The 57,671-nt window shown below is 55.9% G+C and carries 51 protein-coding genes (2 of these 51 running past the window's edge); 30 read left to right on the top strand and 21 right to left on the bottom strand.

Features of this window, described 5'->3' with window-relative positions; all coding sequences use genetic code 11:
* From FH061_RS11485 to FH061_RS11500, 4 genes are all read right to left on the bottom strand, one after another.
* A protein-coding gene (locus FH061_RS11485) for an AAA family ATPase (protein WP_151635963.1) crosses the window boundary here: on the bottom strand, nt 1–5,311 show its 5' portion. Its footprint begins 305 nt before the window's first position; 5,311 of the gene's 5,616 nt are visible here — the first part of the coding sequence; it begins with the start codon at nt 5,309–5,311; its stop codon lies beyond the left edge, outside the window.
* On the bottom strand, nt 5,308–5,700 hold the full coding sequence (locus tag FH061_RS11490; protein WP_151635964.1) for a response regulator: 393 nt from the start codon (nt 5,698–5,700) through the stop codon (nt 5,308–5,310). Before FH061_RS11490 ends, FH061_RS11485 begins: the two co-directional genes overlap by 4 nt.
* 236 nt (nt 5,701–5,936) lie before the next feature.
* Complete coding sequence (locus FH061_RS11495; protein ID WP_151635965.1) at nt 5,937–6,224, bottom strand: XapX domain-containing protein; 288 nt, start codon at nt 6,222–6,224, stop codon at nt 5,937–5,939.
* Nucleotides 6,225–6,309: 85 nt separating this feature from the next.
* Entirely contained in the window at nt 6,310–6,993 is a 684-nt protein-coding gene (locus tag FH061_RS11500) for a hydrolase (protein WP_151635966.1), read from the bottom strand.
* 340 nt (nt 6,994–7,333) lie between these two features.
* Here FH061_RS11500 and FH061_RS11505 point away from each other — a divergent pair, with 340 nt between their 5' ends.
* The 5 genes from FH061_RS11505 (at nt 7,334) to FH061_RS11525 (ending at nt 13,116) form a co-directional block, all read left to right on the top strand.
* On the top strand, nt 7,334–9,181 hold the full coding sequence (locus tag FH061_RS11505; protein ID WP_151636067.1) for an amidohydrolase: 1,848 nt from the start codon (nt 7,334–7,336) through the stop codon (nt 9,179–9,181).
* Between the two features lie 9 nt (nt 9,182–9,190).
* Nucleotides 9,191–9,637: a DoxX family protein gene (locus FH061_RS11510; RefSeq protein ID WP_151635967.1), complete on the top strand. Its 447-nt coding sequence runs from the start codon at nt 9,191–9,193 to the stop codon at nt 9,635–9,637.
* A gap of 39 nt (nt 9,638–9,676) precedes the next feature.
* Complete coding sequence (locus FH061_RS11515) at nt 9,677–11,311, top strand: MFS transporter (protein WP_151635968.1); 1,635 nt, start codon at nt 9,677–9,679, stop codon at nt 11,309–11,311.
* Nucleotides 11,312–11,434: 123 nt separating this feature from the next.
* On the top strand, nt 11,435–12,169 hold the full coding sequence (locus FH061_RS11520; protein ID WP_151636068.1) for a response regulator transcription factor: 735 nt from the start codon (nt 11,435–11,437) through the stop codon (nt 12,167–12,169).
* A 137-nt stretch (nt 12,170–12,306) separates the two neighbouring features.
* On the top strand, nt 12,307–13,116 hold the full coding sequence (locus FH061_RS11525; protein ID WP_151635969.1) for a response regulator transcription factor: 810 nt from the start codon (nt 12,307–12,309) through the stop codon (nt 13,114–13,116).
* 181 nt (nt 13,117–13,297) lie between these two features.
* Here FH061_RS11525 and FH061_RS11530 read toward each other — a convergent pair whose 3' ends face one another.
* Both FH061_RS11530 and FH061_RS11535 read right to left on the bottom strand, forming a co-directional pair.
* A complete protein-coding gene (locus tag FH061_RS11530) occupies nt 13,298–14,815 on the bottom strand; it encodes a catalase (protein WP_151635970.1) in 1,518 nt (505 codons plus the stop codon).
* A gap of 18 nt (nt 14,816–14,833) precedes the next feature.
* Nucleotides 14,834–15,829 (bottom strand): alpha/beta fold hydrolase, encoded by a 996-nt coding sequence (locus FH061_RS11535; protein WP_225984612.1) that lies wholly within the window; start codon nt 15,827–15,829, stop codon nt 14,834–14,836.
* 439 nt (nt 15,830–16,268) lie between these two features.
* Between FH061_RS11535 and FH061_RS11540 the strand changes: the two genes are divergently transcribed.
* Genes FH061_RS11540 through FH061_RS11550 form a run of 3 tightly spaced genes read left to right on the top strand, consistent with a single transcriptional unit; the run spans nt 16,269 to nt 19,892 of the window.
* Nucleotides 16,269–17,018: a response regulator transcription factor gene (locus tag FH061_RS11540; RefSeq protein WP_151635972.1), complete on the top strand. Its 750-nt coding sequence runs from the start codon at nt 16,269–16,271 to the stop codon at nt 17,016–17,018.
* Between the two features lie 59 nt (nt 17,019–17,077).
* Nucleotides 17,078–19,462: a PAS domain-containing protein gene (locus tag FH061_RS11545; RefSeq protein ID WP_225984624.1), complete on the top strand. Its 2,385-nt coding sequence runs from the start codon at nt 17,078–17,080 to the stop codon at nt 19,460–19,462.
* 37 nt (nt 19,463–19,499) lie between these two features.
* Complete coding sequence (locus tag FH061_RS11550) at nt 19,500–19,892, top strand: OsmC family protein (protein ID WP_151635974.1); 393 nt, start codon at nt 19,500–19,502, stop codon at nt 19,890–19,892.
* A 35-nt stretch (nt 19,893–19,927) separates the two neighbouring features.
* Here FH061_RS11550 and FH061_RS11555 read toward each other — a convergent pair whose 3' ends face one another.
* The 5 genes from FH061_RS11555 to FH061_RS11575 all read right to left on the bottom strand — a co-directional run bounded on the left by FH061_RS11555 (nt 19,928) and on the right by FH061_RS11575 (nt 24,675).
* Complete coding sequence (locus FH061_RS11555) at nt 19,928–20,833, bottom strand: LysR substrate-binding domain-containing protein (protein WP_151635975.1); 906 nt, start codon at nt 20,831–20,833, stop codon at nt 19,928–19,930.
* Nucleotides 20,834–20,903: 70 nt separating this feature from the next.
* Nucleotides 20,904–22,067 carry an acyl-CoA dehydrogenase family protein gene (locus tag FH061_RS11560; RefSeq protein ID WP_151635976.1) on the bottom strand — a complete coding sequence of 388 codons (1,164 nt, stop codon included), beginning with the start codon at nt 22,065–22,067 and terminating at the stop codon, nt 20,904–20,906.
* Nucleotides 22,068–22,070: 3 nt separating this feature from the next.
* Nucleotides 22,071–22,460, bottom strand: a complete 390-nt coding sequence (locus FH061_RS11565; RefSeq protein WP_151635977.1) for a cupin domain-containing protein — start codon at nt 22,458–22,460, stop codon at nt 22,071–22,073.
* Entirely contained in the window at nt 22,457–23,692 is a 1,236-nt protein-coding gene (locus FH061_RS11570) for a CaiB/BaiF CoA transferase family protein (protein ID WP_151635978.1), read from the bottom strand. Before FH061_RS11570 ends, FH061_RS11565 begins: the two co-directional genes overlap by 4 nt.
* 20 nt (nt 23,693–23,712) lie before the next feature.
* Nucleotides 23,713–24,675, bottom strand: a complete 963-nt coding sequence (locus tag FH061_RS11575; RefSeq protein ID WP_151635979.1) for a Bug family tripartite tricarboxylate transporter substrate binding protein — start codon at nt 24,673–24,675, stop codon at nt 23,713–23,715.
* A 454-nt stretch (nt 24,676–25,129) separates the two neighbouring features.
* Between FH061_RS11575 and FH061_RS11580 the strand changes: the two genes are divergently transcribed.
* A complete protein-coding gene (locus FH061_RS11580) occupies nt 25,130–25,690 on the top strand; it encodes a dihydrofolate reductase family protein (protein ID WP_151635980.1) in 561 nt (186 codons plus the stop codon).
* A gap of 185 nt (nt 25,691–25,875) precedes the next feature.
* Here the strand turns inward: FH061_RS11580 and FH061_RS11585 are convergent, their stop codons facing one another.
* The gene (locus FH061_RS11585; protein WP_151635981.1) at nt 25,876–26,829 is read right to left on the bottom strand and encodes an alpha/beta fold hydrolase; all 954 of its coding nucleotides are present in this window, start codon (nt 26,827–26,829) and stop codon (nt 25,876–25,878) included.
* Nucleotides 26,830–26,955: 126 nt separating this feature from the next.
* Here FH061_RS11585 and FH061_RS11590 point away from each other — a divergent pair, with 126 nt between their 5' ends.
* The 3 genes from FH061_RS11590 to FH061_RS11600 all read left to right on the top strand — a co-directional run bounded on the left by FH061_RS11590 (nt 26,956) and on the right by FH061_RS11600 (nt 32,835).
* Entirely contained in the window at nt 26,956–27,546 is a 591-nt protein-coding gene (locus tag FH061_RS11590) for a CGNR zinc finger domain-containing protein (protein WP_151635982.1), read from the top strand.
* Nucleotides 27,547–28,597: 1,051 nt separating this feature from the next.
* Nucleotides 28,598–31,111, top strand: a complete 2,514-nt coding sequence (locus FH061_RS11595) for an ATP-binding protein (RefSeq protein WP_225984613.1) — start codon at nt 28,598–28,600, stop codon at nt 31,109–31,111.
* A 602-nt stretch (nt 31,112–31,713) separates the two neighbouring features.
* Nucleotides 31,714–32,835 carry a type IV pilus twitching motility protein PilT gene (locus tag FH061_RS11600; RefSeq protein ID WP_151636070.1) on the top strand — a complete coding sequence of 374 codons (1,122 nt, stop codon included), beginning with the start codon at nt 31,714–31,716 and terminating at the stop codon, nt 32,833–32,835.
* Here the strand turns inward: FH061_RS11600 and FH061_RS31755 are convergent.
* Both FH061_RS31755 and FH061_RS31760 read right to left on the bottom strand, forming a co-directional pair.
* Complete coding sequence (locus tag FH061_RS31755) at nt 32,755–33,261, bottom strand: tyrosine-type recombinase/integrase (protein ID WP_404822447.1); 507 nt, start codon at nt 33,259–33,261, stop codon at nt 32,755–32,757. The genes FH061_RS11600 and FH061_RS31755 overlap by 81 nt on opposite strands.
* Nucleotides 33,188–33,508 carry a phage integrase N-terminal SAM-like domain-containing protein gene (locus tag FH061_RS31760; RefSeq protein ID WP_192805020.1) on the bottom strand — a complete coding sequence of 107 codons (321 nt, stop codon included), beginning with the start codon at nt 33,506–33,508 and terminating at the stop codon, nt 33,188–33,190. Before FH061_RS31760 ends, FH061_RS31755 begins: the two co-directional genes overlap by 74 nt.
* A gap of 190 nt (nt 33,509–33,698) precedes the next feature.
* Between FH061_RS31760 and FH061_RS11615 the strand changes: the two genes are divergently transcribed.
* The 4 genes from FH061_RS11615 (at nt 33,699) to FH061_RS11630 (ending at nt 35,795) form a co-directional block, all read left to right on the top strand.
* Nucleotides 33,699–34,199, top strand: coding sequence for a YegJ family protein (locus FH061_RS11615; protein WP_151635984.1), 501 nt, complete (start codon nt 33,699–33,701; stop codon nt 34,197–34,199).
* Nucleotides 34,200–34,301: 102 nt separating this feature from the next.
* Nucleotides 34,302–34,541 (top strand): hypothetical protein, encoded by a 240-nt coding sequence (locus FH061_RS11620; protein ID WP_151635985.1) that lies wholly within the window; start codon nt 34,302–34,304, stop codon nt 34,539–34,541.
* Nucleotides 34,542–34,633: 92 nt separating this feature from the next.
* Nucleotides 34,634–35,119, top strand: a complete 486-nt coding sequence (locus FH061_RS11625; protein WP_151635986.1) for a hypothetical protein — start codon at nt 34,634–34,636, stop codon at nt 35,117–35,119.
* A gap of 1 nt (nt 35,120) precedes the next feature.
* Nucleotides 35,121–35,795 carry a hypothetical protein gene (locus FH061_RS11630; protein WP_151635987.1) on the top strand — a complete coding sequence of 225 codons (675 nt, stop codon included), beginning with the start codon at nt 35,121–35,123 and terminating at the stop codon, nt 35,793–35,795.
* Nucleotides 35,796–36,358: 563 nt separating this feature from the next.
* Here the strand turns inward: FH061_RS11630 and FH061_RS30410 are convergent.
* Together FH061_RS30410 and FH061_RS11635 are read right to left on the bottom strand one after the other, a co-directional pair.
* Nucleotides 36,359–36,517, bottom strand: a complete 159-nt coding sequence (locus tag FH061_RS30410) for a hypothetical protein (RefSeq protein WP_192805021.1) — start codon at nt 36,515–36,517, stop codon at nt 36,359–36,361.
* A gap of 228 nt (nt 36,518–36,745) precedes the next feature.
* The gene (locus FH061_RS11635; RefSeq protein WP_225984614.1) at nt 36,746–37,186 is read right to left on the bottom strand and encodes a CBS domain-containing protein; all 441 of its coding nucleotides are present in this window, start codon (nt 37,184–37,186) and stop codon (nt 36,746–36,748) included.
* A gap of 1,092 nt (nt 37,187–38,278) precedes the next feature.
* Here FH061_RS11635 and FH061_RS11640 point away from each other — a divergent pair.
* From FH061_RS11640 to FH061_RS11660, 4 genes are all read left to right on the top strand, one after another.
* Nucleotides 38,279–38,803, top strand: coding sequence for a MerR family transcriptional regulator (locus tag FH061_RS11640; RefSeq protein WP_151635988.1), 525 nt, complete (start codon nt 38,279–38,281; stop codon nt 38,801–38,803).
* Between the two features lie 587 nt (nt 38,804–39,390).
* The gene (locus FH061_RS11650) at nt 39,391–39,750 is read left to right on the top strand and encodes a hypothetical protein (RefSeq protein ID WP_151635989.1); all 360 of its coding nucleotides are present in this window, start codon (nt 39,391–39,393) and stop codon (nt 39,748–39,750) included.
* A 245-nt stretch (nt 39,751–39,995) separates the two neighbouring features.
* On the top strand, nt 39,996–40,229 hold the full coding sequence (locus tag FH061_RS11655) for a hypothetical protein (protein ID WP_151635990.1): 234 nt from the start codon (nt 39,996–39,998) through the stop codon (nt 40,227–40,229).
* 380 nt (nt 40,230–40,609) lie between these two features.
* Entirely contained in the window at nt 40,610–41,587 is a 978-nt protein-coding gene (locus FH061_RS11660) for a hypothetical protein (RefSeq protein WP_151635991.1), read from the top strand.
* A 401-nt stretch (nt 41,588–41,988) separates the two neighbouring features.
* Here FH061_RS11660 and FH061_RS11665 read toward each other — a convergent pair whose 3' ends face one another.
* Entirely contained in the window at nt 41,989–42,888 is a 900-nt protein-coding gene (locus FH061_RS11665; protein ID WP_151635992.1) for a LysR family transcriptional regulator, read from the bottom strand.
* Nucleotides 42,889–42,994: 106 nt separating this feature from the next.
* Between FH061_RS11665 and FH061_RS11670 the strand changes: the two genes are divergently transcribed.
* The 10 genes from FH061_RS11670 to FH061_RS11715 all read left to right on the top strand — a co-directional run bounded on the left by FH061_RS11670 (nt 42,995) and on the right by FH061_RS11715 (nt 51,939).
* Nucleotides 42,995–43,879, top strand: coding sequence for an alpha/beta fold hydrolase (locus FH061_RS11670; protein WP_151635993.1), 885 nt, complete (start codon nt 42,995–42,997; stop codon nt 43,877–43,879).
* A gap of 647 nt (nt 43,880–44,526) precedes the next feature.
* A complete protein-coding gene (locus FH061_RS11675) occupies nt 44,527–45,897 on the top strand; it encodes a tyrosine-type recombinase/integrase (RefSeq protein ID WP_151635994.1) in 1,371 nt (456 codons plus the stop codon).
* Nucleotides 45,898–45,993: 96 nt separating this feature from the next.
* A complete protein-coding gene (locus FH061_RS11680) occupies nt 45,994–47,070 on the top strand; it encodes a hypothetical protein (protein ID WP_151635995.1) in 1,077 nt (358 codons plus the stop codon).
* A 138-nt stretch (nt 47,071–47,208) separates the two neighbouring features.
* Nucleotides 47,209–47,439, top strand: a complete 231-nt coding sequence (locus FH061_RS11685; protein ID WP_151635996.1) for a hypothetical protein — start codon at nt 47,209–47,211, stop codon at nt 47,437–47,439.
* Nucleotides 47,432–47,869 (top strand): hypothetical protein, encoded by a 438-nt coding sequence (locus FH061_RS11690; RefSeq protein WP_151635997.1) that lies wholly within the window; start codon nt 47,432–47,434, stop codon nt 47,867–47,869. Before FH061_RS11685 ends, FH061_RS11690 begins: the two co-directional genes overlap by 8 nt.
* Nucleotides 47,866–48,312, top strand: a complete 447-nt coding sequence (locus FH061_RS11695; RefSeq protein WP_151635998.1) for a YdaU family protein — start codon at nt 47,866–47,868, stop codon at nt 48,310–48,312. The genes FH061_RS11690 and FH061_RS11695 overlap by 4 nt, the downstream gene beginning before the upstream one ends.
* 178 nt (nt 48,313–48,490) lie before the next feature.
* Nucleotides 48,491–49,984, top strand: coding sequence for a DEAD/DEAH box helicase (locus tag FH061_RS11700; RefSeq protein WP_151635999.1), 1,494 nt, complete (start codon nt 48,491–48,493; stop codon nt 49,982–49,984).
* Entirely contained in the window at nt 49,971–50,885 is a 915-nt protein-coding gene (locus FH061_RS11705) for a DUF7146 domain-containing protein (protein WP_192805022.1), read from the top strand. Before FH061_RS11700 ends, FH061_RS11705 begins: the two co-directional genes overlap by 14 nt.
* A complete protein-coding gene (locus tag FH061_RS11710) occupies nt 50,872–51,168 on the top strand; it encodes a hypothetical protein (protein WP_151636001.1) in 297 nt (98 codons plus the stop codon). The genes FH061_RS11705 and FH061_RS11710 overlap by 14 nt, the downstream gene beginning before the upstream one ends.
* 159 nt (nt 51,169–51,327) lie before the next feature.
* The gene (locus FH061_RS11715) at nt 51,328–51,939 is read left to right on the top strand and encodes a hypothetical protein (RefSeq protein ID WP_151636002.1); all 612 of its coding nucleotides are present in this window, start codon (nt 51,328–51,330) and stop codon (nt 51,937–51,939) included.
* 218 nt (nt 51,940–52,157) lie between these two features.
* Here FH061_RS11715 and FH061_RS11720 read toward each other — a convergent pair whose 3' ends face one another.
* The 4 genes from FH061_RS11720 to FH061_RS11735 form a co-directional block, all read right to left on the bottom strand.
* Nucleotides 52,158–52,826 (bottom strand): HNH endonuclease, encoded by a 669-nt coding sequence (locus FH061_RS11720; RefSeq protein ID WP_151636003.1) that lies wholly within the window; start codon nt 52,824–52,826, stop codon nt 52,158–52,160.
* Between the two features lie 375 nt (nt 52,827–53,201).
* Nucleotides 53,202–54,119: a DNA/RNA non-specific endonuclease gene (locus tag FH061_RS11725; RefSeq protein WP_225984615.1), complete on the bottom strand. Its 918-nt coding sequence runs from the start codon at nt 54,117–54,119 to the stop codon at nt 53,202–53,204.
* A gap of 15 nt (nt 54,120–54,134) precedes the next feature.
* Nucleotides 54,135–57,020, bottom strand: a complete 2,886-nt coding sequence (locus FH061_RS11730) for an ATP-binding protein (RefSeq protein WP_151636005.1) — start codon at nt 57,018–57,020, stop codon at nt 54,135–54,137.
* Nucleotides 57,017–57,671, bottom strand: partial view of a trypsin-like serine peptidase gene (locus tag FH061_RS11735; RefSeq protein ID WP_192805023.1) — the final stretch only. 1,139 nt of this gene lie beyond the right edge of the window; only the last 655 of its 1,794 coding nucleotides appear in the window; the start codon falls outside the window, past its right edge; the stop codon is at nt 57,017–57,019. Before FH061_RS11735 ends, FH061_RS11730 begins: the two co-directional genes overlap by 4 nt.

Genomic DNA, 57,671 nt, shown 5'->3' on the forward strand with positions numbered 1-57,671 from the left:
CGCTCATCGCCTCTACGGCGTTCACCACCAGATTCAATAACACCTGTTGCAGCTGGACGCTGTCGCCATTGACAGTGTGCGCCCCGGCGGCCAGCGACAGCTGGACAGAGACAGTTCGCCTTTCGATGTCACTACGGGCCAGGGTTACGATGTGACGAACAATGTCATGCAAGTCCAGCTGCTCCATCACCGGCGCGCTATTGCGGGTCAAGGCTTGCAGGCTATGGATGATATGGCCCGCCCTGCCTGCCTCGCTCACAATTTCTTCCAGCCCGGCAAGTACCTCGCCGAGTTCAGGCGGGTTCCGCTTTAGCCATCTCAAACTGGCGCCGCCATTTGAAACGATAGACATCAGAGGCTGGTTGATCTCATGCGCGATCGAAGCCGTAAGCTGCCCTACCGTCGTTATACGGGCAACTCTGGCAAGCTCCGCTTGCGATATGCGCAAGGCGTCCTCATAGCCGCGTCGTTCGGTAATATCAGTGACGGTGCCGACGAAATGCCAGACGTCGTCTTCCCCGGTGGCGACCTTGCCGACGCCGGATATATAGCGAATGCCGCCATCCGGGCGGACAATCCGGTATTCAATGTGAAAGGGCTTCTGCTCTTCCGTGCATAAGCGGAGCGTATCGACCACGACCGACCGGTCATCCTCATGGATATAGGAGAGGAAATCAGACAAGGACAACAGGCGCTGGTCTGGATCACGGCCGAAAATCCGGCACGCCTCGGCGGACGCGCTGACAATGTCTTGCGATGTATCCCACTGCCAGCTACCCGTATGCGAAATCTGCTCTCCAAGTTCCAGCGTGGCTTCACTCGCGCGCAGGGCATTTTCAGCCCTTTGACGCTGATGGTTTTCCTCGACCAGATCAGCATAAAGCCTGGCAATTTCGAGCGAGATGGCGGCTTGCGCGGCAATGACTTCCAGTACCTCTACGTGTTCCTCGGTGAAGGCATCCGGCCGGTGGCAATTTTCAAGATACAACACACCAACCAGTTCTCCCCTTTTTACCAGGGGAATACACATCGCAGCACATTGCGGCTTGTGCTGCAAGTAGGGATCCAGCTGAAACGCGCCCGGGTGCAAGCTTCCCGCATAGTGTGACCCCTTGAGACTGCGTATCGTGGTGTGCAGCATCGAAAGCGGCAGGTCGCTATCCGTCGGCGGCTTCTGCGCTATTTCAACCTCTACGCCTGTCAGCGAGGTCGCTGCACGGGCCGCGATCACCGGCGCTCCTCGTTGACAGCGGATGAGAAGGCCGCGTTGTGCGCCTGCATGTTCGATAGCGATCGTCATCAGGACCTTGACCAGACTCTCCAGGCGTATTTCCTCCGACAATGCACGGATGTACCGCAACACGCTGAACATTTGCCAGCCCTCTTCGCTACCGACGATGGCTGCTTTCGCATGGAGCGCGCCAACGTTTCTATATAGCTTGGGATATTCCTGCTCCAGTCGCTTGACCTTTGCGATCGCTCCCCAGTTACGATAAGCATTGCGCGCACCGTTCAAGTGCGCCTCCGCCGAAGTTTGCAAGCCGGATTCCAGGCAAAAGCGTGCTGCAAGTTCATGCGCATAAGCAGCATACTGCAGAAATCCTTGTGATTCGGCATGCCCTATCGCCTCGCCATACAGCTTCTGCGCAGTCCAGGGATTTCCACTTATCCTTTCCATTTCAGCCGCAACCAGCGCCCGCTTGTCGGAGAAGTTTTGCGGGTTGATGCTGGCCCAATGCGCGATCTTGTCGTAATGAGGCTGCATTCTTCGGCGGATATTGGCTGAATCATGCGAAGCGGCTCCATCCGCGGCAAGGATCAATGCGGAAAACAGATGGAAATCAAGCAGGTGGATATGACCCGGTGCCGACCATGCCCGGGTTTCCGCTTCGGCAATGCAAGTCGATGCCTGATTGAACTCGCCCGCAAGGTAATGGCTGATGGCTTTGTAGAGCCAAAACCAAAACACCAAGGTGGAGTTGCGGTCCTTGCCAGGCCCGATGAGATCATCCAGATCCGATAGCTTCAGCCCGTTCCCGGTGTATTGCGTGCCTCCCGCCTTTCTCAGGTTATCGATAAAGCGGATCTGCATTATCAGGATGGATTCAATATCCTTGTATCCGGCCTGGCGTACGAATGCCAGGCCACGTTCGGCTTCGGATAGGACTGCATCGAGCTGATCTCCCCGGGCAAGGATATAGGCGACCTGCTGACAACAATGAAAGCACGCCATGGTGATATCCCCATGGGCCACGCCTGCGTCAAAGCCGGCTTTCGTGCACTCGACCGAGAAAGAAAATGGCTGTGTCCAGACACCGAGCTGGGCCAGCTGTATGCGGGATTTTGCTTCGAAAGCCACATACTGGTGCTGCGCGACGAGAGCCTGCGCTAGCTGGCCGTAATGAAAGCCCTCGTGGTACGCATTAAAGCGTTGGGCCACCATGATGCCGAAGCCACCCAGGGCCATCGTTGCGGCGCCTGTCATGCCCGACTTCAGCGTCAATGCGAGCGATTGGCAAATTTGCATGAAATGCAGCCGTTCATCCGTAAAGGCTGCGCCCATCGACAGTACCGCCAGCAAAGACATTGCCGCTTCGGTCTCGGCATTCTGCATCTGTGGCAAGCTCAGTAGCGCGTCTCCGGGATGCTCGGCAAGCTTGCTCAGGATTGCGCGGTAAGCGGCTTCACAATCGTCCTGTGAAGGTTGCCGTTCAATCTGTATTCCAAAGTTTCGCAAACCTTCGAGGGCAACGTCTACCGAATGCGTGATCTCGGAACGCCGCAGGTGGATCTCTGCCTTCATTCGGTACGCCGCCAATCTGTTCCCGGAGGGTGACGCGATGGAAAGCAGGTGGTCAACCACTCTACCGGCTTCGTCGAGATTTCCAGTGATGAGCAGGCAGTCCGCCTTCTCCAGCTTCAACGAGCATGCGAGCTCGGGAGAAAGCTCGGCATATTCATGAACCAGACCGAGCGCTGTATCGATGAAAGTCAGCGCAGATTCATACGCGATAGTGCGTTTTGCCTTTTGCGCCGCCAGTAATCCACACCTTGCGACATGTTCGCGCTCGCTTCTTTGCACGATGAGCGGCGACGCGATTGCCAGGTGATCAAACGCCTTGAACAGCTCCTCGTCGTGGCCGCTTTTCATGGCATCGTCCAGAAGCAGGCTTCCAATGAGAAGGTGAAGGTTCAAGCGCCGCTGCTCGTGAATGAGCAGATATGCTGCCTCTTGCACTCGATCATGACAGAAGCTGATCGTATCCCTGGAGAGAAAGACCACCTCCGCGTCTATTGCCGGCTCCAGCAGTTCGCCCACCTCGGCAGCGGTCACGGAAGACAGTCTCGCCAGGACCTCGATTGTGCTTTTCCGACCAAGGCAGGCAAGCATGCCCAGGATGGTCTGGGTCGGCGCCGGCATGCGTGACAAGCGTTCGAGCACCAGAGCGGCGACATTATCGGTGTAGCCGCGGCTACATATTGCAGCCAGGTCAAAGCTCCATACGGCAGAAGCTGAATCAAACACAATCAGTCCATCATCCACGATGGCTTTCAAGAACTGTTTGACGAAGAAAGGGTTCCCGGCGGTCTTCTCATACACGAGTGAAGCAAGCTCACGCACCTCCCTCGTGTTCTGCCTCAATACGTCGGCAACCATGCGCTCTACCGCTTTACCGTCCAGTCCGACCAAGCTGACTTTATGCACCGCCGTCGCTTTTGGCTGCAGCTCACTGATCAGCGAGTCAAACGGCGCACCAGCCATGACTGCATCCTCCCGGTATGAAAGGATCAACAATAAAGGAATGTCCTCGCCGCAATTCATCAGATACCCGAGCAGCTGGACCGACGGCTGGTCCATCCACTGGACATCGTCGATCACCAGCACCAAAGGCCGACTCGGCGAGGCAAGCGCGCTGAAAAGACTCTGCATGACTGTGCGAAACCTGTTTTGTGCTTCCAGCGCGGGCAGGTCCGGAACAGGAGGCAGGTCGCCTAGCAGGTATCGGAGCGCCGGGATCAGGTTTAACGCAAGGGCCCCGTCCGCGCCGAGTCGCTGCAGCAGTCGGTTACGCCAGAACAGCAGCTCGTTATCCGGCTGGCCGATGATGCGCATGATCAGGCTTTCCACCGCCTGCACAAGAGGAGCATAGGGCAAGTCTTTGCTATATTGGTCGATCTTCCCCGCAGCTACGCATGTGTTGCGAAGGCTTAGTTGGGAGAACAGGGATGCGAGCAACGCGGATTTGCCAACACCGGACTGGCCGTGAACGATCGCCAGGGTACGCGTGCGCGATATCTCGACCTGGTCAAATGCCGAGAGCAAGACTCCCAGACTGTCCTCCCTGGAATACAATTTATTCGGGAAGATGAGTTCCGCAGCCATTTCCTGCATGCCAAGCTGAAATTCATCAATCCGCCGCGCCTGGTTCCAGCTGCGACGGCAGCGCCTCAAGTCACGTTCAAGCCCGGCCGCAGTTTGATAGCGATTCTCGGGATTTTTATCCAGGAGCTTCAGGACCAGCAAGGAAAGCTGCTTGGGAATTTCAGGGAAGAGAGCGTGCGGAGCCATCGGCTCGCTTGCCAGATGCTGGTGAATCCATTCGGCGTTTTCAGCATCACTGCTCAAATTGAAAGGCAGGAGTCCGGTCAGAAGCTCATAAAACACCACGCCAAGCGAATACAGATCGCTACGCACATCGACTTTATGCTTTGTACGGCCGGTATGTTCCGGCGAAATATAGGCGAAGGTCGTACCGATTAACTTCGATTGCTCTTGTTGTCTGGTATTCGGGATGCGCCACGCCGTACCGAAGTTACGTATGCGACAGGTCCCGTCCCGATGAAGCAGAATCGTAGAGGGCTTCAGATTATTGTGTTGCAGTCCGGATGCATGCATGTGCCTTATCGCATTTGCTATCGGCATCGCATGCTCGAAAAAGACATCGATATCGAGCAACCGGAAACTGGTCTGATCAAGAGAGATGACATCGAGATCGCCATAAACGAGAGACAGGCGGCCGTCCTGCAAGACGGTTTGCTGTGGCACGAGCGCCCATGCAGGATCCAGGGCTTCCCGCAATCCATACTCGTTATTCAGATGAAGGCCTGCGTCGATTCCCTCCGAAGCAGTCGCAGCCTGCGCTACCAGGACCGTGGTCGACGAAGATCGGTGGCGCCCGCGGCAAAACGCAAGCACCCCGTCATGCAGCAGCAACTCCAGCTTGAAATCGTCAAGCGAACCATAGATTTTGCTTTCTCGGACTTCAGACTCCGTGCCGTGCCCGGAAGCCGGTGCAACCCCATTCATCATCGATTCCTTCGTGCCTCCAGGACTGCCTCAATATCACCCAAAAGCGCATCCACGTCGATCGGCTTTGAACGAAACGCGGCGGCACCAGCGCCCATGGCTCGCTTTCGAACGCTTTCATCACCATAAGACGATACGAAGATCACCGGCACGAAAAGTCCGGAAGCGGCAAGACGACTCTGTATTTCAAACCCATCAAGCCCTCCCAACTTGATATCCAATATCAGAATATCAATATCCGCACGCTGTCCGCACTCCAGAAGCGCTTCCCCTGAGGCAAAGCACTCGGTCTTATAGCCGGCTGATTTTAATAGATTACTCAAGCCTCTTCTGACCGCGCGCTCATCATCGACGATACCGATAAGGCACTGCGAAAGGGATGGGTCACACATGCTATGCCTCTTATATCGGTATTGGCTATACAAGACTTCCAATATGTCCGCAAAAACGATCGATAATGATGACGGTTGGTTCAACGACAGCCGGCAAGATCAAGCACCACGAGTTGAAAATTGTAACGAGTGGCGCTGAAGCTTGAAATTTATTTCTCTCGAACATAAAGACGATGAGCCAAGCGGTGTGACAGATCACGCCGATTCGCCGCGGATAACTTCTTGACGGCAGCAGGTCAGCTTAGCTTTTTTTCAACGTCAGACGCTTCAGTCTGCCCAAAAGCCTTGACCGTGGCAGGCGGAGCCCCGGTAATTTTCGGAACACATTCGGTACGAAACCATGTCATGGTGATCGGCTCGCCGGCAACCATGCGCTTGACAGCGGGAACCACTTGCTCGCCCACAAGCATGCCAAGCAGCCCCAGCAGGGCGATGACCGGTGGCGCAGGTGAACGAACATTGAGCAGGGAATAAATGATCCCGACCAACGCACCGGTAGCTAACGATATCAGATAGAGCTTCATCGACGACTTCCTTTAGACGTGTTGACGCCTCGCCGAGGACCGCATTGCCGCTCCTTGGCGAGGCTATCCCGATACCCGAAGTAAATTAACGTGCGGGAACCGGTGCCAGTGTTTCGTGGTTGGAAGCGCGCTGCGGTGCCTTATGCACCATGGTGTATGCATAGTCGACACCCATGCCGTACGCGCCCGAATGCTCCCTGACGATATCCATCACTGCGTTATAGGTCTCCCTGTGAGCCCAGTCACGCTGCCACTCGAGCAGCACTTGCTGCCAGGTTACCGGTACCACGCCAGCCTGGATCATGCGCTGCATCGACATGTCATGGGCTTCCTTGGATGTACCGCCGGATGCATCCGCCACCATATAGATCTCGTAACCGCCTTCAAGCATTGCGCACAGAGCGAAGGTGTTGTTGCAGACCTCTGTCCACAGCCCGGAGACAACCACTTTCTTGCGGCCGTTCCTTGCGAGCGCATCGCGCACCTTCTGGTCATCCCAGGAATTCATCGAGGTACGCTCGAGCAGGGGAGCATCCGGAAACACGTTCAGCAGTTCAGGATAGGTATGGCCGGAGAAGCTTTCGGTTTCGACGGTTGTGATCGTCGCCGGGATGCCGAACACCTTTGCAGCCTTCGCCAGGCCAACAGTATTGTTCTTGAGAACCTGGCGGTCAATCGACTGAACACCGAAAGCCATCTGGGGCTGGTGATCAATGAAAATGATCTGGCTATTCTGGGGGGTCAGTACTTCCAATTTCGGATTTGTCATGGTCGGCTCTTATGTGTTTGATGTTTGCAATGTCACGCTCAGCCTGCTCCTATCAACGTCGTTACTTGCTGGCTTCTCCGCAGGTTGGCGGAGTCATCGAAAGAAACGGTAGATCGCAGTGGCTTTAGCCAGAGGCTGGCAAGCGCATCGAGGACCGGTCAGCCAGTTGCGTCGTGTGGACGACGCCAGAACTTAAGGTCGGAGCGAATTCTAAGTCGCCGGACAATCGCTGCATATTATCCAATCGGATAATAGACGACCTGAACTGGCGCTACGACAATGCTGCTACTTTGTGATTGCCAGGCCCGTCGATAGGAGTAATACAGTGAAATCTACCTTAATGCCCGATCTTATTTTGGTCAATGGCAAGTTTCGCACCCTGGATAGGCAGCGCCCCGTCGCCAGTGCCGTTGCCATTACCAATGGCAAGTTCTCCGAAGTCGGCGATACCGAAACCATCCTGCGAAACAGAAAAGGAAACACACCGGTCATCGATCTTGGCGGCCGAACCGTCATCCCGGGGCTGAATGATTCACATATCCACCTGATCCGCGGCGGCTTGAACTATAACCTCGAGCTGCGCTGGGAAGGCGTTCCCTCCCTTGCAGACGCACTACGCATGCTCAAGCGCCAGGCAGAAAGGACGCCGCACCCCCAATGGGTAAGGGTCGTCGGCGGGTGGTCGGAATTCCAGTTCGCCGAGCGACGCCTGCCGACGCTCGACGAAATCAATGCGGCCGCGCCCGATACGCCGGTCTTCATCCTGCATCTCTATGACCGCGCGTTGCTCAACGCGGCTGCTCTCAGAGCGGTTGGCTATACCCGGGACACACCGAATCCTCCTGGCGGCGAAATCCAGCGCGACGCCGCCGGCAATCCGACCGGCATGCTGATTGCGCGCCCCAATGCGATGATTCTCTACGCAACGCTGGCAAAAGGTCCGGCACTGCCGCGCGAGTATCAGGTCAACTCGACGCGCCAGTTCATGCGAGAACTGAACCGCCTCGGCGTGACCAGCGTCATTGATGCCGGCGGCGGCTTCCAGAACTATCCGGATGACTATGCCGTCATTGACGAGCTGGCGCGTGCCGGACAATTGACCCTGCGCGTCGCCTACAACCTGTTCACCCAGCGTAAAGGCGCGGAACTCGAAGATTTCCAGAAATGGACATCGATGATTCAACCCGGGCAGGGCGACGACTACCTCCGACACAATGGCGCCGGCGAAATGCTGGTCTTCTCGGCTGCCGACTTCGAGGATTTCCTTGAGCCGCGCCCGGACCTCTCCCCCGACATGGAACCCGAACTCGAACGCGTCGTTCGCCACCTCGTGGAACATCGCTGGCCGTTCAGGCTGCACGCCACCTACGACGAATCGATCAGCCGCATGCTGGATGTGTTCGAGAAGGTCAACCGCGATATTCCGTTCGACGGACTGCACTGGATGTTCGACCATGCGGAGACCATTTCGGAACGCAACATTGAACGCGTGCGCGCCCTCGGCGGCGGGATCGCGATCCAGCACCGGATGGCATTCCAGGGCGAGTATTTCATTGACCGCTATGGATTCAATGCGGCAAGACACACGCCGCCGGTTGCAAAGATGCTGGAGATGGGAGTGCCCGTCGGTGGCGGCACCGACGCCACCCGCGTAGCAAGTTATAACCCGTGGACAGCACTGTATTGGCTGGTGTCGGGCTGCACGGTGGGCGGAACCCGCCTGTACGACGCGGCAGGCAAGCTGTCGCGGGACACGGCCCTGGAATTATGGACCGCCGGCAGCGCCTGGTTCTCCTCCGAGCAGGATAAAAAGGGAAGAATCAAGGAAGGCCAGCTGGCCGATCTGGCGGTGTTGTCGGCCGATTTCTTCTCGATACCCCAGGAAGACATCAAGTCGCTGGAGTCCCTCCTCACCGTGGTTGGCGGAAAGATCGTGCACGCCGACGGCGAGTTCTCGGCCCATGGTCCGGAACCCGTACCGGTCATGCCGGAATGGTCGCCCGTTCGGGAAGTACCCGGACACTATCGCGCCGCGCCGCAAAGAAGCGCATCGCCGATGCCGCATTCCTGCGTTGGCGCGTGCGGCGTACACGGCCATGCGCACGACACGGCCAGGCGCTCCACGGTGCCCGTCACCAACTTCAGCGGCTTCTGGGGCACCCTTGGTTGCAGTTGCTTCTCCTTTTAATACACGCATATGAATCTCAAGACCACACACCCATCGCTGGCAGAAGCAGGTACGGATGCCGGCCTATTCTTTCTCCGCGTCGCCAGCAGTTTCATGCTGGCCTATGTCCATGGCTGGCCCAAGGTCATGAACTATGCACACGAGCTGACGGTGATCGAAGACCCGTTTGGATTGGGTCCCCATTTCAGCTTGTGGAGCGCATTGATCGCCGAAGTCCTCTGTCCGATCCTCATCGCGGCCGGATTTGCGACCCGCCTGGCATGCCTGCCGATCATTGCCGTACTTCTGGTATCCATGTTCGTCGTGCATCCCGCATGGACAATCGCTCAGGGTCAGTTCGGCTGGCTCCTGCTCATTATCTTCGTGGCGATCGCGCTCTGCGGTCCGGGACGGTTGAGTGTATCACTGCTCTCCTCCTTGCCATCAGCGCAAGCACGGCAGCGTTTCGGCGCGTGAAATCCTTCAGCCCGGTAGCAAGCATTCAACAGGTGGAACATGAAACAAGCTGCAGAGACATCGGTTAGCCCGGCAGGGGCGACCGCCAAGGAAACATCGCCGGCAAAGGCGAACGCATCGGCGTGGAGTCCCTTGAGCCATCCCGTCTTTCGCATGGTGTGGATCGCGACGGTCGCATCCAATGTCGGCACATGGATGCACGACGTCGGCGCCAGCTGGATGATGACCTCGCTCAACCCCGATCCGTTGATGATCGCGATGGTACAAGCCGCGGGCAGCCTGCCGATGTTCCTGTTCGCGTTGCCTTCAGGGGTACTCGCGGACATCGTCGATCGCCGCAAGTACATGCTGTTCGCGCAAGTATGGATGCTGGTGACCGCGGCCGCGCTCGGGGCGCTGGCTCTTGGCGGCCTGGTGACGCCCGGCGTGCTGTTGGGCACCACCTTCTTGCTCAGCATGGGCGCGGCGATGAGTGCCCCGGCGTTTCAGGCCATCGTGCCCGACCTGGTACCTAAATCGGACCTGCCCCAGGCGGTCGCGCTGAACTCCTTAGGCATCAACATCAGCCGGGCGATCGGCCCTGCCATCGGGGGTCTGGTACTGTCGTTCGCAGGACCGCCGGCAGTGTTCATGATCAATGCCGTGTCCGTTCTCGGCGTAATGTACACGCTCTATCGCTGGAAACCGACTGAGGTCAAGAAGCGGCTGCCTCCGGAACATTTTGTCCCTGCGATACGCACCGGAGTTCGTTACGTACGCTCCGCGCCGGTGCTGCGCATCGTACTTGCACGATCTGTCGCCTTCTTCCTCTTCGGAAGTGCCGGATGGGCATTGCTTCCGCTGGTGGCAAGGCAAGAGCTTGGCGTAGGCCCGGGCGGCTATGGCTTGCTGCTGACCAGCATCGGCCTGGGCGCGGTCGCCGGTGCCTTGTTCCTGCCAAAAATACGCGCGGCACTGGGCGCCGACAAGCTGGTCGTTGTATCGAGCCTGCTTTTCGCGTTGACCATGCTGGCCCAGGCCTACGTGCGTCATTTCTGGCTGCTTGCCGCATGCCTCTTGTTCGCAGGTTTTTCCTGGATAGCGGTCTTGTCCACCCTCAATGTCGGCGCGCAGCGAAGCACGGCAAGCTGGGTCAAGGCACGCGCGCTGGCGGCATACCTTACCGTGTTCTATGGATCCATGACGGCAGGTAGCGCGCTTTGGGGACAAACCGCCTCGATGCTGGGAGTCACAGCGACTTTCGTCATCGCCGCCATCGGCATGGCGGTCGCATCGGCGGCGGTGCTACGCTGGCGCCTGGATACCTCCCCGACGCTGGACTTGAGCCCTGCGGAGCTGGTGTCGCTGTCGTCGACGGAAACCGACCATGACCGCGGTCCTGTCATGATCAGCGTCGAATACGAGATCGACCCTTCGGAGGCGGATGCTTTCAGGAAAGCAGCGCGGGAACTGGAGCGGGTACGCAAACGCAGTGGCGCGCTTTCGTGGGGGCTCTATGAAGATAAGGAAAATCCCCGTTGCTACGTCGAGGTTTTCATCGTCGAATCCTGGCTTGAGCACCTTCGCCAGCATGAGCGTCATACAGTCAACGATCAGACCATCAAGGGCAGAGTCCATGCCTTCCATCGCGGTGCCGGAGCACCCGTGATCAGGCATCTGATTGCCCCCAAATAGACGCTCGGCGATGTTTCGATGGAGTTAAGGGTCCTTGTCCCATGCGAACTGCCATGAACGACCCTGGCTGGGAATCCAGGCGTTCTTCCTGCTTACTGATTCCGGAGACACGGCTTGGATCCGATGCTATCAAACGATTCGCTGCCTAGTGGCATGCATATTTTGCTGGTCGACGATGATCCAGGCATACAAGAGCTGATTGCAGATTATCTCGGTGACAATGGTATCCGTGTCACCGGATTAGCTGGCGGCCGGGGAATCGATGATGTGCTTTCCAGAGGATGCATCGATCTCATCATCCTGGACCGCAAATTGCCGGGTGAAGACGGCCTGCACATAGCGAGCAAATTACGAGAGGTTTCGTCCATCCCTATTCTGATCCTGACAGGATTGAGGGAAGAGGCGGATCGAGTCATGGGTCTTGAACTCGGCGCCGACGATTATCTTACGAAACCCTTTTCTCCCCGGGAGCTGCTTGCACGAATTCGCGCTCTCGTGCGCCGCACGCGAGCACACGCATCGATCGCGAGCGAATTGTCCAAGATCCGTTATTACCGTTTCTCCGGCTGGGAAATATGTGTTCGCTTGCGCAGCGCGACACTGCCGAGTGGAGATCGGGTTTGTCTTACCAATGCGGAATTCAATCTGCTTGCCGCGTTTCTGGCCTCGCCCCAGCGCCTGTTGTCCCGTGACCAGCTTTTAACCAAGTCGAGGCTGCGCAATGATGAAGTGTACGACAGGTCTATTGACGTTCAGATTGCCAGATTGCGGAAAAAACTGGCATTCGATGCTTCCGTTATTCGCACTGAACGTGGTACCGGGTATATCTTCAACGTTCCCGTGGAGGTCGCATGTTGAATAGATCGCTATCCAGCCCGTGAATTCGCCGCAGGGAAGGCAGAGGCTTTTGAAAATGGAGACGCATGCACGCATTGCCTCTGCAACCTCGGTCCCGTTGCTGATTTTGCATTATTTTTAGATCATATGAGAAACACATGTCTGCAATAGCCACCGAATCTCGCAGGTATTTTCTGGACCAGAAGAGCTCGGTAGAGCCGCAACCGATTACCAGTCCCTATTCCGCCAAAACCCACGTCCTGGTAGTCGAGGATGACGACGGCATGCGGCAAATGATCACGGATTATCTCGTCGATAATGATATTTGCGTCACCGGTCTCAGTAACGGCACCGGCATCATGGAGGCACTGGCAGATAAAGCCATCGACCTGATCATCCTTGATGTCAAGCTGCCGGGACAGGACGGGATGCAGATCGCGCGCAGATTGCGCGAGGCATGTACGATTCCGATCATCATCGTCACAGGTCTGAAGGACGAAGCCGACCGTGTCATGGGATTGGAGCTCGGTGCCGACGACTATCTCACCAAACCTTTTTCACCACGCGAATTACTGGCAAGAATCCGTGCCTTGCTTCGTCGAACCAAGGCCATGGAATCCATTTCCAACGGTCTTGCAAAAGTCCGCGGATACCGTTTTGGCGGACTGGAAGTCAGTGTGGGTCTTCGGCGCGCCACTTTTCCTGACGGTGCGACCGTGGACCTGACCAACAATGAATTCAATCTGCTTCTGGCGTTCCTGTCTGCGCCTCAATGCGTTTTGACACGTGACGACCTTCTCAGCAAATCCCGTTTACACAACGATGAGGTCTATGATCGTGCAATCGACGTACAGATCGGACGACTGAGGAAGAAGCTTGCGGCTCCCGGGAGTGTCACGTCGCAGCTTATCAAGACGGAACGTGGCTCCGGTTATGTGCTGACTGTACCTGTCGACATCATTAGATAGGCTGTGTACGTTGGCTTCGGGAGCCACCGGACAAGCTAGAGCGGTTTCACTCTGACCTGCCTGCTATCCCGGTCAGATTGCCGCCGGCACTGTGTTGTGACTCCTTCTCATGGCCTTGCCAAGTCGCCTCGTCACGCCTTATTCCAGCGGCAATCTGCCACGGCCCTGACTAGGCCGTGGCCTAGGCGAAGCTGGTGGCGTCGGCATTCAACTCGAAGCCGCTGTTCCTCACATAATGTGCGTGTACGCCCCGTTTTGTCAGGGCTGCGCATACGCCTGCCGCGTACAACGGGTCGACCTTCTGGAAAAGGCCGAGTTGTCTATGCAGGATCTCTTCCGGCACCTGACTCAACGGACCCGCCAGATTGTCAAACAGGCGCTGCTTCTCCTGGGCGTCCATCAATCGGAACAGATTGCCTGCCTGCTGGTAATCATCTTCCTGGCCTCGCCCGTCGTAACGGCCGGCGTGGCCGATGAGAGGCAGGCCTGGCTCGCCATGCCCCAATCCTGACGGCGACGTGCCTCGGGCATGAACATTATGATAGTTCGCTCCGGCGCCGCCGTTGCTGCCTGCCATCGCTCCATCACGCTGAAAATTGTGAAACGGGCATCGGGGAGCATTGACCGGCAGGTGTTGATGATTAGTGCCAACGCGATACAGCTGCGCGTCGTGGTAAGCAAACAGCCGTCCCTGAAGCATCTTGTCAGGCGAATAGCCCATGCCCGGTACGACGTTGGCTGGAGAAAAAGCCGCCTGCTCTACCTCGGCATGATAGTTGGCAGGATTGCGGTTGAGTTCGAGCAGGCCGACGCGCAATAGCGGGAAATCCGCGTGCGGCCAGACCTTCGTCAAATCGAACGGATTCCAGCCGGTGCGCGTTTCCCAATTTGCGAGCGCGGGTTCGGTAGCGATCTGGATGAAAACGTCCCATTGCGGATAATCGCCGCTTTCAATCGCGGAATAAAGGTCTCTCTGCGCATAATCCGGATCGTCGCCGCAAAGCCGCAGTGCGACTTCCTGGCTCAGGTTCTTGATTCCCTGCCGGGTTTTCAGATGCCACTTCACGTAGAAGCGCTCCCCGGTATGATTGATCAGGCTATAGGTATGGCTGCCGAACCCGTCCATGTGCCGATAGCCGTCCGGAATGCCGCGGTCCCCAAACAGCATCGTGACCTGGTGCAGACTCTCCGGCGCCTTGCTCCAGAAATCGAACATCATCGTGGGCGACTTGAGGTTGGTTCCGGGGTCGCGCTTTTGCGTGTGGACGAAGTCCGGAAACTTGACCGGATCCTTGATGAAGAACACCGGCGTGTTATTACCCACCAGATCCCAGTTGCCTTCCTCCGTGTAAAACTTGACCGCGAATCCCCGCGGGTCGCGAACGGTGTCCGCACTGCCCCGCTCGCCGCCCACGGTGGAAAATCGTACAAAGGTCTCCGTCTTTTTGCCCACCTCGTTAAACAGCTTTGCTTTGGTATATGGCGACAGTGACTGGGTCACGGTGAACGTTCCATACGCTCCCGATCCTTTTGCATGCACCACACGCTCTGGAATACGCTCGCGATTGAAATGCTGAAGCTTTTCGACGAGATGGAAGTCCTGCAGCAGCAGCGGACCGCGCCTGCCGGCGCTCAGCGAGTTCTGATCATCGGCCACCGGAATACCGGACGCAGTTGACAACGGAGACTTTGTAATCATGGAAATACGCCTTTAAAGTTATGCAGCCGACTTGTCTGCCGACTTCGCAAATTCGAGCAGATCCGCGTTCAGCTTTTCCTTGTGGGTATCCGTCAGACCGTGCGGCGCGCCTGGGTACACGATGAGCTTGGCGCCCTTCACCAGCTTGGCCGACATCAGGCCACTTGCCCCAATCGGCACGATCTGATCATCGTCACCATGGATGACCAGCGTCGGCACATCGAATTTCTTCAAGTCTTCGGTGAAGTCGGTCTCGGAGAATGCCTTGATGCAGTCATAGGTATTCTTGTGCCCGCCCTGCATGCCCTGCGCCCAGAAGGAATCGATCATGCCTTGCGATACCTTCGCGCCCGGCCGGTTGAAGCCAAAGAAAGGACCGCTGGCGATATCCTTGTAGAGCTGGGAACGGTCCGCGATCGACGCGGCGCGCAAGCCGTTGAACACATCGACAGGCAATCCGCCCGGGTTCGCGGCAGTCTTGAGCATCAGCGGCGGCACGGCCGAGACCAGCGCCGCCTTTGCGACGCGCTTGGTGCCGTGGCGACCGATATACCTTGCGACCTCGCCCCCTCCCGTGGAGAATCCGACCAGAATCGCGTTCTTCAGATCAAGCGTCTCCATCAGCAACGCCAGGTCATCGGCATACGTGTTCATTTCATTGCCATTCCATGGCTGGGTGGACCGGCCATGGCCGCGCCGATCATGGGCAATCACACGAAAACCATTGGACGCCAGGTGCATCATCTGAGACTCCCAGCTGTCGGAACTCAAGGGCCAGCCGTGACTGAATACGACGGGTTGGCCATTGCCCCAGTCCTTGAAATACAGTGTAGTGCCGTCTTTCGTTGTGATCGTGTTCATGGACTTCGCTCCTGTTTTTGCGGGTTGAATTTTTGCGTCAGGCTTATCCGCGCTTGCTGCCCCGGATATACCGAGGGCGGCCGCGGCTACAGCGCCCTTGAGAGCGGATCGGCGGGTGAGCGTGGCGGGTACATCGTTGTTGTTATTGGACATTTGATTCCTCGTTTTAGTGGCATTGACTTCATCCGCGGCTTTTTTGCTGCAGTGTCCAGATACTCGCAAAACGATGTTTCATTCTTATGCCAGCGGTATCCCGCAAGATGTCATTTGATATGTGAATGTTTCGTTAGTTACCAAGACGCGTTGCAATCGGCAATGACTCGAAGGAACACGGCCGGCTATCGTGCGTGCTTCGAGCGACATGATTATTTGTTCGACCGCTGTCTCCCCTTACTTAAAACTGACGCGGCGCATGCAGCATTCAGGAAGGAACGTGGCGGCGCGCCGGGGGAAGCCACTTCGCGGTTATGGTCTTGCCAGTTTTCACACGACCGAATATTTCAAATGACATATCCGAGGTCATGTCGGCCTAATTTGGTACGGCAGGAAGGTAATATTCCGGTTTCGCTTAAACGACGAACGGAAAGAGACTGTGAAAGAGGACGCAAACCCAGCATGGACTATGCGCGTGCTTGTTGTCGATGGCGATCCTTGCATCCGGCAGTTGGCTATTGACTGCCTGGAAGATAAAGGGATTCAAGTATGGTCGGCGTCGACCGGGCCGACCATGATGCAAGTTCTTAATCAGCAATCCATTGATCTGCTTGTTCTTGATGTGGACCTGCCGGATATCGATAGCAGGGTGCTGCTAAGGGAAGTTTATAAGAACTCGAACTTGCCCATCGTTTTCCTGACCGCTCGGAACCAGGAGGCGGCCCAGTCCCATGACAACATGCCGTTTGTCAGCACCTGCCTTGCCAAGCCGTTCTCTCCGAGCGAGCTGCTCGGTAAAGTCAGCGAAATGATCCAGGAGAATGGCTTGCCGCAGCCCGTTTCCAACGCGCTGCCGCAGGCCCTGGCTTACCGGTTTGCCGGGTGGGAGTTAAATCTGCGTACACGCCGCCTGTTCGCGCCAAACGGCGCAATCGTCGTTCTAACACAGATGGAGTTCGGCCTGCTCGCAACCCTCCTCGCTCATGGTGACGAATGTCTTTCCAGGAACCGACTGGTTTCGATTGCGTCTCTTTCAATGCCGGAAGATGAGCAGGAAACTGCGCTGGCTTTACACATCGAAGGTCTGCGCAAGAAAATAAATCCGCTGGATTCGCCGACCAACTTCATAGTGCATGAACCGCATCTCGGTTACCGATTCACCATCCGGCCCGAAGCGAGATTCGCATGACCTCTACGACAGGCACTACCATGAGGGCCGCGTCCGACAATACAGCCTTCTCGGGAAGGATGTGGTTTCTGAAGTCGGATGGATCCATGCAAGAATTAACCAAGGCATGGCAGGACTATACCGGCACGACCAGCACGTTCGAAAAGGGCGGCCGGTGGCAAGATGCATTGCACCCTCAGGATGTGGTGGTTGCTCATGCGACCTGGCAAAGTCTGATGGCGGGCAAGAATGCGGGCCAGTTCGAAGTACGGATACGACGCTGTGACGGCGCGTATCGCTGGTTTCTGATCCGCGTTACCCCGCGGTTTGACGCGCCCGGAGAAGTCCTTCAATGGCATGTGCAAGCCACGGACGTAGACGATTTGAAATGCGCGCAGTCGTTGCTGTCCGGCGAAAAGGTGCTTTTGGAGATGATCGCCAACGGCAGTTCCATGAGCGCCTTCCTCACCACGATGTGCGCCATCGTCGATCAGATTTCGCCCGACTCGCTGGTAACGATCGGTCTGATCGACGATCAGGAAAAGAGTCTCTCCCACACGGTCACACCCAATTTGCCGAAGAGTTTTTCCGAAGCCATCGACAGCGACGAGTTTGGTGCGGATGCTTTTCCCTGCGCGGCGGCGATAGACGATGGCGGCACGCTTTCCATTGTCGATATCGAGGCCGATTGCCAATGGCCCATCTACCGGGCACTGGCATTGAAACACGGCATTCGCGCGACCTTCATTACGCCGATTCGCGCCCCTGACGGCGAGGCGCTCGGAACCTTCAACCTGCATTCAAAACAGCCAGGCCATGCCAGCAGCCAGCAAAAAGCCATCATTGAGCAGTTCACGCACTTGATCGGCGTCGCGGTCAAACGCAAGAGAACCGATGCCGCCCTGCTGTCATTGCAGGAAAGGTTTTCATTGGCAACGCAAGCATCGGCGGAGGGTATCTGGGACTGGGATATCAGCAAAGATGAAATGTTCATATCCTCGCGGGCACAGTGCATCTATGGCCTGGAACCGGGACCGACAATACGCAGGCGTGAGGAGTGGCGCAGCATGATTACCCTGCATCCGGAGGACGTGGAACCGCAGCTGCGAATGATCAATGCCTATCTGCAAGGCACCGCGCAAGCTTATGACGGCGAATGGCGCATCCAGTCGAAGGCGGGCGAATACCGCTGGGTGCGTATATGCGGACTTTGCGTACGGGACGCCGAAGGAAAGCCGACGCGGCTCGCGGGCTCGGTCAGCGACATCGACACGCACAAACGTGTCGAAGCAGCCTTTGAACAATCCCGGCGCCTGGAAGCGCTTGGTACGCTGGCTGGCGGCATCGCACATGATTTCAACAACATCCTGGGCGTCATCATTGGTTATGGCGAAATGGCATCCGAAGATGTTGAAAGCGGGACTCGTCTTGCGCGTAACGTCGAGAGGATAATGCGTGCGGGAGAAAGGGGTAGAACACTGGCGGACCGCATTCTTTCCTTTAGCCGCAGCGGAATGACGGAGTACGTGAAGGTTCAGGTGGAGCCGGTCGTACGTGAAGCGATCGACCTGATGTGCGCCAGCCTTCCGGCCGATATCGTCATGGAGGCTCAACTGAGCGCAGGCAAGGCGGCGATGATGGGCGATCAGACGCAGATCCACCAGGTCGTGGTCAACCTGATGACGAATGCCGCCCACGCGATGAAATCGGGGGGAACGCTGACCATCATTCTGGATCTCAAAACCCTTGATTATTCCCACGTCGCCACAACCGGGGTCGTCGGCGCCGGCAAATACGTGGTGCTTCAGGTTGCAGATACCGGCACGGGAATGGACCCGGAGGTTCAAGGGCGCATCTTCGAGCCGTTTTTCACAACCAAGGAAGTTGGCCTGGGAACCGGGATTGGCTTGTCCCTTGTCCACAACATCGTTACCCAGTTTGGCGGCGCCATTGATGTCATGAGCAGTGTTAACCGTGGCAGCAGGTTCTCGATCTATATTCCTTATGCGGGCGATGTGGAAGACACCAATGCAGACAGCTTGTCTCCCCTGCAGAAAGGCAATGGCGAACGCATTCTGATCATTGACGACCATGAAGCCCTGCTGCTGTTGCATGCGGAAATCTTGTCCGATCTCGGATATGCCGTCTATAGCTTCACGTCCAGCACGATGGCACTGCAAGCGATCCAAGCCAATCCCGGTGATTTCGATGTGCTGATCACGGATGGGCGCATGCCGATCATGTCCGGCGCCGTGTTGATCCAGGAGGCACGCAAGGTGGCTCCGCGCATACCGGTCATCCTGATCAGTGGCTATATTGGTGAATCCTTGCAGCAGGCAAGCATCAACATGGAAGCTGATGTGGTGCTGAAGAAACCACTGAAAGCACGCGACCTGGCCGATGCAATGGCTAAAGTCTTACACAGGCCAGTACTGCAACCGCCTCTGGAAATACCGGCAACGTAGGGCTTGCATCATCGAACCCTTTTATTGGAGAAATCAAGTGGCAACCGTTCATCTATATTGTGACAGTGGTTATCAACAAATCGTAAGGACGCGGCATCACGAACTCAAAGCGGACGAGCCAGTCGCCCAAGGCGGAACCGACACCGGCCCGGCTCCCTATGAATTACTATTGGCGTCGTTGGCTGCCTGCACGGCACTGACGCTGCGCATGTACGGCGACAGAAAAAAATGGGAGCTGGGTCGCATTGAAGTGGACGTGAAGTTTTCAAGGGACGCCGACGGCACGGAAAACATGACACGAACAGTCCGCATCGGTGCCGCAATTGATGAGGAAAAGCGGCAGCGACTGGCCGATATCTGCGAGAAGACGCCTGTCACCAAGACACTCATGCGATCGCTTGCAATCAGCACCAGTGTTCAGATTGCCTAGAGGTGAACTTGCAACAGGCTATTTTTCCCGCCTCGTTACGCTTCCATCGCCCCATGCGGGGCCGCCAGCTTCTTGCCTGCCTCATCAAGGAAATACTGCAACGCAGGCGTCTTGCTTTCCGGGTTCCAGACAAGATATGCGGACGATACGGCATGCGCATTCGCTATCGGGACGAACCTTGCCCCCGCAATCGCAGAACGCGTTAATGACTGCGGTACGATCGACACCCCCAGCCCGTTTGCCACCAGCGCGGCGATAGTCAGCCATTGGCGGGCTGCAAAGCGTGTCTGGGGCTCGAACCCTGCGTGTCGGCAGATCGAAATGACGTTGTCATAATTGGCGGGAGAAACCTCGCGGGCAAACATGATGAACGGGCTTTCCGCGAGCTCCTTCAGTTCGATGTGCGTTCTTGTGGCAAGCACGTGAGTATCGGGCACGCAGCACACGAAAGGATCTTCGGGCAGGGCCAGTCCGCTCAATCCTTCAGGAACATGCGGCGTATTGATGAACCCGGCGTGGAGCTGCAGATGCTGCAGTCCTTCGATCTGTTCCATCGAGGATTGCTCGCGCAGCGTCACTTCGATACCTGGATGCTGGTCAATGAAGCCGGACACAATGCGCGGCACATGCCGGTACACCATGGATCCGGTAAAGCCGATATCGAGCCTGCCCAGATTGCCTGATGCCACTGAGCGAGCCGTATCGTTCGCAAGCTTTATCCGTTCAAGGATGGCTTGAGCCTCAATGTAGTACGCAGTGCCGGCCGGTGTCAGGGCGACGTGCTTGTTGTCGCGTTCGAACAGGCGGATGCCGAGTTCCTTTTCGAGTGACTGGATCGCGAAACTCAGCGGCGGCTGGGTGATGGCCAGCCGCAGCGCTGCCCTGCCGAAGTGCAGTTCTTCGGCAAGGGCAACAAAATAGCGCAAGTGCCTGAGCTCCATGAATCTCCTGAAATCGATGGGGTGTTGAAGTCATGGCGGATTGTGCTCCTCGAACGCGGTGCGGCAATCATCAATATGACTTGTCCAAGCCAAGTACCTTTTCCGCAATGAAGCACAGAATCAGCTGGGGACTGACCGGCGCCAGCCTTGGTATCCATGATTCTCTCAGATAACGCTCGACATGGTATTCCTTTGCATAACCCATGCCGCCATGGGTGAAGATCGCATTTTCACAGGCATGGAAGCACGCTTCAGCGGCAAGATACTTGGCTGAATTGGCTTCCGCCGCGCAAGGCCTGTCGGTATCGTACAAAAATGCAGCCTTCAACACCATGAGATTGGCCGCTTCCAGCTCCATCCATGATTTTGCCAGGGGATGCTGTATGCCCTGGTTCCGGCCGATCGGACGGTCGAATACAATGCGCTCTTTCGCATACTGCGCGGCCCTGCGCAGTGCCGCCTTGCCCAGCCCAATCGCTTCGGCGGCTATCAGGATGCGCTCCGGATTGAGGCCGTGCAGGATGTAGCTGAAGCCCTTGCCCTCTTCGCCGATCCGGTCCTCCACCGGAATGCGCAAGCCATCGATGAAGACCTGATTCGAGTCGACGGCTTTGCGCCCCATCTTTTCGATTTCCCGCACTTCCACATGATTGCGATCAAGGTCAGTGTAGAACAGCGACAAGCCATCCGTGCCCTTCGCCTCTTCGACTGGTGTCGTGCGTGCCAGCAGCAGCATTTTGTTGGCGACCTGAGCGGTGGATATCCACACTTTCTGCCCGGTCACCACGTAGTGGTCGCCGTGGCGTACCGCACGTGTCTTGAGCTTGAGCGTATTCAACCCGGTGTTCGGTTCGGTCACCGCGAAGCAGGCCTTGTGATGTCCCTGGATGAGCGGCGGCAGCCAGCGCTGCTTCTGCTCGTCGGACCCGAACACGACCACCGGATGCAGCCCGAAAATATTCATGTGCACTGCCGAGGCGCCCGATAGTCCGGCGCCGGTGCCGGCAATCGTCTGCATCATGAGCGCCGCTTCGGTGATGCCCAGCCCTGCGCCGCCATAGGCTTCCGGCATGGCAATGCCAAGCCAGCCGGCTTCACCCAGCGTGCGGTGGAAGTCGTCCGGAAAGGTGCCGTCGCGGTCCCTGGCGGCCCAGTATTCATCGTTGAACGGAATGCACAGCTTTTCAATTGCGCTCCGGATCTGCTCCTGCTCTTCACTCAGCATGAAATCCATCGACTACTCCTGCTTTGCGTCCGCGGTCCGCGCGTTGGATTCTGCATAAGGCGGGCTGTAGACAACCAGCACGCGTGCCGGCTGTTCGCTGGTAACGGTAAAGACATGCATCTCATTGGCTGGAAAAAAACAGGTGTCGCCAGGCTCCATGTCGAAGATTTCTCCACACACTTCAGCACGCGCGCTTCCTTCCAGCAGGTAGCACACCTGCTCGATCCCTGGGTGCGCATGGGGCAAGGCGCCGCCATTGCGCTCGATCACGCCAAGCACCACTTCCAGATGCTTGGCACCGACGTTCTCGGCGCCAATTAGGCGCCGGTTGAGTGTGCCGGTATGATTGGCTGGCGAGTAGCCGGGCGCTTCGCCGGCGCGTACGAGATATTTGTAACTCATTCACTTCGCTCCTCTGGGCGTGGATGACCGGCGCTGACACCGGCTGCCATCATCTGTTCAATTTCAAGCTGCGAGTAACCGGCTTCCGCCAGGATTTCGGCTGAATGCTCGCCGAGCTGCGGGGCCGCCGCGACGTCGGGGTCCGGTACGGTATGCGTCCAGGCCACCGGATTGCCGGTGATATTCAATGTGCCTTCTGTCGGGTGTTCCACCCTGCGCACAAACCCTGTCTGCCGAAGATGCGCATCCTCGAGCAAGTCCGCCGGCGAATTCATCGGCATGTTGGGGATGTCGGCACTGTCCAGCAGCGCCTGCCATTCGGCCGTGGATCTTTCCAGCATCAGTGCGCCAACTTCCGCATAGACCGCATCGATATTGGCGGCGCGCATGCCGTGGGTGGTAAAGCGCTGATCCTCGAAAAAGCGTTGCGGCGTGCCGATGGCGGCAAAGAAGTTGCGCCAGTGCTTGTCGTTGTAGATCAATACACAGAGGTAGCCATCCCGCGTCCGGTAAGGCCGTCGGTGCGTCGTGAGCAGGCGGGCGTACCCGGCTTCGCCTTGCGGAGGCTCGAACGATAATCCCGCCAGATGGTCTCCGAGCACGAATTGCGCCATTGCTTCGAACATTGGCACGACCACAGCTTGTCCGATGCCGGTCTTCTCGCGCGCATACAGCGCCGTTGTCACCGCATATACCGCATGCAAACCGGTGACCCGGTCGCCCATGGTGACAGGTGCATAGCAGGGCTGCTCGGAGCCATACCGCTGCATCAGCCAAGGCAGGCCAGTTGCCCCTTGAATAAGGTCGTCATACGCGGCCTTCCCCGCGTATGGTCCGTCCTGGCCAAAGCCGCAGCAACTGACGTGAATGATGCCCGGGTTGCGCTGCTTCACGGATTCATAATCCAGTCCGAGCCGCGCAACGGCCTGCGGCCGCACATTCGTGATCAGCACGTCGGCGCGCTCCGCCAGGCGTAGCACCGCGTCCCTCCCCTGCGGCTGCTTCAGATCCAGCACGAGACTGCGTTTGCCTTGGTTCGCATGAAGGAAGATATGCCCCATGCCCGGATTGCGCATCGGTCCGACGTGCCGCATGTTGTCGCCTTCCGGGGTCTCGATCTTGATCACGTCGGCGCCCAGCGCCGCCAGAATCTGGGTCGCATACGGACCCATGATCACGGATGTCATGTCGAGGATTCGGACGCCCGCGAGCGGGCCTGATTGCTTTGTCATTGCGTGATGGTCCTGACCTGTTATTCGGGCTGGATGCCGGCTTGCTTGATCAGGTTGCTCCAGTGATCGCGCTGGGCAACCACATACTTTGCGAAGTCTTGCGGTGAGGCCGAAGGCCCTACCTGGAAGCCTTGCGCAGACAGCTTGTCCTGCACTTCCTTGTCTGCCAGTACAGCAAGGATTTCAGTGTTGAGCCGTTCAACGATGGGTTTAGGCATGCCTGCCGGTCCAAGGATGCCGTTCCAGGATGTCAGGTCAAACCCCGGCACGGTCTGCGCTACCGGTGGCACGCTGGGCAACAGCTTCGAGGGGGCGGCAGTGGTCACCGCCAGCGTCTTGACCTTTTCTGTCTTGAGCATGGACATGCCGGACCCGAAATCCACGACATAAAAGTCGATCTGGCCGCCGATCAGATCCGTCATGGCTTGAGGGCTGGATTTGTACGGTACCTGCAGCAGGTTGATGCCGGCCAGCCGCTTGATCGTTTCAGTGGCCACCAGGGAAGTGCTGTTAGGAGTGCCATAGGACAGCTTGCCCGGATTGGCTTTTGCATAGTCAATGAATTCCTTGAGCGTCCGCACCGGAAGCTTCGGATTCACCACTACGGCGAACGGTAATTCACCCACCAGGGTAATCGGCGTGAAATCCTTCACGGGGTCGTAGCGCAGCGTCTTGAACAGGCTCGGGTTGGCGGAGTGCGAGGTGTTCGTTGTCATGATAAGCGTATAGCCATCCGGCTTTGCGCCAGCCACATGCACTGCCGCAATCTGGGCACTGGCACCAGGCTTGTTATCGACAACCACCGTCTGGCGCAAACGTTCACCGAGCTTTTGCGCGACTACGCGTGCCACCCCGTCCGTGCCGCTCCCGGCGGCGAAAGGAACCACCAGCGTGATTGGTCCGGTCGGATAGTTTTGCGCAAGCGCAGAACCTGCGGCAATGAGCAGTCCGATAGTTCCTGCAAGTCGAGGTATCAAGGCCATCGTTGTCTCCTGATTTGTTTTTCCGCTCCTTAATGGCGGTGGAGACATCATTGATTGGCGGTCGATACATGTCAAATCGTATATTTAACTGGTACGATCCAAAACAAGTATCGATGGATACCATCAGCTTCCACTTATCTTGAGGAATTTTTCCGTCCGGATCCGGCATGATGACATGCGGGGCGCATCCGGTGGCTCCGCAATGTCTGGTCCGATGCCACGGACTGGTAGTCATGGACCGAGCTCGACATCTGTAGAACTGCACAGGCTCGACGGAAACCGGCACCAAAACGTCTGATCAGATCATCAACCAGCGAACGCTTGCGAAAAGGTCTTATAGCTTGCAGGCGCATCCGGCGGCATAGCCTTGTCGAGCGACAGCTAAGTCATGCTTGTCCATTGTCCGGCAAACGGCACTCCAGCGGTCGGTCCAACTCGAAGTAGAATTGTAGCCATGGGACTCTTGACCTTCAGCATCAACCTCACACTCGACGGTTGCGTCGATCACCGGGAGGGAATCGCCGACGACGAGACGCACGCTTTCTTCACCCGTCTCATGGACGACGCAGGGGCGATGCTGTGGGGCCGCGTCACCTACGAGATGATGGAGAGCTATTGGCCGGCGGTCGCTCGCGGCGACGAGAAGGCGCCGCCAGCGATGCGCGAGTGGGCGGTCAAGCTGGAGGCCAAGCCGAAGTACGTGGTGTCGTCGACGCGAACGGATTTCGGTTGGAACAACAGCCACCACATCGCTGGCGACTTGCGTACGAGGGTGCAGGAGCTCAAGCAAGCAACCCCTGCCGGCGTGCTCCTCGGTAGCGGCAAGCTCGCGACCGAGCTGGACCGGCTGGATCTGATCGACGAATACAGGTTCCTCCTCCACCCCAGGATCGCCGGTCACGGCCCGACCCTGTACCAGAGCGGTCTACCCAGCACGCGACGGCTCGAGCTGGTCTCGGCAACGCCACTGCGCAACGGCGCCGCCGCCATGCATTACCGGCGCACGCGCGGCTAGCAGGCTGCTGAAAAACCCTTTGCAGGTGGGAGCGCGAAATATTCTGGCCGTTTAAAACGCCTTACAAGCGAATATCTTGAAGTCGCCAATGGTTTGAGCACCCTTGAAAATCAAAATAGTGGGTGAAAAATCGTTTTTCAACAGCCTGCTAATGGTGGATGGGCGAGAAATCACCGAAGCTAATGTCAGCGCTTGCCCGCACCGACATGGCGGTCGAGGAAGCTGCGCATTTCGCGTGCGATATCGGCGCCATGCGTTTCGATCGCGAAGTGCCCAGTGTCGAGGAAGCGCACTTCCGCTTCCGGGTTGTCGCGCTTGAATGCCTCGGCCCCGGCGGGAATGAAGAACGGATCGTTCTTGCCCCAGATCGCCAGCGTGGGCGGCTGGTAGCGGCGGAAGTAGGCGTGCACTTGCGAGTACTGCTTGATATTCTGGCCGTAGTCCATCAAGAGGTCCATCTGCACTTCCACGCCGATGCGCTCGGTAGCCGCGTGCGCAAGGATGTAGCCGTCAGGTGCAACGCGGGAGGTGTCCTTGACGCCCTCCATGTACTGCCACTTCGTCATCTCCAGCGTGTTGAACTTGCGCAGGCCTTCACGGTTCTCGGCCGTCGGATCGGCCCAGGCTGCGCGCATCGGCGCCCAGCCTAGGCTTAGCCCTTCTTCATACGCGTTGCCGTTCTGGGTGACGATGGCGGTGATCTTTTCCGGATTGCGCACGGCAAGACGCCAGCCTACCGGTGCGCCATAGTCGAACACGTACATTGCGTAACGATCCATGCCCTTGGCAACAGTGAAGGCATCGATCACCTTGGCCAGGTTGTCGAAGCTGTAGCGAAACGACTTGTCCGCGGCAGTCATGCCAAAGCCCGGCAGGTCCGGTGCCACGACGCGATAGCCGCTTGCCAGGTAAGGCATCAGATCGCGGAACATATGCGAGGAAGCGCCAAAGCCGTGCAGCAGGAGCACAGCCGGGGCATTCTTCGGACCAGCCTCACGGTAGAACACGTTCGCGCCATCGACCTGGATGTTCCCGTGGTGCACGACCGGGGCTTGGGTTGCGGCTTGTGCCTGGACAGTGCCGACGCTGGTGGCGGCGAGGGCTGCGGCGAAGACGGCGGGACGGATACCTTTGTTCATGATGCTCTCCTTGGTGGCGGCTGGTAACTGGTAAAAATCATCTTTACAGGTTATTGAATGGAGTATTGCACGCATCGAGTAACCATTCAAGTATAATTTTTATGGTTATTTCAAATGGAGGGCGTCATGGCCGATAGCGAACTTCAATCCGGCCCGGCAGAACCGATGCTGCTGGCTGACCACCTGGCGCTGGACCTGCTCAACACCGAGGCGGGAACCGGAGGGCAGCGCATCGATTTCTGGCGCAACGGCGAGGACGTATCGCGGTGGCTGCAGCGTTGCGGCATTGATGGAGGAACTCCGGAAGCGGTCGATCAGGAGGCTTTGTTGGCCGCGGCGAAAGACCTGCGTGCGACGGCACGCGAGCTCATCGAATTGCGCAAGCGCGGCGAGCAGGGAGATCCACAGCGGCTGAACAGCTACCTGGCGCTCCAGCAGTCGGTACCGGTACTCGAGTGGACAAAGGACAGCGTGCGCCTGGTGCGGCGCGGGCTCTTGCAGTCACCGCTACACTCGCTCGGCAAGGTGGCCGAAGCGGTAGCAGAGCTGTTGGCGACAGGGGAATTCGAACTGGTGCGCCAGTGCGAGCATCCGGATTGCGTCATGTGGTTCTACGACAGGACAAAATCGCATCGCCGACGCTGGTGCAGCATGGCCTTGTGCGGCAACCGCCATAAGGCGGCCGAGTTCCGAAAGCGTCAACAGGTAGAGAAATAGGGACCGGAAACGGCCACACAGTTCTCTACGTATTCGTATAGCAGTGATCCCATGCGTGGTCCTGCCTCAGCGCCTGGTTCTCGCCTGAGTCCACAATCGGTCCGCTGCTGTTTGCAGCCGACCGTTGGCCTTATGCCTCTCATTCAGTCAACACCAAGGCTTGGCGTGCGCCTCAGCTATTCATGATAGAAGTCGATGAAAGCCCGCACTTTCGCGGTAAGCAACCCCCGAGGTGCAGACCCCATGGACTGCTGCCGAAGGCAAGCTCCAACCAGGCAACAGTAACCGCAGCGTCCCGCTTGCCAATGGGTCCCGCACACTGCACTCTTCCAGCACGGACATGACGGCGCCGCCCTCGATCAGAGCGCACAGGGATGAAGGTGAATCGACCCGCATTCACACTCGAACCCGGACTGTCACTGCGCCTTCAGGTAAGGAGAATGTCTAGGGGTTTGAGTAAGGAGCTAGGTAAGGGGCTGAGTAAGGAGCTGGGTAAGGGGCTGAGTAAGGGGCCGGGGCTCGCCGCAGACGGCGCAGGCAACATGTTCATTACCAATCCGTTCAATCACGGAATCGATAAGCTGAATGCCGACGGCGAGACCACGCTGGTTGCCGGGAAACCGGGCGAATCCGGCAATTCGGACTGATGGCCTGAGCGAGGCGCTGCGGACCACCGGGTATGCCGCAAGCGTTGGATAATCATTATCTGGAACCGCACGCCCGGCCTGTTTCACGGTGGAATAATCACTACCGGTCCGCGAAGATAGAATGACGCAGCGCAATTATCCGCTTCCAGGAGAGCGCAACGTCAGGTTAGGCTCGGCAAGGCAAAATCTGGAAGGTGTCCTGAAGCTCCCAGCAGCACACTTTCGGTCTAGCGTCGAATGCGGCCATAAGCAGACGATTGCTGCATCCTGACTTCGTCCTCAATTCACAACCTAACATTGCAGCGTATAACCAGGATTTGTTACGTCGCAGGTTTCCCGACTTTTCAGAAAAGGCGACATTCTGTTAGCGTCTAGCTTATCGCCTTTTTATCGCCTTTTCCGCAATGACAATCTTATCCGGGCAGTTTCCCCTGAGCCATCATCCAGCTTTCCTTTCCGGTGGTGGTGAAGTGGGCAAGATGATGCGCGCCAAGGACTGGTCAGCATCGCCAATCGGCCCAGTCGCCACTTGGCCGCAATCACTTCGCTCCATGCTGGCAGCGGTACTCAACTCGCCTATGTTGGGGGCGGTGCTCTGGGGGCCAGAGCTGTTGTTTTTCTATAACGACGCCTACATCCCCTCGTTAGGCGAGCGCCATCCTGACGGAATCGGCCGTCCAGTCAGCGAAGTCTGGGGAGCAGCTTGGGACCAGGTTTCCGAGCCGTTCTATCAATGCATCGCCACTGGCATCGGTTTTCAGACGTCCAACGTCGAGATACCGATGATTCGCAATGGCCAACACGTGACGACGTATTGGGATTTCAGCGCGACTCCAATCTACGGCGAAGACGACACGATTGTCGGCTTGCTCAATCAGGGCGTCGAGATCACCGCCCGTGTCATCGCAGATAGAGAGAAATCAGCAGCGGCACGCAACCTGGATTTCCGGCTCACTCTGGCGGACCAACTGCGTCCTTTGGTAGATCCCGATGAAGTCATTGCAACGGCCAGCGAGTTGCTTGGCAAGCATCTGGACGTAGCGCGCGTGCTGTACGCCGCAGCTGACGAATCCGGCGAAATCCTGCGCATCAAGCGTGATTGGGTCAATGGCACCTTGGCTTCAATGGCGGGGGTCGTGCTCAAAATGGATGATTTTGGCCCGTTGATCGGTGAAGCAATGCGCGCCGGGAAAACGGTAGTAATTGCCGATGTCATGAGCGATGAACGCTCGTCTTCTTACGGCCATGCCTATGCAAGCATAGGCATACGAGCGTTTGTTGCGATACCCCTCATAAAAGAGGGAAACTTTCGCGCAATCTTGACCCTGCATGATACCCATCCCCACCCTTGGACTGAACATGACGTGGCCTTGGCGCAGGATATGGTGGACAGGACATGGGCAGCGGAGGAAAGTGCCCGCGCCCAAGCCGAACTGCGCATCGAACGCGACCGCAGCCAAGCCGTCTTCGACACGATGAGGGAAGGCTTCGGGATGGTCGGCCGCGATTGGACCATGCTGTACATGAATGCCGAAGGACTGCGAATGGGCGATCGATCCGGGCATCAGATAGTTGGTCGGAATCATTGGGACATCTGGCCGGAGCACGCTGGAACGGAAGTAGAGCGCATGTATCGCCGGGTCATGCAAACGCGGCAATCTGAAATGCTTGAAATCCAGCATCCCCACGCAGACGGAACCGTCACTTGGCTCGAACTTCGGGTCTATCCAAGGACCGATGGCGGACTTGCCATATTCTTCCGGGACGTTACCAGCCGCAAGGAGGCAGAGGAAAAGCTGCGGGACGCCGACCGGCGCAAGGACGAGTTTCTGGCTATGTTGGCGCATGAGCTGCGCAATCCTCTAGCCCCCATCGGCGCTGCGGCCGAGCTGCTGCAGATGGTCAAGCTCGACGAGGCACGGGTGCGCCAGACCAGTCAAATCATCGGGCGTCAGGTCGAGCACATGACCGGTCTGGTCGATGATCTGCTTGATGTGTCGCGCGTTACGCAAGGCAAGGTCGAGCTGGACAAGGCGCCGCTGGATATCAACCATATCCTGACCGACGCTGTCGAGCAGGTGAGCCCACTGGTGGGCGCAAGACAGCACCGGCTGATGCTGGACCTGTCACGCAATGGCGTCTTGGTCTCGGGTGACAAGAAACGTCTGGTGCAAGTGGTAAGCAATCTACTGACCAATGCCGCCAAGTACACCCCTGAAGGTGGCACGATTTTGCTAAAGACTGCTTTACGGGAAGACCGAATCCATATTGAGGTCACCGACAACGGCATTGGCATGGATAAGGAACTGGTGGAGCGCGCCTTCGACATGTTCACGCAGGCCGAACGCAGCTTGGACCGGTCTTCGGGTGGGCTCGGACTGGGGCTAGCGCTTGTCAAGAGCCTAGTCGAGCTGCACGGCGGCACTGTTACCTGTGCCAGTGCCGGGCTAAGCCAGGGCAGCACCTTCACCGTCTGCCTGCCGCGCCTGCTAGAGAAACCAGCGTCGGTGGGCCAGCGCCAGGGCGGCGACTGGGTGCAGCCGGCGCAGGCGCCCTTGAAGGTGATGGTGGTGGACGACAACGTGGATGCGGCAGTGATGCTGACCATGCTGCTCGAAGCTGCCGGCCATGAGGTGCTGGTCGAGCATGGCCCCTATCGAGCACTGGAGCGCGCCAAGGCCGACAGACCGAAGGTGTGCCTCATCGACATCGGCTTGCCCGAGCTTGATGGCAACCAGGTCGCGCAGCGACTGCGCAGCCTGCCGGAAATGGCCCATGCGGTGCTGATCGCCGTAACAGGATATGGGCAGGAGAACGACCGCAACACTGCCCTGGCTGCAGGCTTTGATCACCATATGGTCAAGCCCGTCGATACTAAACACTTAGCTGCAATACTGAACGCGATCGCTGTCCGATGACATGACTGTCCGCTCAGGGTCGCGTCCGGCACTTTCGTTCTACCCTTGCCGAACCGTGGCGCAACTCCAAAGAGTTCAAGAAGGATGGCGCATCAAATAGGCATTCATGCATTCGTCTGGACGACACCCACGATTCGAGACTGGCTGCAACTGCGCTGAGACGGCTGCAAGAGGCTGGCACGCCGTGTGAATTGGAATTGCTTGACGGTCTGCCAATGGACGGATGTTTAAAGATTGCACGGGAATTGGGCGTGCCAGTTCGGATGTATGTCTCGTACGGCGAAGCATATCTGCCATATGCACCTTCCCAGCTGCGGCATCATCCACATATTGCCTGGTGGATTTTAAGGGACAGCATTACGGCGATGCAGCGAAAGATTCTATGATTCCACCCTTGTGAGGTACCGATATCGGGAACGCTATAAAGTTGATTTCTTCCCGGTGATTCGGCTCATTTGAGCTGGCGGCCGATCGGCCGCGGGGCCTGACTAGAGCGACGGAATCACCCGGGACTTGGTTGTTAAAAAATATCTTGCTGCACGGCATTTTCCGGCATTCAGGTTTTATAATCAGTGCATCAATCGCATCGGTTATTCAACATGATGGAATACCACCAGTCCTCGCAGATTCCGACCCTTTCGTACATCGAAAATGAAGACCACCCGGTGATGGGAACCCTGGTCGAGCAGATCCTGCATTTGCTGAATTCGAAACTGGTGTTTTCCGACATTATCATCCACCAGAACAGCCCGCTGATGCTGCGCCAGCCAAAGGGTCTGGTGGCAGTCACCGATTCGCCCATCACCAAGGAAGAGCTGGAAGAGTTCTTTGACGTCATCCAGCCGAACTGGGCCGAACGCATCAACGAGCGCGCCTTCGACCGCTCGATAGACCTGCATACTGCACGCATCCGCGCCAACTGCTTCAGTTTCCAGGGCAGGAAGCGCCTGGGGTGCGTGATCCGCCGCTTCCCGAAGGAGCCGCTGGCGCTGGCCGAACTCGGCCTTCATGCCGACGAGCAGGAATTCGCACGACTGACCAGCGGCTTGGTCCTGATCATCGGCGATACCTGTCAGGGCAAGTCGACGACGATTGCTTCCCTCCTCGACGAGATTAACCGCCAGCGATCCGGCCACATCATCACGATCGAGGATCCGGTCGAGATCCTGATCCCGCAGCGCAAGTGCATTATCACCCAGCGCGAGGTGGGCGAGGACGCCGACGTCGGCAGCTACTACCTTGGCGCGCTGGACGCGCTGCGCGAACGACCCGACGTGATCGTGATCGGCGAGATCCGTGATGCCCAGACTGCCCAGGAGGCGCTTGCCTTGGCCGAATCCGGCCCGCTGGTTCTGGCCACCCTGCACGCGCGCTCGACTGAGCTTGGCTTGCAGAAGATGCTGCGCCTGCTGGGCAATTCCGACGCCCAAAGCCAAGCGCTGGCGCACGCGCTGCGTGGCATTCTCTGCCAGGCGCTGCTGCCATCCAAGCAGGGCAACCGCTACCATCTGGCCACCGAGTGCCTGACCATCAGCGCGGCCGTTGCATCGATGATCGAAGAGGGTGACCTGGGCGCCATCCGCGCCCACATGAACGCCGGCCGGGATCCCGGCTGCCACACGATGAACAACGTGCTGGAAAGTCTATTGGCGTCGCATAAGGTGGACCTTGACGATGCCCGGGCGGCGACGACGGATCGGATAGGGTTTGCGGAAATGGTGTGAGTTGTCTGTTAAAACTCGGCGACTGTTATCTGCAAGCCCGATCAGGGACGTGTGTCGGAAAAGCGTCAACAAGCAGACCTTCGTCAGAATTCCACTGCGGCTAAGAACCGGCCAAAAGGAGTCATACAGCGATTCCGCATACGCCAACTGCTCGCGTAGTGGCAGGACCAAGGACAGCGTAAGCATGGTCAGCCGGTCCTTGCCCCGCTTTCCTTGGCGGATGGTGATGTCCCTGCGCCGGAAGTCGACGTCCTTGATCCGCAATTGCGCGCATTCCATCAGACGCATGCCTGTCCCGTAGAGCAGTTGGGCAATCAGCAAATAGGTGCCCGACATCTGGGCAAAGATCAGATCAATCTCCTGTCGCGATAGAACAGTCGGCTGCCGTGCCGGCTTTGCTGCCGTGGACAGAGCTTGTCGATCCAGGGCAGCTCATCTGGAGGCCTTGCTTGTACAAGAACAGCAGAGCGCACAAGGCTTGATGATGAGTTGATAAGAAAATGCCCCTTTCGTTGGAGAGGTACGACAGAAAGGCATGAATTTCCGGCGCTCCCATGTCTGCGGGATGGCGCAGGAGATGAAAGCGGATATACCATCTTGTCAATACACAAAGACTGACGGTGGCGAGGCTGCAGTGCCTGTGTTTCAGGCAACGCCGTAGCTGGTCGAGCAACTTGGCTGGTTGCCCAGAAACAGGATGTCGGGTGCCGTTTTCATGATTAATTAGGATTTTGTTAATGTACAGTATGCTGCTGCCGGCTAGGCGGCACGCGCCTTGCGGAGGACTAAGCGAAATGGTTTATCAGGCACTATCCCGTTTTATCAGGCAGACCCTGCGGTATAAACCTAGTTAGGATTACTTGATGCGCCATCTTGCTTTTATCTCACTCTTTTTGCTCACCACGCTGCCGGCCCAGGCTCAGTCCGTGATTGAGAAGGCAAAGAAGGACGAACTTCTCTTCATGCAGGACGAGGAACCAGAAATGCGTAAAGCCTTTCTCAAAGCTAGTCGTTCGCTGGACGACTTCCTGTTGCGTGCAAAGACACCTGCACGAGGAACTTCCTACTACGCCTTAAAAGTAGAAATTCGAGAAGGAAAAAACACTGAATATTTCTGGATTGGCCCCTTTGAACAAAGAGGCGACGAGTTTTCGGGAACGTTAGACAATGCACCGAGGATAGTTAAAGGCGTTCGGGAAGGACAGATCTATCCGTTTCGGAAATCACAAATTGTTGATTGGACCTACTACAACAAATCAGAGCACCGTATGTATGGCAACTTCACGTTGTGCGCGCTGCTTACAAAAGAGCCGCCTGAAGAGGCCAAGAGCGCTCAAAAGAATTTTGGTTTGAAATGCGAGTGAAACCTAACTCCACATTCGACGCTTACGCAACGCGCCGGTCAACCTAGAACGTTATATGTAACACCTCCGCTGTCAACATCGTTGTGAAAGCTTCTGCCTGACATGATCAACTTCAATTATCTTTTTGCTGCTGCATTCTTCATTTGGGTATGCGTCGGAGTGATCTGGCTATTTCCGCAAAAGATGAGGCTAATGAAGCGTGGCGGAATGTCGAGCTCTCTTGAGCTGAACAACCTTGCAGATAATGGCGATATCGAAGCCAAGCAATTGAAGCGAAAAACTACTGTTTTTATCGTTGTAGGACTGCTCGTTTTGGTACCGCTACGATTAATGTCACAGTAGGTTCATGGTGAAGGGGTCTTTGCATGTTCTATGACTCGCCATTTGACGCTTACGCTTTGCGTAGATCAATTTAGTTGTTATATCCAGTAGCCATGAGAAGAAAAACTTTTGCTGTTTTCACCAATTTCCTTGTCGCGTTAACTCTTCTAAAGGGACCGTCGTCATTCGCCGCTGACGAAAAATCGAGTACGGATGTTCCGCATTTCGAAATCTACAATAGTTCAATAGCCGCACCCAAGAAAATGCATGCTGTGGTTCGGAGTCAATCTGAACCAGAATTACTCTGGAAAGACATGCAGAGCGAAGTTAAGGCAGCGCCGGTTATTGATCTTTCAGAACATATGATGCTCGGGATTTTCCTTGGGTTCAGACCTGCGAGCGAAAGATCAAATCTGACACTCGTTTCTGTAAAGCGAAAATCCGATCCTGACCGGATCGAGATCACATACAAGATTAAAGAGCGAGATCGCACGGAACCGCCTTCGCCCAGCCTTACCGCATTCATGAGCGACCATGGATTGTGGCTTGTTCCGCGTTCCAAGCTGCCAGTACACTTCATACACCCGATAGGCAAGTAGCATGGGGGTACATACGCTGTCATCAATACTGACGCGACTGCATGCGCCGGTTATTGTGGACGTTATCGTGCAAAAGAAAAATACACATAAATTTATTGCGGGCGCATTACTCTTCGCCGTCATATTAACAGCCGGATGTTCAGACGAATATTCAACAAAAGATTTTCAGGTTGGACCAAATGGGGAACCGCCCAAAGCTTTGAAAATAGTTTATGCAAAGGAATTTACGGCTGAAAGAAAAAATTATGTCAGAGCGTTAGGAGAAGTTCACGCTTTTCTAATCGAAAACAATTTCATTCCCGTCGTGTACAAGCCCTGCTTTCACGATGTCCTGGATATACGGGTAACTGCCGACATCCAAAAACATAAAAAGGCATTCCCCTGCGTTGCTGTCCAAGCAGAGAACGGGGCTGAATATACCCAAATCTATCTTCGAGTCTCGATTATTGACGTAAAGTTCAACCAGCTAGACGGCAATAACAGAGTTATCTACGCCGTTGAGATCTTTGGCAAGGAAAAGTTAAGTAGGGTTTTTGAGGAAAACGTTGAACCATGCTTATTCAAGCTTTATTCAGGTAGAACACCCCGGTCATCGCCACCGCCGAATAACTCGTTGCCGAACCAGGACGAGCAACAGAAAATTCCCGCTTCGCGGCCAATGAGGCTTGCTTGTTAGCGGAGCGTTAGATATCAAAATGCTGAAGCATACAGGTCATCGGCGACTCTTCGTTCTTGGATGCGTCAATCTGGCTATCGCAGTCGCCATCATGTTTCTTTTGCCTGACCATTTTGGTCTTTGCGGTTTTCTTGCTCAGGAAATCGTCTAGTAGCAAAGGAGGTAAAACCTCGTACTATGCCGAGTCCGCTGAAGAGCAATGGCAAAAAGGAGCACGCATCGCACCGCAGCGACTGCGCGGGCGTGCTTCAAGATCGGACCAGCAGAAGGGCAAGGAGAAGTAAGATGAAGAAAATGATTCTAACTTGCCGCTGGAAACGGCCGTTTCACACCCGTTTTTTGAATTACTTTGCAATTCGAGGCAGCTCAATATAAAAATGCCTTGCCCAACTGGAAGTTTTTTATTCCTGTCACACCTCAGCAGACTTCCCCCTGCTTGAAGCCTTTGCCTTGACCCGTACCAAAGTCAATACGCGGCCCATCTCCAACCACGTATTCCTCAGAGCGGGTAAGGGTCATGCAGCTCTATTTTCGATCATGGGGCGTATTGGGTCGCCCTTCTCTCAGGAATACCCCGCCTTCTTCCTTGCTTCCATGTTCTTCTTCTCCACTCGACTACGCAGCGTGACCCTTTGGTAGACCATGGGTCCTATGAGGACAGCGGCGGTCATCCACGGCAACAAATCCTCAATTTGCTGACGTTGCGCGGCGCTCAGTTCCATGACCATGCACTCCGCGTTGGACAGGTGACTACAGTCACGTCTCCAGATCGGCAATCAACAATTAGGGCGGCAGGCCCTATAGCGTTATTGCCTTGACCGGCTTAGTCAAGGCCGGGGCGGATTGCCTCCGGGACCAGACGTTGCGACGCGACATGGCGAGGCCATGGGAAGGAGACGCAACGCCATCCCGGAGGCAATGCGGCCGGAATCAGCAGGGTCGGTCAGAGTCTAGTGCAATGGCGCGCCTTGCTGCGGCTCCGAGATGCCGGACAAAGCATCGGACGCGGGATGGTCCGCGCCGGCGTTTGCGATGTCGCCAAGGCTCAGAATGCCTACTAGGCGCTTGTCGCTGTTAAGCACGGCCATGCGGCGTACCTGCAGGTCGCCCATCCGGCTTGCCACGTCGTCGATGTCGTCATCTTCGAAACAGTATTCGATCGAATCGGTCATCACATCGCGGATGCTTGCATCCGTCTTGCCCTGTGCCAGTGCGCGCACAACGATATCGCGATCCGTCACCATTCCCACCAGTCGATCGTTCTCGCCAACCGGCAACGCGCCGCAATCACCTTCCGCCATCATTTTGGCTGCGTCCATGATGCTTTGGTCGGGGGCGGCGAGCTGTACATCGGGCGTCATTACTTCTGAGACACGCATGATATCCTCCAAGCAAGTTAAGAAAATCCTCCCTGCTGTACACGGCGTTGTAACGGTTGTGCGCCGATCTTCACCATAGTCGATTATTGAGAAGGAGAGCCATTTATCTGCTTGATGATGGACGAGAGTCAGAAGAGCAAGGCAGCGGGAAACTGCGTCCTTGTATGGATCATTTGGCAAAGGGTGTGACCAATGGACGCAATGGATGTTTGCGTCAGGCAGCACGCCAGAAGACGTGCTTTTATGCCGCATTATCCTCCATCGAATTTCCCGGCCACATCATTAGACGGGTAAGAAAGTCGAAATTCCGTACCGATCTTCCAATGCATTGGCGGGCTATTTCAAAGCAGCCGCTCGCCACCGACATGGGGTAGCCAATCAGGAATTAAATGAGCAGTCAAGGCGTGCACGTCGTCAAGGGTTCAACCGGAGCCGTAATCGTCAGTTCAACGTAGTCAAAGGTCCAGGTAATACGAAACTGCAGGAAGCTACAGCAGCATTGCTCCCGCCGAACCAACGTTTCAACTTTTTCGGCAACTTCAGTTTTATAGGTCAGATGTGCACTTTGACCTTCATCCGATAAGCCACCAAACCCTTTGATGTAAGTTCACTCATCCATTGCGCAGCGCCCTTAACTCAACAGCTGACAAAGTAGATGCCACGGGTGCAGCTTTACTGACATTCATTGCTAAGCCTTTCGGGTAGAGGCCGAAGTCTCAGAACCGCTGCCACATTCGCAGCTCCCATCGACCGGCAGGATCGCGAACGTTTTATGGCCGTGCGGCGGCGTAGCAGAAGGAAGCCACCGAGCGCTACGGCGGATACAACTGCAATCTCCATATACCAGCCAGTTGTCGCCATTCCAAGGCTGGACAGCCCAAGCCATGCTAATAACGGGGCTAGCAAGGGAGCACAGCATGCCGCGCAGGCGGCCAAGGCAACGCCCACCGCTCCTGCAGTTCCTACTTTCGCAACCGTCGATTCACGCCTTAATTGCATTTCTTTCATGATTTCTCCTCTTAGTGGTACACAAGTAGTTTTGCTTGCATCGAAGGTACAACCTCAAGTAACTTGAGGAGCAAGGAGTTTTCGGAGGAAAGCACGATGTCGCAACTAAACCTGACGATCGGTGCACTGGCTGCGCATACCCATACCAATGTACCAACCATCCGTTACTATGAAGAAATAGGCCTGTTACCTCAGGCTCAGCGTGCTCCAAACGGTCGGCGTTACTACCGTGATGCCGACTTGAAGCGGCTGACCTTCATCAAGCGCTGCCGCGACTTTGGCTTTCCCATTGAGCAGGTAAGGGAACTGGTTAAGCTGTTCGAAGATGGCGACCGCTCGTGCATCGAAGTGAGGGACCTGGCTCAGATGCACCTTGATAAAGTACGCGAGAAGCTTGAGGAAATGCGGCAGCTCGAAGCAAGTCTGGTCAACTTCGTGGAAAGCTGCGATGAGGCTTGCTGCAAGGGCCCTACAAGGGAATGCTTTATTATCGAAGGGCTGTCCGCAGGCGAGGCTGACAAGCCAGCTGTCCAAGGAGGCTGCTGTGGTACGTTGCCAAATCAAAGGAAAAATTCTACATCGGTAGAATCCACCGCGTTCAAACAAATCAGGCGCACATAGGCATGGAATGGACAGGCGGTATTGCCTGAACCTTTTGATTGTTCTTCGTTACGGCGGTTGCCGGTTTGGCCGGATGCCATCTACCTCCTGTTCTGGCTGTCAGGCAAGAGAAGCATTCGGTTGCTGCTGCCAGCGACACTTAGCCTTGCGATCTTTTTGGTTACTGGCTTTACACTCGACCGCGAGCAGTCGAGTGTATACCGCCTATGGTGCCATTTACATCACGACTGCGCTTGGTTAGTTGTGGCTGGTTCATGGCGTATCTTCGACCTGGGCTGCATATATGTCCTGGCTGTTTCGGCTTGGAAGTATTTGCATTACACATCCGGACTTGCCCTAATGCCATCCCATGAATATGAGAGGGCGATTGATCCTAATAGAGACACTAGGTTGGCAGGGGCTCCCTAACCTCCAAGGGTACTTTGGTACACAGAAGGTACTTCCATCTCCTCAACTGAGTACCCCACTTTGGATCCATTGTTGCCTTTAAAGAACATTGGGATTCCTTAGCTCAACCTTGCCTGATATAGTGAAAGCTCACTAGGTCACTAGGTCCTTTGAGACCCACCGGTACCAAAGAGCTTCAAATGACAAAGATACATCTAGGCTTCAACTGGCTTGCTCTGATAATCGTGATATCAGGAGTGGTCCTCGGAGCATTTTCCTCTGCTGAAATAGCGGTGTCAGTAGCTCTCTTTGGTGCGCCTCCATACGTCACAGTCATTGCTCTAAGATTCCTTCGGAAAAACATCTTTGCTGCTGCGCTCGCCGTAGGTGCCAACTGCTTTTCTGCACTCATCTTTGGTGCTGCTGGAGCATTCACTCTGACTGGCCTTGGAGGGCTCGTAATGCTATTCCCTTTCTTCCTCGCTGCCTTTTCCTTAAGCGTCATGAATGTGCTTGTACTGGTCCATTCTGCACGTATAGCAGCCAAAGAGCCGGCCTAAGCTAGGTACACAGTATCCTTGCCACGTTCAGTTTAATAAACCGTATAGCCTCTGCAACTCTGTTTGCGTTTCTACTCTCGTCCTGTGGCGGTTTAGACATTGCAGCAGCCGCGTCCTATGAAGGCTCAACGTTAGTAGTCAATGGCGTGCGATACGAACGTCCTGTAGGAATTTACGAATGTCGAATGCCGCCGCATGGTTCCATCTGCACTCCTACCAGTACGTTGCCAAGATATTTGAGTGGAATGATTTCGCTGGAACTAAAAGCAGCTGATGAAAAGCTCGTTACCGACCGACTTAGCGAGTACGGCCTGTCAATTATCGAACGCAGTACGCTCAATCCGATTGAAGATCGACCTGCTCTTACCTTCTTGATTGTAGAGGTGCCCACGCTCTTTGAAGAGCAATGGGTTGAGGTGCTTCGTAAGGAGCCGTCTGTTAGCGGCGCTTGGACAAATGACATTTACTACCTGCCGTAATGCGTCCCTCGCTGCCTTAATTAGCACCCTACCCCCATGATGGTTACTTTGGTACCCAGAAGGTACGCTGGTCTGTAGGGCTGAGGGGCTAAGGGCAGCCCCAGGCCCTCGCTCTCAGATTCTGGCGGAACCCTTCACACATGTAGAAAATTTAACAACCAGAACAAAGCAAGCTTTTACCTCTCTTTTGGAGCGATCTTGGGGAAGATTAGGAGGGGTACTTGGATTAGGAACCTTGTTCTAGGAAACCTTAGACCAACGCTAAGTCCAGTGGTGTCTGAAACCAGCTCAGCAAGCGAACGCTGCTCCTATTCTTCCACTCTCTCTCAAAACTTAAGAAATCCAAATCGATTTGCCAAGCATCCCCATGCTACAAACATTTGCAAGCACGCGAGTTTGTTGAACTATGGAAATCAATTCATGTCTACTTCCCGCAACTTTTTAATCTGATTGATAGAAATGTATATCGATCAACTTATTCGCGAAAGAAGAGAAAGAAGAACATGAAGTACAGTAGCTTGCAGGGACGGAAATTACTTGCCGCCGGGATCATTGCAGCCTTTGTTGCTGGTTGTGGTGGCGGTGGCGGTGGCTCAACGTCTTCTGATGCGGTGCAGCCTAGTCCAAACAATTCAAGTGCGACACAAACACTCCCGCCTTCCAACTCTACTCCTGTAGCATCGACGCAGCCTGTTCAGCCTGCCGATCCAACGCCCGTAGTCTCGACACAAGTGTTTGACATCGAGAAGGGGATGAACAGTTATTTCATGAACGAGGCAACCTACAAGTTAAAAGCGAGTGACGCAGCTGGCCATGTGTACGAGGTGACAGAGACGATCACTCCTATCACAAGCACACGGTTCCTCAACATCGATCCGAACAACGACATCCGTGGATCGTTTGAATCAACTACGTTCTACATTGACGGGAAAGTCCAGAAGGCTATTGAATCGCCGTTTTCTTCCGATTCCTCATGGTCTGTCTTGTACTTTAAGATGGGCTCACCTTTCACTGTAAATGGTTACTCAGAATTCAACACACTGAAGCCCATCGCTCAAGCCTACCCGCTTCCTGCTACTGCAAAAGTCGGTGAATCTGGCGATCTTGCATTGGTCGCAGAAAAGACGTTCGTTGATGGGACCAAGGCAGAACAAGACTTGTTCGGATGGGCGCTTGAAGCTGACACTGCAGAGACTGCTTGGCTGTGTTTCACTGAACGAACCTTGGTCACCGTGGGTACGACCTCTTCTAAATCAGAGGTTCAGGCGAAGCGTTGCTCGAAGATCACCCCTGCAGGAGCTGTCATCGGGGCAAAGGCTGATGTGTACAGTGATACCGAAACACTACGCTTCCGATGAAGTTGACTTAAGGCGTCGGCCCAGTCCCTATTCCACACCTTGAATACGGAAGGTAACTTTGGTCTCCTAGGGCTTAGGGCACTAGGGACTACCCGGGGGGCCTGTGGGTAAAAAAGATGCCGGGGTGTTCTGGGGGACTTAGGGGCGTGGGGTACTCCGGGGGTCTCTCTTTTGAAACTCCAAGAAATTCCCTCACTCATGCAATGGACTCAACAACAACCAAGAGTTGACCTTTCGATGCGATGTCGTACTGCCGTTACAAAATGCGCAGCCGATAATCCCACCATTTCGCCGACTTAGGTGGTGTCGGACTGTGCGCCCTGGGCCGCTGCTGGCGCTCGGTTTTCTTCTGCGCCAGTCCCCGTGTTGGGACATCAACTTCCATCCTAGGCTGGCAACCCTTATTCTGGTTTCCCGACATAGGCACCTAGTTCCTTACTGAGATGATCGAACACAATCTTGATGCGATGCTCATTGCGCCTGTCACGATGCATCGCCAGCCACATATCCAGCGAGAACTTCACCGATTCAGCAAGGACCGGCACCAGCTCGGGATGGCGCCGGGCAATCCCTGTCTGGCAAACGCCGATGCCGCCGCCACTGCGCAGCGTAGCTAATTGTGCATGATCGCTATCGGAGCGAAACGCAAAGTCTTCCCTTCCTATATTTAGGCCCCATGACTTGGCAAGATGCACAAATGTAGGATCGCGGTCGAAGCCGATCAGCGCATGGTGGACAAGGTCGCCATGCTCTTTCGGGACGCCATAACGCTTCAGGTAATTGCGATGCGCAAACAAGCCCAGTCGCACTGCGCCAACACGTTTTGCCACCAGTGCTGCCTGTTCAGGTCGAACCATCCGAACCGCCACATCGGCGGCAGCGTGCAGCATGTCTTCGTTGCGGTTGCTGAGCGCCAGTTCGATAGAAATACCAGGATGCGACTCCCGCAAGCGCACCAGGACAGGCGGCAGCACCTCGACACCGATTACCTCACTCGCCGTGATGCGCACAGTGCCGTGTTCCTCGGCCTCTCCAGCAGATGCGGTCCTCATGATCGCTTTCGACAACGAAGCCATGGCTTCAACCGAATTCTCTAACTTGCGCGCGGCTTCGGTTGGCACCAAGCCGTCAAGGCTGCGAGTAAACAACTTAACGTCGAGAGCGGCTTCGAGAGCGTCGATATGCCGGCCGACAGTGGGTTGCGTTGCTCCAAGTGCGCGGGCAGCGCCAGAGAGGCTGCCTTCCTTCATCACTTGAAGGAAAGAGCGGTAAAGATTCCAGTCAGGTTCATTTCTGGCCATACATAATTGTATAGCAGGTGAATATATTTAGGCGATTGTTGTTTAGATACCCTCTGGCTATAGTTTCTGTATTCGCTGCTTTTGCTAACCAACCTTGGGGTCTGTTATGAACACTACGCTTGTTACTTCACCTGCAATTGTTACTCCCGCGTCACCGGAGCAGAGCACCTGCAGCCTTTTAGCCGGAGTAACTCAGTTTCTTCAGCTGGCCGACGGCAGAATTGCCTATGACGATACGGGCGGCGATGGCCCCCTGGTGATTGCGCTGCCGGGAATGGGGGACTTGCGCCAGCAATACCGTTATCTTCGTCCATACCTGACTGGTGCCGGGTTTCGCTTGGTGACGATGGATGTACGCGGCCAAGGCGAATCGTCGATGCGCTGGGATGATTACTCTGCTCAAGCGGCTGGGCAGGACGTTCTTGCGTTGATGGCGCATCTGGGTGCCGGTTCCGCTATCGTGATTGGAAATTCGTTTGCTGCCGGGGCAGCGTTCTGGGCTGCACGCCAAGCGCCGCAACACATCCGTGGGGCGGTCTTGATCGGCCCGATCGTGCGCGACCTCCCGATATCGCCGCTTACCAAGTTCGCCTTGAAAGCGGCATTTGCCGGCCCTTGGCGCGGCTGGTTCTGGATGACCTACTGGAACAGCCTGTTTGCAACCCGCAAGCCGGCGGACCATGCGCAGTATCATGACCTTTTGAACAAGAACCTGCATGAATCCGGGCGTTTCGATGCGCTGAAGACCATGGTTGGACTTTCCAAGGCAGAGACGGACGCGCTCATGGACGGCATCAAACTGCCTAGCCTGGTTGTGATGGGCACCAAGGATGCAGACTTCCCGAATCCTGAACAGGAAGCATGCTTACTTGCTTCTAGGCTCGGTGCGGAAATGCTGCTGGTAGAAGGTGCAGGCCATTACCCCCATGTGGAAATGCCTGAGTGCACTGGTCCAGGGGTCGTAAAGTTCCTCAAGCAGCTGTTAGGGTAAGGCCGCTTTGGGTCGAACCACGTCGGACATCGATAGATCCGAAACGTCGGATGATAAGTTCATACCGGACGCTCACTGCTTGCAATGTGGCTTCTCAGATTCGTCAACTTCTACCTGTCCTCGGCCAGCCAAGGAAACTGTTCGTGCCCGCGCAAGGCAGTTCCATTCCGCTGAAGCACGTATAGGCTGCCCAGCACGTTCGGACAGGGATTAACCTTGATGGCTCTTGGCTGTTAGCGCTGTGCGATAACTAATACGACTGGCGTAAGGGAGTGTGTACTTGATTTCGGCTTATCCGAAAGACAGTCTATAGCCGCCGCGAAGGCGGCTTGCGACTAGGTTTGGATTAATCGACGAACCCAGCAAAATTTGCCAGTTTTTGACAGTAAACAGCGAGTGACCTTAGTGAACACTACCAGCAAAAATCGCTCTGAGATTGGTGCCGCTGACCGGAATCGAACTGGTGACCTTCGCATTACGAAATCGAAATTCTAAGTATTTATTAGCGTTGATGCAAATGCCTTGAAGCTAGTAGTATGTTGAATGTATTGAATTTTTTCTAGATGTAGTAAAAAAAACGCGTTGATGTATGTTGATTGCCATTGCATAATTTCGGGTACATGAGGGGTACACGGGAGTATGCAGAAATGGTGCGTGTAAAATTAACTGCTGGGCGAATAGAAAACTTTAATTGTCCCAATGACAAACAGCAGGTTTTTCTACGTGATAGTGAACAAGTAGGATTAGGCATAAGAGCAACGATTGGAAGTAAGGCTTATATCTTTCAAGGTAAGCTGAACGGACATGTCGTCCGCATGACTATTGGTAGTACGACAACATGGACTATAGACAATGCTCGCAAAGAAGCTCGCCGTCTTAAGGCCATCATTGACCAAGGGCGAGACCCTCGTGAAGCTAAAGCTGAAATCACAGCTGCGGACGTCGCAAAACGTGCTCAAGCGAAACTGCACAAGGTACCGGCTTCTGAAGCCTGGGAAGCGTACCTAAAAGCCCGCGAAGGAAAATGGAGCGCTCGTACACTTTTAGACCATCAAAGATTGAATTCTGTCGGTGGAAAGCCTAAAACTAAAGGACGAAAGAAAGGTGAGGGCGATTACACGTTGGCAGGACCGCTAAACTATTTATTGGCGTTACCGTTAGCGAAAATCACACGCGACACTGTTACAGAGTGGTTAAGGCTAGAACAACACCGACCAACTGTCGCCCGAAATGCGTTCGTCCGGCTACGTGCATTTCTAAATTGGTGCATGGACCATACCGAATACAAAAGCCAAGTTCATCCTGACGCCTGTAGTACACGCATAATGCGCGCTGAACTACCTAAATCTCAGCCAAAGGAAGATTGCCTACAACGCGAGCAGTTGAAGCTATGGTTCACCAATGTGAACAAAATAAGCAATCCGATAATCAAGGCATATTTGCAAATCTTGTTGCTAGTCGGCTGCCGCCGAGAAGAACTAGCTTGCTTGTGTTGGAAAGATGTCAATTTCCAGTGGAGAAGTTTGTCTATAGCTGACAAAGTAGACGGCACGAGAGTTATACCTCTTACGCCTTATGTAGCAAAGCTCCTAATGGAGCTGCATGAGCTAAATACTACTCCGCCTAAAATTCAATCCTTAAATGCGAAAGCGGTGGATGAACTACCATGGACCCCCTCGCCATGGGTATTTAGTAGCCCGACTGCCGCTGATGGACGTATCAAAGAACCAAGGTCTGCTCACAACAAGGCTCTTATAGCCGCAGGGCTACCTCATGTCACTCTACATGGCTTGCGTCGGTCGTTTGGAACGCTGTGCGAATGGATAGAAATGCCCGTTGGAATTTCGGCCCAAATCATGGGACACAAGCCGAGCGCCTTGGCTGAAAAACATTATCGCCGCCGGCCGCTGGACCTGCTTCGTACGTGGCACGACAAGATAGAGGCGTGGATTTTGGAGCAGGCTGGTATTTCGTTTGTACCGGCCCAGAATGGGCTACAGGTGGCAATACCTGCTTAGCAAGTTTGGCTGTGCCTAGCTCGACGGAGCGAACGGGTGGCAACCCTTATCACCTTGGCGCAGCCGCCTGTTTAAGGGGCGTCGGAGGGGCGCATTATGAGGCTACGTGATCTAAAGAAATGGTATTCGTTAAAGGATGCTGCCGTTCGGCTGTCGCCCACTTTGAGTGAGACGGTGGAAGTCGGCGATTTGCTGCAGTTAATAGTGGAGAGAAAATTACAACCATCGTTGATTTTGCAGGGTGAAAATGCTCGAGAGGTGCATTGGCATCGTGACGAATATTCAAAAGGAGATCAGTCCAGGGCTGCCAAACTAGCTCAAGAGTTTGTTCCTCAACCGGACGACGCCGAGACAATAATAGGTATAAGTTACTGGAAGCCGATATCTGATGATGTCGTCGGACTTGACGGTCTTTACGGCCTAAACATGGATGAAGGGCATGCCAGAGACCACATACTTTCCTTGGTAACGGGTAGAGGTGGCGACAGAGATTGGTCGCAAGGCTCAATAGTGTTCGACGAATACGGACGAAACTGGCAACTATTGGAAAGGCGCAACAACTCGGGACGATATGCACAATACCCAGATGGAACAGTTGTTGACATTGTGACCCCGCGTTCGATCACTTATCACCCCCGAGTCCATAGGCCCGGTCTCGACGAAATCGTAGTGAGTAGTAGTGACCTTGAATTATTTGAACGTAGCCTCTTAGTGCCTACAGAGAACGACTCTGAGAAGGCCATCCAGTCCACCAAGCCTGCCGTAATAGCGCGCTTCGCTCCCGTTGCGGAAGATTGGCAGGAACTTATGCCGAGCGGTGAACAGCTCGACAACCGGCGCGTCATGGAGAGCAGATCTATCTCAGACCAGTCGTGCAAAGACGTCGCAGACCTAGGAAGCATTCCTGGTGCTATTCCGCGAGTCGCCAACCGAAAATTGGCAATCAAGGCAGCATGGACGATCGAAAGCATTACTAAGCGTGTGGCGTCAACGAAGGACGTCATGCAGCTGTTGCAAACATGGGCTGACTCTGGTGCAGAACCAGAGGTTTTAATTAAGTCAGATAGGCCCAAGAAAGCGGTCATCTGGCGCACGGGTAAAGGAAAGCAGAAGTTATTTGATGTGTTTGCCTGCGAAAAGGCACTCGAGGCGTGGACAAAAAGCCGCCCCTAAGCCGACAGTAGACCCAATAAGCCGACACTGAGCCCGCTAGTACAAAGCGGGCTTTTTTATGCAAAAAAATACGTATCGCTATGCGCTGCACTGTGAATAGTCACAGAGGCGCACAACCCAATAGAAGGGAATATAGCGATGCAAACAAAAGCACCTCTTCCCGATGCACTGGCTAAAATTGCCGCCGGGCGCGACCATATCAAGACCAGTGAGTTTGCGCACGCTGTGAATCGGGCGAGTCAAACAGTCCGTAAGAATTACTGCCTTACCGGCGAATGCTTTGGCATTCGCCCAGTGAAAGTCGGAAATTTTCTTCTCTGGCCGGTAGCAGACACAGCGCGCCTTCTGAGCGGAGGCGTCAATGCGTAAGCCCCGAAAAAGCAAAAGCCCTCGCTTGGAGGGCCTTAAACCTACTAAGCTGGCGGGCGGCGTAGGGACAAACAAAAATGTTGTTGACTGCAGTGCGAATACTATCAGCAAAGTCGTCAAAGAACTATATGACAACGGCTTTGTTCTGCTCCACTCTTCTGGAGAAGCTCAATTTTCGACGCTTCCCAAAGCACTAGCATATCGTGGCGATCGCGGTCTGAACACCTATGAAGCCATGGCCGCCGAGTTCGCTCAGCTTGCAACGCACTTCCAGGACCTTGAGGCGGATGGCTGGCTGATTGACTCCTTGCGCGTAAACGTGATCGGGCCGGGCGAACTCTCCCATGCAAACGTTGCCCGCTATGTTTTGGTCGGACGTCGCGTGGACTTGGCAGCCCCCCAAGGAACTCTCGATCTGGGGTGCGCATGAATTTCTACAAGCATTTCATTGGCGACTACGCCCGCGCGACCGGACATCTCTCGATCGTTGAACACGGCGCTTACCGGCTCATGCTCGATCATTTCTATGGCTCTTGCAGGCCATTGCCGGCGAACAAAAAGGCGCTTTATCGGCTGCTCCGGGCAGAAAACGACGGAGACCGTAAGTCCATTGACACGGTTTCTCTCCGGTTCTGGAGGCCGCTGCCGGAGGATGTGGAGACGGTGTACGGATGGTTAGGGCTGCATACGGAAGAAGATCAAGGGCGGTACCGGCGCGTAGCTCTTGAATGGGAGGAATGCGGCGGATTAGTCAATGTCCGGGCATTGGGAGAGATCGTAAAAGCCGCAGCTATTGCGGACCGTAACCGGCAGATAGCTATCGAGCGGGAGGCGAAAAAGCGCAATCAGGTAGGGATAGGAGGTGCAGCTTGATGCGTAATTTTCAATACATCGCGGGCGCCAGCGGCACACTAAGTGTAGCACCAGCCGAGCACGGAGCGTGCTCCATGCGTGAACCTATCCATAGCCATAACCATAGCCAGATAAATACGTTACCCCCCCAAGCCATGGAAATAATGTTTTTAGGGCCGCTTTCCATGCTTCCAGTGCAGTGGACATCGTCCTGCGGCCGTACCAAGCAACTGCGGTTCAGAACTGTCGCCTTACCTTGGCAGGGGGCGCGAAGCGCATTATCATCTGCTCCCCCACCGGCTCCGGGAAAACCGAGATCGGCATGGCGCTGGTTAACGGAGCAAGGCTCAAGCAGAAGCGCGTGGCCTTCCTGTGCAACCGAGTGCATCTAATCCAGCAGACCTCCCGGCGCTTCGCCAAGGCGAGAATTTCGCACGGCATCGTCCAGGGCGAAAACACGCGCCACGTCTACGAGCCGGTTCTGGTGGCATCGATCCAGACCGTCGCCCGGCGGGGGCTGCCCGACGTGGACCTGCTTATCATCGACGAGGCGCACACGGTCGCCGGTTCCAAGGAATATCGTGCGGTGATCGCCGCGGCGAAATGCCCCGTAATTGGCTTATCCGCCACGCCCTATGCGCGCGGCCTCGGCAAGCAATATGCCGAGCTTGGGGGCGCGTTGTTCGAGCAAATAGTGGTCGCTGCGACGATCCCAAAACTGATCGCGGACGGCTTCCTGGTTGACGTCGATGTCTACGCGCCGGCGGAGCCGGACATGACCGGCGTGAGGCAGAGCCGCAACGCTTTTGGCGAGTTGGATTATTTGGATGCGGACGTCGGTCGGGCGGTCGATAAGCCGGAGCTGGTGGGCGACATCGTCAAGCACTGGCTGCGCCTGGCCAACGGGACACCCACGGTTTGCTTTGCTTGCAATATTGCGCATTCTCAGCACATCGTGGAGCAGTTCCTGGCGGCGGACGTGCCGGCAGATCATATCGACTGCTACACCCCAGATGAGGAACGGCAGGCGATCCTCAAGCGCATCGAAACCGGCGAGACCCTGATTATTTCGAACGTCGGCATTTTGGCCGAAGGCTGGGATTTTCCGGCCTGCCGGACATTGATCCTTGCCCGTCCGACGCGCAGTCTGATCCGCTACATCCAAATGGCCGGTCGGGTACTGCGCCCGCATGAAACCAAGGAGCGAGCTCTCATTCTGGACCATTCCGGTACGGTTGCACGCCTAGGGTTTCCGACGGATGAGTTTCCACTCGCATTGGATGATGGCATGCCGAAGCAGCAAACAGGACAGAGTGAGCGGACCGAAAAGCTGCCGAAAGCATGCTCCTCCTGCAGCTACGTGAAGCCGGCCAGCGTCCACACCTGCCCGGTATGCGGTTTCGCGCCAGCAAAGCAGTCCGATGTCGAGGTTCAAGACAGGGAATTGGTCTTGCTCAAGCGCAAGGCGCCTAAGATAGAGAAGCAGGCTTTCTACTCGCAGCTGATCGCAATCGCCCAAAACAAGGGATACCAGGCCGGATGGATCGCGCATAAGTACCGCGAGTATTTCGGCGTCTGGCCGCGGGGGCTGCAGGAAATCGTCGCCGAGCCGACCGCCGAAGTAACCAACTTCCTCAAGCATCTGCGGATCCGTCATGCCAAGTCGAAAGGGGTACGGAATGCAGCAGCTTAAGCCGAGGACCGCAGACGAGGCGGTTGGACGCTGGCCAGGCATCCTACAGGCGCTGGGCGTCGATCCCCGATATCTTGGCAAGAAGCATGGCCCTTGCCCGATATGCGGCGGGAGGGACCGTTATCGCTTCGACGACAAGGAAGGGCGCGGCACCTGGTTCTGCTCGCATTGCGGATCAGGGGATGGCTTCAAGCTGCTCCAAAGCCTCCATGGCTGGAACTTTTCCCAAGCGGCGAAGGAGGTCGACCGCGTTGCTAGAATCGTTCCGGCCGGTGCGGTGACTCAAGAGCGCACTGAGGAAAACAAACTGCAGGCGCTGCGCGAGACTTGGGGGGACAGCAGGCCGGTGACAAGGGGTGATCCGGTATGGAAGTATCTGACCGACAGAGTGGGTATCGACAGGGTGCCGCCAGACATTCGGTTCCATCCCGCCCTGAAACATTCGGACGGCGGCCGGCATCCAGCAATGCTCGCACGCATGTGCTACCCAGATGGAACAGGGGCATCGCTCCATCGGACCTATTTGACCAAGGACGGGCGGAAAGCTAGCGTCTCCCAGGTCAAAAAGTTCATGGCGGCGCCAAAGCCGCTAAATTCGGCTGCTGTGAGGCTTGGAGCTGGCGAGATATTTCTTGGTATTGCCGAGGGCATAGAAACGGCACTGGCGGCCGCACTTCGCTTCTCTGTCCCCGTCTGGGCAGCGACCAATGCCGTCCTTCTAGAAGCATGGACGCCGCCAATTGGCGTGGAGCGTGTCCTGATCGCCGGCGACAACGACGCGAGCTTCACTGGCCAGGCGGCAGCCTTCTCCCTCGCCCGGCGCCTAGTACATGACGGCTATGCAGTCGAAATTCAAATTCCTGAGACGGAAGGAAAGGACTGGGCCGATGCTGGTCTCTAAGCAATTCCTCAAAGATTTTGCCTACTTGGCCAATCGCTATGAGTGGACGCCAGATGAGATCGAGGACATCAAGGCGCATACCCGCGCGTATCCAGTGGAGATGCGCCGGTACTGGACCAACCTGGCAACCGCCTATCGAGCTGGGTACGAGCAAACCGTGGCGAACGACTACATCCGGTTGCAGACATGGTGCGCGCAGCAGAGCTGGCCAGATCCGTATGCGGACGATCTTGTAAACAGAAGCAGCGACTTAGTTTTGGCCACGGTCGAGAGATGGTATTAGGGACCATTGCTTGCAAGAAGGTGCAGCGATCGGTTATCTGCTCACGCCTGGTGGCCATCTTCAAAATATCCGGGTCGCAGGCCTATGTGGACATCAACGAGGCACTTCAACTGTCCAGTAAACCCTGCTGATACAACAAAAGAGAGGAGCACTAGTAAGATGACAATCGAGAAAAGGCGGACGGACTGGGAATCGATTGAGCGCGACTACCGCGCCGGCGTGCTTTCCATTCGTGGAATAGGCAAGATCTATGGCGTTACGGATATGGCAATCCGGAAGAAGGCCAAGGCCGAGGGCTGGGCACGTGACCTGACCGAGAAGGTACTGGAAAGGGTTCGCACTGAACTGGTTCGCAGCGAGGTTCGCACTCTAGACGCCAAAACGGATAGGGAGATCGTTGAGGTCGCTGCGGCTTCGGTAGTTCAGGTGGTCCGGGAGCACCGGAAGCGCATCTCTCGAGGCGCCGCCATCGTCGAGAGGCTGTTTGACCAGCTGGCTGATGCAGCCACTAATCGGCATGAGCTCGAAGAGGCCATTGCGGACGAGACCAAGGAGGATAAGACAATCAATCGGCACTCCCAAATGATGCGGGCCGTCTCGCTGCCCGCACACGCGACTACCGTGGTCAACCTGTCCAATGCACTGAAGAACCTGATTGGCCTCGAACGCCAAGCCTTCAACATCGATAGTGCTCCGGAGTCATCCGATCCGCTCGGCGAGCTCATTACCTACATTCACAGCCGGAATACCAGATTGCCGATCAAAGAATGAAAAAATCCGGACTCGAAACTTATTTCGATTCCCAACGAGCTCATTGGCGGGGGCGAAAACCGAAACAACGGCCAAGCTGCGGCGCCACTTTCAGAAGCCTGGGTTTCGGGCCATGAAAGGCACGCCATTCATGTTTAGGCTGGCCGGCCTCCCATTGCCGCAACCCGAAAAACTGCTGGCATCGCGCAAACCGGTCAAAGTTTTACATCGGGACCTGCTCATACCCTAAATTGTATAAGTTGTGACTTTATCTGACAGGATGTGTCAGATTGCGAACTTCCCCTTTCGACCAAGAGCGTGTGGATATCAGCTCGCATCAGCAAGCTGTTCGACGTAGCATATGTGCCGTCTGCGGCATACGGGACAATATGCGCCGCCTCTAATGCTTCAGCCACGTTGCAGCCAGTGATCGCACATCGGCCCTCATAAGCCGCGAGCAAACGTTGTCGGAATTCGGGTTGCCCCCTCCGGCTTTGAATAGCGCCCAACACAACAGGGTCTTTCGTAGAATCTGGCGAGGGGCGCACAACAGGCTTCTTGTTGAGCAAGAAGTAAGAAACCGCCTCGACGATCTGCTTGCTAGCGGCCGCATTCGTAAAATCGATCGCCGGCCACAAGTTTTTGCCTGTGGCAGGCGTCGCAATACCCGGGTGGCGGCAGAGATCCTGCACTAGAGTGCGTAACTCAGGGGCACGGTCCTCGTTCGCGGCATCACTGATCGCAAGCGTGACAGTCCCGCGTTCCGCATTTCTTCTCTTAGCGAAGAACGTAAACTGCCCAGCGTTATCTCCTCCTCTCGCTTCGAATAAAATCCCGTATCCAGGATCCCCACTATTGCGCGCATGATTGCATTTGGTCGCGATCGCCAAGTCGACGACGAGATCCATACATTCCAGGAACAGCTCGGCGGTGCCTGCACTATGCGCGACCGGAAGCAATTTATTTGCACATTCTTGCGCTTGCCGTCGGATGGTTTTCAATAGCTAAGTACCCTAGTCCGAAAAAATCATTCAAAGAAGTCGCATCTAGGCCTATTGGATCGTATGTGCCCCGATTCGATAAGGACCGATGGACAGCTCTTGCGGCCATGACTCGTGACGCATCCATGTTCGATCGGGTCCGTTGCAGATGTCAGTCAGGGATACAAGACATCCGCACGCGATTCATCGATGAATTGCTTCTGTCTCTAAACGCAAATTGATGACAATGAAACGCCCCGTTTCGGGACGATTTAAGAATTCTCGGCAACATTCGACGTTCACTCACACGAGAATGTCGGATGGGCCGTTCACTTCTCTGACAATGTTGGGTTGCCCTGCGGCTTCGCTGTTAGAAAAACCGTCGAAATTACGAAGATCCCCAAAATCCAGCGACGTTAGGGCTTCGATCTGCCGGATGCTGCACTGGTAGGTCTTGAAGCGACCGTAAGCGGCTTCAAGCTTCGTCAGCTCTTTCGATTGCCCAATGATGTAGGCAGTGGCCGACGGTAAGCCCTCGTCGGATAGAAATGCGACTACCTTCCAGAACGCTTCTGGAATTTTTACGCTACGGTATTCCCGATCAGTCGGTGCAAAAACCGGTCCAGAGAACACACTGACACGCTCTTTCCAGCTGCGGGCATTCAGTAAAATGTAGTTTTCCAGACTCAGCCACGTCACTTGATTAAAGCCGGCCATCTGCGGTGAACAATTCGTAAAGTGAAAAGTCTGCTCGTTCGCCCGCTGCGCATTTTCACCCCAATTTGGATCTTCCCGCCGGACCAGATGGCCTCGGTCGAGTAGATTACTTGCGTAAAGTTCGTTGCCGATCTGCTGGCTGAGCGGAATCCGACCATCGTAAACCCAGCGATCCTTCGTACGGGGAATGCTTTCGCTGCGCGCGCCTTCAATGTTCACGCCGGCATACATCGCCATGCGACGCGAGGCCGACATCGTGACGGAAAAATGCATATAGTCGAGACGCGCTTCGTCAACGCCTTCAATCGTCAAAACATCGGCGGCGGCGTCTCCCACCACGCGCGGCCAAGGTACGACAAATTCATTCAAGAACAACGCATCATAGCCCTCACAACCCTCGAACGCGGCAGGCTGGCTCACCGGCGGCTTACCTTCATGCTCGAATTGGACGGTCAACGGGTGAAGCTGTTCGAATAGCGGACGATACGACAGATCGACTGGCATGGGCATCTCCTGAGGTCAGTGAGCAGAAAGAGAAAAAGCGTTCAAGCGCTTTTCGTATTGGCGCCATACGTGCAGCGCAAAGTAGAGCACGTTGGGCTCATCGTGGTATCGCACGGCATCTTGAAGCAATTCCGGCACCCATCCGAATCGATCTGCCAACTCCAACAGCACGGTTAATGTCCGGTCTATATCGAAGTGCAGGCGCTTCTCGAGCGAAGCGCCTTGCAAATCGCGGGGCCAGCGCCGATCGGTACGGGCGAACTTCTCGGTGATTTCGATGAACACCATGAACGGCAACTTCCTCAACGCCGCCCGGCACACCGGGTAGAGCTCGGGCATGATGGGCCGCCCCAAGGCACCACGCGAACAGGCGTGCAGCGGCATTAGGTCGAATTTTCCGAGTCGTTCGAAGGTGCTGAGGTAAGGCTCGTCGGCGATAACGTCGCTAGCTTGATTGCGCCAAAACACCACTTGGTCATCTGGTCTGCTAAGCGTCATCCTAGGTCGTTCAAAATAGCGGAATAAGAAAGGCGCCACTACCAGTTCATTGCGGCTTGCTCGGCGCTCATTGGCACTCAAGGGGAGGAAGCGCCATAAGCGGAGTTCATCGACCGAACGGAGCGTGTGCGGCCACTTCCACTCGGCCTTGAACCTCGAGTATCGCCCGCCATTCAACAGTCCGCCGACGGCAGCGATCACGTCTTGCACGAGTAACTTGCTTGAGCTGCTGAGCGCGTACACGGAAGAGCCGGCTACCTCGTTGATTTCCTTAAGTACCTCAACCAAGGAAGACTTATGATCTACATCAACCAACGGCAAGGCATTGGCCACTGCAACCTTCCAAAGCACCGAATCGATGAGGGAGGGCGCAGGCTGTGAATCGCGTGATCGAAAGTGGTTCCGCAAATAGTCACGGCCGTGGAGCCGCAACTCGCTCCAGTCACCCGATGCGAATGCATGGCTTGCATAGGATGGCGCGTACAGACCTTCAAGTGCCTCGTCGGGTATGTTCGAGGAGGGTTCCACCGATTCCAATCGTGAACGCTTACGGTCGATTTCTTTCGTTCGATCATCAAACGACAAGCTCTCCATCTCGGCCTCAGACAGGTCGACCCCTGCCTGACGCCGCAGCGCGGTCGCGTGCGCGATCGGTAAGCAATCGACGTCTTCGCCCATCGAGCGCAATAGCTCCATCGCGCGCGCTCGTGTGTGATACGGCATGTTGATAAACGCTTCATGGTAAGCCTGTTCGATCTGCGCTGCTCGTGTGTCCAGCGCGCCACCACCGTCCGCATAAAACTGCGCAGCAGTCTGATGCACCGTCGCCAGTGTCGATGTCAAATCGGGGTCTTGTTGCATCAACTTGAGCATCAGTCTCCGTAGATCCTTACGGTGTATGATAATGTCGGATGTCGGTCCCGGCTCGACCAACCAAACGTGCCGAGCGAGTTCATCAAAGAGCTTTCGCGCTCGGCCGTCATCAATTTCGCCAAAGCCTAAGGAGTGAGCAAGAACATCGCGGATGAGGGCCGGCGTAGTACGCCGTAGCACCAGCCCAGGATGCGCAAGCCTCTTGACTAGGGGATCATCGGTACGCATCCGTTTGAGGATGCGGTCGTAAAGGAAGCCATGCGCCAACGGGCGACGCACCTCGTCGTCGTTCAAGGGATCGTCGTGTTCACGAAGCAAACGCCCGAGTAAGCGCAGCATCAAGGGGTTTCCTCCATGCCGCCGGACCAGTTCGCCGGCTACGGGTTGCGACAGTTTTGGCGCTTGCCTGCGTAAGAGTTCAATCGCGTCGTTAAATGGCAAGTCGCCAACTACGAGCGACGAAATTGCCTTTTCGTAGGCTTCCCTAAAATGGCGCTCAGGCACTACTCGTCCGCTGGCAAGAACCGATAGACGGCGCACGCCGAGCATGAAGACAAGAAAATTTACCCACTTTACAACGGTGATAATTTCGACTTCGCCGCGGATCACAACTTCCTCGATGGTATCGAGCACCACGACCACGCGCTTAGTCCCAAAAGGTACGCGCGCGCATTCCTGCTCCCACATCGCTGCAATGGCTTGCTCCTGGCGCGAGGACTGACGATAATTCCGCGCGCCTTCGACAGACCCGGCTAGATCCTCCACGCATTTGACGAAGCGCATGAGCTCAGTCCGGTACTCCGTGAAATGCCTGGATAACTGACGGGCGAACTCGATGGTTAATCGCTCCGTCGTGGGAGACTGTAGATGGGGACCGTCAAAATCAAGCAAGATGGTAGCGCAATCGTCACTCGCCGTCAGACGAGAGAGGAATTCCGCCAGCAATGCAGACTTACCGCTGCCGCCTATCCCGGTTACCAACGCGATACGGAGCGACTCGTTATGATCGGCAAGCGTCCAGTCCCGCAGTCGATCCAATTCTACGTGACGTCCGACCAGCCCCACCGGCAATACCATCGCCTGCGCGCGCTGCTCGCTCGCGCGTTCAATCACGCCTGCGATGCGGGCGGATTCAGCACCTGGGAGGAATTCGCCAACGAAACGCAAAGCCGTCGAAAGGGGCGGCAGGTCCTCGAGCGTAAGGTGGTCCAACTCGACCCGCTCGCCTAACAATAGTTTCTCCATCCACATGCCAAAGCCATTGGGAGGCACTGTTTGCGTCGGCAGATCGGCTGACCTAAGAGCAATGCGTTGCAAAGCCTGGCGACGATGTGGATCGCGCAAGCGCCAGCGCGTTCTGCGCCCGTCGGCAAACACTGGTTCGCAGCGCCGTGCGAGTTCTGCTAGGACCGCATGGTCCCTGACGGGCGCCGTCACCAACTCGTTCGGTTCGAAGGCCTCCGCGAAGACGACTTGTTCTTCGTATTTGCTTAGTTGTTCAAGTTGTTTGTCCGAAAGAAGTCGCATCATACCTCCTTCGGGAAAACCATATCGCGCAGGACACTCGGAAAATGTTTAGCGAGCATCTCAACGTCGCCACGGCATACGGCATGTAGTGACGTCGCCATGGCAAGGGCTTGATTGAATCCCGCTGTTCCAGTCAGGGCAACCAGGTGTTTCGCCGCAGTGGCTTCAATGTCCGCCCTGGTCACCGACTGAATGTTTTCAGTTCCCAGCGCTTCAGTTGGAACTGCCCCCGTGTCTCCACCGCCTAGCAAGACGAGCCGTACGAGCGAGTGTGTGGGAGCGCGCTCCAGAAGGTGTAGTATCAGCAAGCCGGCGTCATCTGCCGACAAGCCACGGGTCGCCAAATTGTCGACGATGAGCCAGAACCGACGGTTCGCCACGACCTGCTCCAGAAGACCCATAAATGTCGGTACGAAGTCATCGCGCATCCAGGCAGAGAACGCGGTGTCTGCTTCCTGCTGGATCGGCAATTGGCTAGTCACATCTGGCCCGGCGCCAGCCGCAGCGAGCCAGCGAATGCCGATCTCGCGTACTCCGGCCGTAAGCTCATCACTGGACACACGTACCGCGACGTCCCTCCACTGCATCGCGTATTGGCGTGCGATGTCGGCACTGAAACTGATGCCCGAGCGCGGCGACCCCAGTACCTTGATC

Origin of the sequence: Noviherbaspirillum aerium (assembly GCF_008929045.1) — a bacterium.
Taxonomy (GTDB): domain Bacteria; phylum Pseudomonadota; class Gammaproteobacteria; order Burkholderiales; family Burkholderiaceae_D; genus Noviherbaspirillum; species Noviherbaspirillum aerium.

Coding starts and splice junctions, on each gene's coding strand:
- FH061_RS11555 (WP_151635975.1), bottom strand. CDS start 20,833: ATGGAGCTCAGGCACTTGCGCTATTTTGTTGCCCTTGCCGAAGAACTG.
- FH061_RS11705 (WP_192805022.1), top strand. CDS start 49,971: ATGCAGCAGCTTAAGCCGAGGACCGCAGACGAGGCGGTTGGACGCTGG.
- FH061_RS11715 (WP_151636002.1), top strand. CDS start 51,328: ATGACAATCGAGAAAAGGCGGACGGACTGGGAATCGATTGAGCGCGAC.
- FH061_RS11495 (WP_151635965.1), bottom strand. CDS start 6,224: ATGAAGCTCTATCTGATATCGTTAGCTACCGGTGCGTTGGTCGGGATC.
- FH061_RS11725 (WP_225984615.1), bottom strand. CDS start 54,119: ATGCCAGTCGATCTGTCGTATCGTCCGCTATTCGAACAGCTTCACCCG.
- FH061_RS11580 (WP_151635980.1), top strand. CDS start 25,130: ATGGGACTCTTGACCTTCAGCATCAACCTCACACTCGACGGTTGCGTC.
- FH061_RS11675 (WP_151635994.1), top strand. CDS start 44,527: ATGGTGCGTGTAAAATTAACTGCTGGGCGAATAGAAAACTTTAATTGT.
- FH061_RS11545 (WP_225984624.1), top strand. CDS start 17,078: ATGTGGTTTCTGAAGTCGGATGGATCCATGCAAGAATTAACCAAGGCA.
- FH061_RS11530 (WP_151635970.1), bottom strand. CDS start 14,815: ATGATTACAAAGTCTCCGTTGTCAACTGCGTCCGGTATTCCGGTGGCC.
- FH061_RS11535 (WP_225984612.1), bottom strand. CDS start 15,829: ATGTCCAATAACAACAACGATGTACCCGCCACGCTCACCCGCCGATCC.
- FH061_RS11630 (WP_151635987.1), top strand. CDS start 35,121: ATGGGGGTACATACGCTGTCATCAATACTGACGCGACTGCATGCGCCG.
- FH061_RS11585 (WP_151635981.1), bottom strand. CDS start 26,829: ATGAACAAAGGTATCCGTCCCGCCGTCTTCGCCGCAGCCCTCGCCGCC.
- FH061_RS11615 (WP_151635984.1), top strand. CDS start 33,699: ATGCGCCATCTTGCTTTTATCTCACTCTTTTTGCTCACCACGCTGCCG.
- FH061_RS11525 (WP_151635969.1), top strand. CDS start 12,307: ATGTCTGCAATAGCCACCGAATCTCGCAGGTATTTTCTGGACCAGAAG.
- FH061_RS11650 (WP_151635989.1), top strand. CDS start 39,391: ATGACAAAGATACATCTAGGCTTCAACTGGCTTGCTCTGATAATCGTG.
- FH061_RS11515 (WP_151635968.1), top strand. CDS start 9,677: ATGAAACAAGCTGCAGAGACATCGGTTAGCCCGGCAGGGGCGACCGCC.
- FH061_RS11680 (WP_151635995.1), top strand. CDS start 45,994: ATGAGGCTACGTGATCTAAAGAAATGGTATTCGTTAAAGGATGCTGCC.
- FH061_RS11690 (WP_151635997.1), top strand. CDS start 47,432: ATGCGTAAGCCCCGAAAAAGCAAAAGCCCTCGCTTGGAGGGCCTTAAA.
- FH061_RS11665 (WP_151635992.1), bottom strand. CDS start 42,888: ATGGCCAGAAATGAACCTGACTGGAATCTTTACCGCTCTTTCCTTCAA.
- FH061_RS11575 (WP_151635979.1), bottom strand. CDS start 24,675: ATGGCCTTGATACCTCGACTTGCAGGAACTATCGGACTGCTCATTGCC.
- FH061_RS11720 (WP_151636003.1), bottom strand. CDS start 52,826: ATGGATCTCGTCGTCGACTTGGCGATCGCGACCAAATGCAATCATGCG.
- FH061_RS11640 (WP_151635988.1), top strand. CDS start 38,279: ATGTCGCAACTAAACCTGACGATCGGTGCACTGGCTGCGCATACCCAT.
- FH061_RS11560 (WP_151635976.1), bottom strand. CDS start 22,067: ATGGATTTCATGCTGAGTGAAGAGCAGGAGCAGATCCGGAGCGCAATT.
- FH061_RS11510 (WP_151635967.1), top strand. CDS start 9,191: ATGAATCTCAAGACCACACACCCATCGCTGGCAGAAGCAGGTACGGAT.
- FH061_RS11520 (WP_151636068.1), top strand. CDS start 11,435: ATGCTATCAAACGATTCGCTGCCTAGTGGCATGCATATTTTGCTGGTC.
- FH061_RS11490 (WP_151635964.1), bottom strand. CDS start 5,700: ATGTGTGACCCATCCCTTTCGCAGTGCCTTATCGGTATCGTCGATGAT.
- FH061_RS11670 (WP_151635993.1), top strand. CDS start 42,995: ATGAACACTACGCTTGTTACTTCACCTGCAATTGTTACTCCCGCGTCA.
- FH061_RS11505 (WP_151636067.1), top strand. CDS start 7,334: ATGCCCGATCTTATTTTGGTCAATGGCAAGTTTCGCACCCTGGATAGG.
- FH061_RS11710 (WP_151636001.1), top strand. CDS start 50,872: ATGCTGGTCTCTAAGCAATTCCTCAAAGATTTTGCCTACTTGGCCAAT.
- FH061_RS11625 (WP_151635986.1), top strand. CDS start 34,634: ATGAGAAGAAAAACTTTTGCTGTTTTCACCAATTTCCTTGTCGCGTTA.
- FH061_RS30410 (WP_192805021.1), bottom strand. CDS start 36,517: ATGGAACTGAGCGCCGCGCAACGTCAGCAAATTGAGGATTTGTTGCCG.
- FH061_RS11570 (WP_151635978.1), bottom strand. CDS start 23,692: ATGACAAAGCAATCAGGCCCGCTCGCGGGCGTCCGAATCCTCGACATG.
- FH061_RS11590 (WP_151635982.1), top strand. CDS start 26,956: ATGGCCGATAGCGAACTTCAATCCGGCCCGGCAGAACCGATGCTGCTG.
- FH061_RS11685 (WP_151635996.1), top strand. CDS start 47,209: ATGCAAACAAAAGCACCTCTTCCCGATGCACTGGCTAAAATTGCCGCC.
- FH061_RS11655 (WP_151635990.1), top strand. CDS start 39,996: ATGATTTCGCTGGAACTAAAAGCAGCTGATGAAAAGCTCGTTACCGAC.
- FH061_RS11600 (WP_151636070.1), top strand. CDS start 31,714: ATGGAATACCACCAGTCCTCGCAGATTCCGACCCTTTCGTACATCGAA.
- FH061_RS11730 (WP_151636005.1), bottom strand. CDS start 57,020: ATGATGCGACTTCTTTCGGACAAACAACTTGAACAACTAAGCAAATAC.
- FH061_RS11565 (WP_151635977.1), bottom strand. CDS start 22,460: ATGAGTTACAAATATCTCGTACGCGCCGGCGAAGCGCCCGGCTACTCG.
- FH061_RS11620 (WP_151635985.1), top strand. CDS start 34,302: ATGATCAACTTCAATTATCTTTTTGCTGCTGCATTCTTCATTTGGGTA.
- FH061_RS11500 (WP_151635966.1), bottom strand. CDS start 6,993: ATGACAAATCCGAAATTGGAAGTACTGACCCCCCAGAATAGCCAGATC.
- FH061_RS11695 (WP_151635998.1), top strand. CDS start 47,866: ATGAATTTCTACAAGCATTTCATTGGCGACTACGCCCGCGCGACCGGA.
- FH061_RS11595 (WP_225984613.1), top strand. CDS start 28,598: ATGACAATCTTATCCGGGCAGTTTCCCCTGAGCCATCATCCAGCTTTC.